General features: G+C 61.2%; 49 protein-coding genes (1 of these 49 running past the window's edge). 21 read left to right on the plus strand and 28 right to left on the minus strand.

Going from position 1 to position 57,671, the window contains the following annotated elements:
- Positions 1-108 precede the first annotated feature (108 nt).
- Positions 109-1,806: a glycoside hydrolase family 32 protein gene (locus tag GOB93_RS06020; RefSeq protein WP_173582603.1), complete on the minus strand. Its 1,698-nt coding sequence runs from the start codon at positions 1,804-1,806 to the stop codon at positions 109-111.
- Positions 1,807-1,914: 108 nt separating this feature from the next.
- Here GOB93_RS06020 and GOB93_RS06025 point away from each other — a divergent pair, with 108 nt between their 5' ends.
- Positions 1,915-2,304, plus strand: coding sequence for a VOC family protein (locus tag GOB93_RS06025; protein WP_173582604.1), 390 nt, complete (start codon positions 1,915-1,917; stop codon positions 2,302-2,304).
- A 119-nt stretch (positions 2,305-2,423) separates the two neighbouring features.
- Here the strand turns inward: GOB93_RS06025 and GOB93_RS06030 are convergent, their stop codons facing one another.
- The 3 genes from GOB93_RS06030 to GOB93_RS06040 form a co-directional block, all read right to left on the minus strand.
- A complete protein-coding gene (locus GOB93_RS06030) occupies positions 2,424-3,908 on the minus strand; it encodes a lipopolysaccharide biosynthesis protein (RefSeq protein WP_173582605.1) in 1,485 nt (494 codons plus the stop codon).
- Between the two features lie 506 nt (positions 3,909-4,414).
- Entirely contained in the window at positions 4,415-5,578 is a 1,164-nt protein-coding gene (locus GOB93_RS06035) for a glycosyltransferase family 2 protein (RefSeq protein ID WP_173582606.1), read from the minus strand.
- A gap of 390 nt (positions 5,579-5,968) precedes the next feature.
- Positions 5,969-7,123: a glycosyltransferase family 2 protein gene (locus GOB93_RS06040; RefSeq protein WP_173582607.1), complete on the minus strand. Its 1,155-nt coding sequence runs from the start codon at positions 7,121-7,123 to the stop codon at positions 5,969-5,971.
- Positions 7,124-7,331: 208 nt separating this feature from the next.
- Between GOB93_RS06040 and GOB93_RS06045 the strand changes: the two genes are divergently transcribed.
- Positions 7,332-8,096 (plus strand): JAB domain-containing protein, encoded by a 765-nt coding sequence (locus GOB93_RS06045; protein WP_242010571.1) that lies wholly within the window; start codon positions 7,332-7,334, stop codon positions 8,094-8,096.
- A gap of 40 nt (positions 8,097-8,136) precedes the next feature.
- Here GOB93_RS06045 and GOB93_RS06050 read toward each other — a convergent pair whose 3' ends face one another.
- On the minus strand, positions 8,137-8,745 hold the full coding sequence (locus GOB93_RS06050) for a YceI family protein (RefSeq protein WP_173582608.1): 609 nt from the start codon (positions 8,743-8,745) through the stop codon (positions 8,137-8,139).
- Positions 8,746-8,782: 37 nt separating this feature from the next.
- The gene (locus GOB93_RS06055; RefSeq protein WP_173582757.1) at positions 8,783-9,598 is read right to left on the minus strand and encodes a DODA-type extradiol aromatic ring-opening family dioxygenase; all 816 of its coding nucleotides are present in this window, start codon (positions 9,596-9,598) and stop codon (positions 8,783-8,785) included.
- Positions 9,599-9,800: 202 nt separating this feature from the next.
- Between GOB93_RS06055 and GOB93_RS06060 the strand changes: the two genes are divergently transcribed.
- Positions 9,801-10,733, plus strand: a complete 933-nt coding sequence (locus tag GOB93_RS06060) for a LysR family transcriptional regulator (RefSeq protein WP_173582758.1) — start codon at positions 9,801-9,803, stop codon at positions 10,731-10,733.
- A 397-nt stretch (positions 10,734-11,130) separates the two neighbouring features.
- Complete coding sequence (locus tag GOB93_RS06065; protein ID WP_173582609.1) at positions 11,131-11,637, plus strand: hypothetical protein; 507 nt, start codon at positions 11,131-11,133, stop codon at positions 11,635-11,637.
- Between the two features lie 50 nt (positions 11,638-11,687).
- On the opposite strand, the gene GOB93_RS06070 is transcribed toward GOB93_RS06065, so the two are convergent.
- Together GOB93_RS06070 and pdxH are read right to left on the minus strand one after the other, a co-directional pair.
- Positions 11,688-12,563, minus strand: coding sequence for a universal stress protein (locus GOB93_RS06070; protein WP_173582610.1), 876 nt, complete (start codon positions 12,561-12,563; stop codon positions 11,688-11,690).
- A gap of 254 nt (positions 12,564-12,817) precedes the next feature.
- The gene (pdxH, locus tag GOB93_RS06075; RefSeq protein ID WP_173582611.1) at positions 12,818-13,444 is read right to left on the minus strand and encodes a pyridoxamine 5'-phosphate oxidase; all 627 of its coding nucleotides are present in this window, start codon (positions 13,442-13,444) and stop codon (positions 12,818-12,820) included.
- A gap of 145 nt (positions 13,445-13,589) precedes the next feature.
- Between pdxH and fabI the strand changes: the two genes are divergently transcribed.
- The 3 genes from fabI to GOB93_RS06090 all read left to right on the plus strand — a co-directional run bounded on the left by fabI (position 13,590) and on the right by GOB93_RS06090 (position 17,119).
- Complete coding sequence (fabI, locus tag GOB93_RS06080; protein ID WP_173582612.1) at positions 13,590-14,444, plus strand: enoyl-ACP reductase FabI; 855 nt, start codon at positions 13,590-13,592, stop codon at positions 14,442-14,444.
- A gap of 149 nt (positions 14,445-14,593) precedes the next feature.
- Positions 14,594-15,664 (plus strand): chorismate synthase, encoded by a 1,071-nt coding sequence (gene aroC / locus GOB93_RS06085; protein WP_173582613.1) that lies wholly within the window; start codon positions 14,594-14,596, stop codon positions 15,662-15,664.
- A 72-nt stretch (positions 15,665-15,736) separates the two neighbouring features.
- A complete protein-coding gene (locus tag GOB93_RS06090) occupies positions 15,737-17,119 on the plus strand; it encodes an MFS transporter (RefSeq protein WP_242010572.1) in 1,383 nt (460 codons plus the stop codon).
- A gap of 15 nt (positions 17,120-17,134) precedes the next feature.
- Here the strand turns inward: GOB93_RS06090 and GOB93_RS06095 are convergent, their stop codons facing one another.
- On the minus strand, positions 17,135-19,114 hold the full coding sequence (locus GOB93_RS06095) for a superinfection immunity protein (protein ID WP_173582615.1): 1,980 nt from the start codon (positions 19,112-19,114) through the stop codon (positions 17,135-17,137).
- 226 nt (positions 19,115-19,340) lie between these two features.
- On the opposite strand from GOB93_RS06095, the gene dcm reads away from it, so the two are divergent.
- Both dcm and GOB93_RS06105 read left to right on the plus strand, forming a co-directional pair.
- Positions 19,341-20,618, plus strand: a complete 1,278-nt coding sequence (gene dcm / locus GOB93_RS06100) for a DNA (cytosine-5-)-methyltransferase (protein WP_173582616.1) — start codon at positions 19,341-19,343, stop codon at positions 20,616-20,618.
- Positions 20,619-20,620: 2 nt separating this feature from the next.
- Positions 20,621-21,073, plus strand: a complete 453-nt coding sequence (locus GOB93_RS06105; protein ID WP_173582617.1) for a very short patch repair endonuclease — start codon at positions 20,621-20,623, stop codon at positions 21,071-21,073.
- Between the two features lie 176 nt (positions 21,074-21,249).
- On the opposite strand, the gene GOB93_RS06110 is transcribed toward GOB93_RS06105, so the two are convergent.
- Positions 21,250-22,152, minus strand: a complete 903-nt coding sequence (locus tag GOB93_RS06110) for a dienelactone hydrolase family protein (protein ID WP_242010573.1) — start codon at positions 22,150-22,152, stop codon at positions 21,250-21,252.
- A gap of 252 nt (positions 22,153-22,404) precedes the next feature.
- Positions 22,405-23,274 (minus strand): oxygenase MpaB family protein, encoded by an 870-nt coding sequence (locus tag GOB93_RS06115; protein WP_173582618.1) that lies wholly within the window; start codon positions 23,272-23,274, stop codon positions 22,405-22,407.
- Between the two features lie 307 nt (positions 23,275-23,581).
- Here GOB93_RS06115 and GOB93_RS06120 point away from each other — a divergent pair, with 307 nt between their 5' ends.
- The 7 genes from GOB93_RS06120 (at position 23,582) to GOB93_RS06150 (ending at position 32,491) form a co-directional block, all read left to right on the plus strand.
- Positions 23,582-23,752: a hypothetical protein gene (locus tag GOB93_RS06120; RefSeq protein ID WP_173582619.1), complete on the plus strand. Its 171-nt coding sequence runs from the start codon at positions 23,582-23,584 to the stop codon at positions 23,750-23,752.
- 338 nt (positions 23,753-24,090) lie between these two features.
- Positions 24,091-24,960 carry a glyoxalase III HchA gene (gene hchA / locus GOB93_RS06125; protein ID WP_173582620.1) on the plus strand — a complete coding sequence of 290 codons (870 nt, stop codon included), beginning with the start codon at positions 24,091-24,093 and terminating at the stop codon, positions 24,958-24,960.
- A 510-nt stretch (positions 24,961-25,470) separates the two neighbouring features.
- Positions 25,471-26,139, plus strand: coding sequence for a TetR/AcrR family transcriptional regulator (locus tag GOB93_RS06130; RefSeq protein ID WP_242010574.1), 669 nt, complete (start codon positions 25,471-25,473; stop codon positions 26,137-26,139).
- Positions 26,136-27,239, plus strand: a complete 1,104-nt coding sequence (locus tag GOB93_RS06135) for an efflux RND transporter periplasmic adaptor subunit (protein WP_194299994.1) — start codon at positions 26,136-26,138, stop codon at positions 27,237-27,239. Before GOB93_RS06130 ends, GOB93_RS06135 begins: the two co-directional genes overlap by 4 nt.
- On the plus strand, positions 27,226-30,408 hold the full coding sequence (locus GOB93_RS06140) for an efflux RND transporter permease subunit (protein WP_173582622.1): 3,183 nt from the start codon (positions 27,226-27,228) through the stop codon (positions 30,406-30,408). The genes GOB93_RS06135 and GOB93_RS06140 overlap by 14 nt, the downstream gene beginning before the upstream one ends.
- On the plus strand, positions 30,405-31,817 hold the full coding sequence (locus GOB93_RS06145) for an efflux transporter outer membrane subunit (RefSeq protein WP_173582623.1): 1,413 nt from the start codon (positions 30,405-30,407) through the stop codon (positions 31,815-31,817). Before GOB93_RS06140 ends, GOB93_RS06145 begins: the two co-directional genes overlap by 4 nt.
- Before the next feature lie 50 nt (positions 31,818-31,867).
- The gene (locus GOB93_RS06150) at positions 31,868-32,491 is read left to right on the plus strand and encodes a Crp/Fnr family transcriptional regulator (RefSeq protein ID WP_173582624.1); all 624 of its coding nucleotides are present in this window, start codon (positions 31,868-31,870) and stop codon (positions 32,489-32,491) included.
- 196 nt (positions 32,492-32,687) lie between these two features.
- Here the strand turns inward: GOB93_RS06150 and GOB93_RS06155 are convergent, their stop codons facing one another.
- Positions 32,688-33,644 carry an acyltransferase family protein gene (locus GOB93_RS06155; protein WP_173582625.1) on the minus strand — a complete coding sequence of 319 codons (957 nt, stop codon included), beginning with the start codon at positions 33,642-33,644 and terminating at the stop codon, positions 32,688-32,690.
- Positions 33,645-34,042: 398 nt separating this feature from the next.
- Here GOB93_RS06155 and GOB93_RS06160 point away from each other — a divergent pair, with 398 nt between their 5' ends.
- A complete protein-coding gene (locus tag GOB93_RS06160) occupies positions 34,043-35,065 on the plus strand; it encodes a ligase-associated DNA damage response exonuclease (protein WP_173582626.1) in 1,023 nt (340 codons plus the stop codon).
- Positions 35,062-36,654: a cisplatin damage response ATP-dependent DNA ligase gene (locus tag GOB93_RS06165; protein ID WP_173582627.1), complete on the plus strand. Its 1,593-nt coding sequence runs from the start codon at positions 35,062-35,064 to the stop codon at positions 36,652-36,654. Before GOB93_RS06160 ends, GOB93_RS06165 begins: the two co-directional genes overlap by 4 nt.
- Before the next feature lie 36 nt (positions 36,655-36,690).
- Here the strand turns inward: GOB93_RS06165 and GOB93_RS06170 are convergent, their stop codons facing one another.
- The 8 genes from GOB93_RS06170 to GOB93_RS06205 all read right to left on the minus strand — a co-directional run bounded on the left by GOB93_RS06170 (position 36,691) and on the right by GOB93_RS06205 (position 46,606).
- Positions 36,691-38,040, minus strand: a complete 1,350-nt coding sequence (locus GOB93_RS06170; RefSeq protein ID WP_242010575.1) for an OprO/OprP family phosphate-selective porin — start codon at positions 38,038-38,040, stop codon at positions 36,691-36,693.
- A gap of 536 nt (positions 38,041-38,576) precedes the next feature.
- Positions 38,577-39,071 (minus strand): RNA pyrophosphohydrolase, encoded by a 495-nt coding sequence (locus tag GOB93_RS06175; RefSeq protein ID WP_173582628.1) that lies wholly within the window; start codon positions 39,069-39,071, stop codon positions 38,577-38,579.
- Positions 39,072-39,086: 15 nt separating this feature from the next.
- Positions 39,087-40,409 (minus strand): divergent polysaccharide deacetylase family protein, encoded by a 1,323-nt coding sequence (locus GOB93_RS06180; RefSeq protein ID WP_173582629.1) that lies wholly within the window; start codon positions 40,407-40,409, stop codon positions 39,087-39,089.
- A gap of 46 nt (positions 40,410-40,455) precedes the next feature.
- Positions 40,456-41,919 carry a S41 family peptidase gene (locus GOB93_RS06185; protein WP_173582630.1) on the minus strand — a complete coding sequence of 488 codons (1,464 nt, stop codon included), beginning with the start codon at positions 41,917-41,919 and terminating at the stop codon, positions 40,456-40,458.
- Between the two features lie 267 nt (positions 41,920-42,186).
- Positions 42,187-43,791: a murein hydrolase activator EnvC family protein gene (locus GOB93_RS21960; protein ID WP_173582631.1), complete on the minus strand. Its 1,605-nt coding sequence runs from the start codon at positions 43,789-43,791 to the stop codon at positions 42,187-42,189.
- A 160-nt stretch (positions 43,792-43,951) separates the two neighbouring features.
- A complete protein-coding gene (gpmI, locus tag GOB93_RS06195; protein ID WP_173582632.1) occupies positions 43,952-45,505 on the minus strand; it encodes a 2,3-bisphosphoglycerate-independent phosphoglycerate mutase in 1,554 nt (517 codons plus the stop codon).
- A gap of 770 nt (positions 45,506-46,275) precedes the next feature.
- Positions 46,276-46,470 (minus strand): hypothetical protein, encoded by a 195-nt coding sequence (locus GOB93_RS06200; RefSeq protein WP_173582602.1) that lies wholly within the window; start codon positions 46,468-46,470, stop codon positions 46,276-46,278.
- Complete coding sequence (locus GOB93_RS06205) at positions 46,463-46,606, minus strand: hypothetical protein (RefSeq protein WP_173582633.1); 144 nt, start codon at positions 46,604-46,606, stop codon at positions 46,463-46,465. The genes GOB93_RS06200 and GOB93_RS06205 overlap by 8 nt, the downstream gene beginning before the upstream one ends.
- A gap of 110 nt (positions 46,607-46,716) precedes the next feature.
- Between GOB93_RS06205 and msrB the strand changes: the two genes are divergently transcribed.
- On the plus strand, positions 46,717-47,175 hold the full coding sequence (msrB, locus tag GOB93_RS06210) for a peptide-methionine (R)-S-oxide reductase MsrB (protein WP_173582634.1): 459 nt from the start codon (positions 46,717-46,719) through the stop codon (positions 47,173-47,175).
- Between the two features lie 140 nt (positions 47,176-47,315).
- Entirely contained in the window at positions 47,316-47,981 is a 666-nt protein-coding gene (gene upp, locus GOB93_RS06215; RefSeq protein ID WP_173582635.1) for a uracil phosphoribosyltransferase, read from the plus strand.
- A 202-nt stretch (positions 47,982-48,183) separates the two neighbouring features.
- Here the strand turns inward: upp and GOB93_RS06220 are convergent, their stop codons facing one another.
- From GOB93_RS06220 to GOB93_RS06235, 4 genes are all read right to left on the minus strand, one after another.
- The gene (locus tag GOB93_RS06220) at positions 48,184-48,582 is read right to left on the minus strand and encodes a flagellar biosynthesis regulator FlaF (protein WP_173582636.1); all 399 of its coding nucleotides are present in this window, start codon (positions 48,580-48,582) and stop codon (positions 48,184-48,186) included.
- Entirely contained in the window at positions 48,579-50,300 is a 1,722-nt protein-coding gene (locus GOB93_RS06225) for a tetratricopeptide repeat protein (protein ID WP_173582637.1), read from the minus strand. The genes GOB93_RS06220 and GOB93_RS06225 overlap by 4 nt, the downstream gene beginning before the upstream one ends.
- A gap of 57 nt (positions 50,301-50,357) precedes the next feature.
- Entirely contained in the window at positions 50,358-51,281 is a 924-nt protein-coding gene (locus GOB93_RS06230; RefSeq protein WP_173582638.1) for a flagellin N-terminal helical domain-containing protein, read from the minus strand.
- Between the two features lie 71 nt (positions 51,282-51,352).
- Positions 51,353-51,787, minus strand: coding sequence for a flagellar biosynthesis repressor FlbT (locus GOB93_RS06235; RefSeq protein ID WP_173582639.1), 435 nt, complete (start codon positions 51,785-51,787; stop codon positions 51,353-51,355).
- A 193-nt stretch (positions 51,788-51,980) separates the two neighbouring features.
- On the opposite strand from GOB93_RS06235, the gene GOB93_RS06240 reads away from it, so the two are divergent.
- A complete protein-coding gene (locus GOB93_RS06240) occupies positions 51,981-52,190 on the plus strand; it encodes a dodecin (protein WP_173582640.1) in 210 nt (69 codons plus the stop codon).
- Here GOB93_RS06240 and GOB93_RS06245 read toward each other — a convergent pair.
- The 4 genes from GOB93_RS06245 to GOB93_RS06260 form a co-directional block, all read right to left on the minus strand.
- Positions 52,187-53,383: a threonine ammonia-lyase gene (locus GOB93_RS06245; RefSeq protein ID WP_173582641.1), complete on the minus strand. Its 1,197-nt coding sequence runs from the start codon at positions 53,381-53,383 to the stop codon at positions 52,187-52,189. The two genes, GOB93_RS06240 and GOB93_RS06245, sit on opposite strands and share 4 nt — an antisense overlap.
- Before the next feature lie 61 nt (positions 53,384-53,444).
- Positions 53,445-53,918, minus strand: a complete 474-nt coding sequence (gene greA / locus GOB93_RS06250; RefSeq protein ID WP_173582642.1) for a transcription elongation factor GreA — start codon at positions 53,916-53,918, stop codon at positions 53,445-53,447.
- A 120-nt stretch (positions 53,919-54,038) separates the two neighbouring features.
- Positions 54,039-57,293, minus strand: a complete 3,255-nt coding sequence (gene carB, locus GOB93_RS06255; RefSeq protein ID WP_173582643.1) for a carbamoyl-phosphate synthase large subunit — start codon at positions 57,291-57,293, stop codon at positions 54,039-54,041.
- 8 nt (positions 57,294-57,301) lie between these two features.
- On the minus strand, positions 57,302-57,671 hold the 3' end of the coding sequence (locus GOB93_RS06260) for an ATP-binding protein (RefSeq protein ID WP_173582644.1). Its footprint extends 836 nt past the window's final position; the window shows 370 of its 1,206 coding nt (coding positions 837-1,206); its start codon lies off the right edge, out of view; it ends in the stop codon at positions 57,302-57,304.

Raw genomic sequence — 57,671 nt, forward strand, 5'->3', positions numbered from 1 at the left:
CATGCGGGCTGCACGGTCACGAAACTCAGGTGGAAAACGCTTCGATTTGTTGCTCATGAATCCTTCTTACCTCTCGGGTCGTTCCGTCTCCACAAAACCCGGGGCAATTCACTTGCGCAACGGATACAGTTCCAGGCTCTCAACCGTAGCGCCGGCCCCGCTCGTTTCCAGACGAAGGAAATCAAGCGGCGCAGCCGGATAAATCAGCGCCGTTCCAACCGAAAGACCGCCATTGGCAAAAATCTCCAGTGTACTGGCGTCAAGAATGATCCGGACGGAGAAATGCCGGTCATCAGGATTGAGAACGGTAGAAAACTCACCCGTGAAAAACGGCTGTGCAAAACCATGCAGATTGTCCCGGTCAAGCCAGAGCTGACCCGAAAAGGCATCGAAGCCAATGGTCAGCGTTTCCCCGTCATCGTTGCCAAAGACGATAATGAACCGTCCGGTCCGTCCCTTGTCACCGAGAGGCAGGTTGGCAGGCCGTTCATCAACCGTCACGCTCATGGTCAGATCAAGCGCCACCCCCGCTGGCAGCACGACCTGAGCACTCGCCCCCGCCGCCAGGCGATGAACCGGGAAGGGAAGCGGCGCCCCCCGCACCGCCTCCAGCCCGCGAGGCTGCTGTGCGAGCCGAAGCCAGCCCGCAAAATCGCGCCGCAGAGTCATCGACCGCGGCACGGTCATGGCCCCCCGCCAGCTCCGCGTCGGCAGCTCCTGGCAATACTGCCAGTTTCCGAGCCACGCCACGGAAACGGCCTCGTCACGCGGCATATTGTTATAAACCTGCAGCGCGTAAGCATCTTTAGCGAAATCAGTCAGACCGATAACCGTGTCGTCGGGAATAAACCGCGTGCCGTCGAACTGACCGACGAAATACTGGGTAATGCTGCCGCCCGCCGGCCCTCCCGGATTGACGGAAACAAAAAGAACCCAGCGCGACCCGCCGCCCTCAACAGCAATTTCAATGAGATTCGGACATTCGTAATCCACGCCAAACAGGCCGGACGGACCAAAATCACTGAGATGAACCCAGTGAATCAGATCGATCGAGGCATAAAAGGCAATCTGATGCAGCCGGGCTCTGGCAACCACCATCACCCATTGATTCGTCGGCCTGTGAAACTGAACCTGCGGGTCGCGGAACGAATTGCTGCCAATATCCAGAACCGGATTGTGCTCATATTCGGTAAAGGTCAGCCCCCTGTCCCGGCTGATGGCCAGAAACTGCGCCTGCCTTACTGGACTGGCTCGCGTATAAAGCGCGACAATACCGCCTTCGCCAGGCGGAAAGAGTCCGGTCGCATTGTGTTCGTCGATAACGGCACAGCCGGTATAAGCCTCGCCGTCCTTCGTCTCCGGAATGGCGACGGGCTGATCCTGCCAGTGCAGCAGATCGGAGCTGGTGGCATGTCCCCAGTGAACCCGTCCGGCATAGGGCGCGAAAGGATCGTACTGATAATAAAGATGATACTGCACACCATCGAAAACGAGCCCGTTCGGATCGTTCATAAACCCCGTCACCGGCGTAAAATGGACCGTCGGACGATACAGCGTGTCACTCTGAGTTTTAACCACCGGGCGAAATACCACGCCAGGCTGATCGGCGGGAGAGGGATGGGAGGCATTCGGTTCGGCGGCGCGGTCATGATCCGGCGCCTTCGGTGCAACGGGCTGTGACGGCCCCGACGACGCACCCGGCCCGTCAGCCGCACGCGCTGGCCGCGTAAACGCGACAGCGCTGAATGTGGCAAGAGACGTCAGCGCGCGACGGCGGTCCGGATCAGGTTTCAGTTCATCTGTCATATGGTCAGTCTAAGAGCCGCGACGGCGGGATGCCAGATGGCGTGTTTTGGGACTAGCCGCACTCGCATCGGGGTGGCACCTTCCCGGCGGTCACCTAAGGAGGATCCGATGTTCAGTCATGTCGTGCTCGGTAGTAATGATATCGAACGGTCCAAAAAATTTTACGACGCCATTTTTGAAGCGATCAGCATTCCGCCATCGGAAATCAACGCGAAAGGCCGGCTGGTCTACGCGCATCACGAGCAGAAACTCATGATCGGCAAGCCCATCAATGGCCAGCCCGCAACGCCCGCCAACGGCGGCACAGTCGCGTTCGGTGTCGGCAGCGCCGAACTCGTCGAAGCCTGGCACCGCGCCGGCGTGGCAAATGGCGGTGTAACCGCCGAAGATCCGCCGGGCGTGCGGAAAGGATCTGCCGGAGACCTCTATCTCGCCTATCTGCGGGACCCGGACGGAAACAAGCTCTGCGCAATGTACCGGCTGCCCGTCGCCGGATAACGATATCCGGAAACGAATACCCCGGAGGCTCTCCCTCCGGGCACCGGTCTCAGGGATGCCGGGCGGAACCGGTTAACACCGTCACCGGATCAGCCCCGTCCGGATTAATGAAGCTCAGTTCAGCGCCTTCTCAGTCGCGAAGTCAGTCCTGAAAACCGGTCGAGAATCTGGTTCAGCATATCCCGCCGGAAGCCGGCCAGCAGCATGAGATAGACGCTGCACATGACAATACCGATTGCCAGACATTGCAGCAGATCGCTGTTCCGTATTCCGGGCAGCAGCGCACAACCCAGCCCGGCCGCCGCGGCGATACCGGAAAGAACGGCCGGCATCGCGTAGAACTCGAAAACAGTGGTCCATGCGACCCCGGCGCCGATCAGCACCAGATAAGAAAACGCCGGCGGATAGGTGAAATAGTAAAGAGCAACCGCCAGCGCGACCCCCATGGGACCGTCCAGCCAGCCGCCAAGCAGAACCATGCCATAGAAAACCGGCGTGGAAACCAGCGCATACCGGAACGCCCGTGTAAACTCCCGCCGCGCGCTGAGAAACGCTCCGGTAATCCAGCTCATGGCATCAAAGGGAAGCCCAAGGCTGAGAATGACGACATAAGGAACAGCGGCCATCCAGCGCTCGCCAAACAGAAAATGCAGTCCCGGCTGCGCGAGGGCGGCCTGAAGGAAACAGAACGGCATCACGAGATACCCCAGCAGGCGACTGGCCCGGACAACAGCTTCCCTCTGTCGTACAGGATCGCCGCGAAACTGGGTAAGAGCCGGGAAAATCACGTTGGTCACGTTTCCCGCCAGCATCCGCACTGGCTGGGCAGAGAAACGAAACGCGAAGAAATAGTACCCGATCGTCGTCTTCGACGCGATCAGACCCAGGACGATATAATCACCCTGATTAACCAGCTCTATCAGCGTCCGGCTGAGCAGAACAACCGTGCTGTTGCCGAAAAGATAGCGCAGCTGAGACACCCGGAACCGCCGGTTCGTACTGGGCGGAGAACGACGCCAGAACCAGACAGCCCGCGTCGCAGCGACAATCGGGAAGGGCAGGGCAAACGCATAGGCCCGCATGCCACAGGCTGCAAAAAGAATTGTCAGCAACTGAAGCGCAAAGATATCAAACGTGTTGTAGGTCGCGAGAAAACGAAAATCCATCTCCGCCCGGATACACACAGACGGAACCGTCGCCAGAGTGCGGAGCGGCGTCGCAATGGCAATCGCGATAATAAGCCCGACAAGATCCGGCGAGTGATACCAGCGCGCCGCATACGGCGCGAACGCGATCATGCCGATCATGCCGGCCACACCAATGCCGAGACTCAGCCAGAAAGCCGGCGTGGTCCACTGCCCGATGCTCTTCTGCCGCTGGAGCAGCACATCGTCGATGCCAAAACTGATCAGGGAGTTGGCAATCCCAGTCACCGTATAAGCCAGCCCGATGGCGCCGAAATCCTCCGGCATCAGCAACCGGGCAAGAATCAGTTGCGAAACAAAGCCGATCCCGCGCGCAGCGAAGCTCTGCACGACAAGCCACAAAAAGCCACTGGTGGTACTCTGCCCGACACCGGAGATTTTGCCGCGAGACGCCGTCATGCCGCGCCATCATCCGCAACGACAGCCGACCCGGCTGCCTCGTCACTTTTTACATTCACGAAAACATCCTGGCTCGCGATGACCGCGAAGTTGCAAACAACAAAAACACACCTGCGATCTGACTAGGATAAATTTCTTCCGTCCCGCAAGATCGTTTATCCCGTCATCCGAAAGCAAAATCCGTCATGAGGAAGATAATCCGGTCATCAGTATTCTGCTCCTGGTTTTATAAAACGGGCACTCCTGTCACATCTGCTCCAGCCAGGTCTGATGTAGCCTGTGGATAGTTTCCCACAGCATGATCTGTCCGGATCACGGACGAAACAAGACAGCCGCTCTGCATCCATAACCCGAACCGATCTGCGTCCTGCGACTTAACGGAAACGGGAACATCAGGGATCAGAGTGCTCCGTAGCCGGCCATCCGGCAACCGAACGGCTTTTCCAATGTCGTCAGAAAAATCCGGAATCAAAACTTAATCCGCTGGGAACGAACATTTTCATGATTCATTTATGGCCATAAATCAGCTTCCGCGGAAGACATGATTTGATCCATCCCCGGACACGATCCGACAATATCCCCCTGAATGCGGCACGTCCCGCCATCACAGGCCAGCGCCTTACCTCGGTGAGCATAAAGGCATCCACGGGATGTCCCGTGATCAGCAGGCGGATGGACGCGGAGAGAACCGCTTCACGGAAAACGACACATTCAGAAGAATGATAAACCGGAAGATTCCGCGAGATAGTCTCACGAATAAAACGGATATCCTGCCGGTCCGGTTCATAATCACGGTAGTAACAGGTCTCCAGAAGCTTCGCCGATATCGCCAGCGCAAGCCAGTTCTTCTCATCAGATGAACACTGTTCGGCCAGGATAAGGTACATATCCGCGAGCGATCCGGCGGCATTCATGCGGCCGGACAGTGCGTCGGTAAACTCTATGTCCGGCAGGCCTTTTCGACGGCGCTGCGCCGACAGCGCGGAAATCTGCGACCAGACAGCAAGCTGACGCCCGCGTATAATCGAGGAACTCGAAATGCTGCCAGCGTGCATACGATAGGCACCAAGCTCTTCCGGTAAAACATGTAGAGACCCAAATTTCCGTAAACGCCAGTAGAGATCAGCATCTTCCGCGACAGGAAGTTTCCTGTAACCACCAGCTTTTTCCAGAGCGTCCCGGCGCATCATCAGCATGGGCTGCATGATATAAGGTTCGTTCGCCGGATAACTGTCATCACGGACAAGAGACAGGTCTTTCGCCCGGATAGCCTTCGAGGCAGGCGCGCCTCGCTCATCAATCGTTCTGGGCAAAGATGAAACGGCAACACAGTCAGGATTCGCCTCCAGCCAGGCAAGTTCCTTTTCAAAGCGATCCGGATCAGAAATGTCGTCCGCATCATGGCGTGCGATATAAGGCGCCGTACAGAGGGCAAGACCGGCGTTTACCGCGGATACAATACCACTATTTTTCTGAGTAATAATTGTTATTCTGTTATCTGTGTGCGCAAAAGATTCAAGAATTTCGTGACTCTCATCAGAAGACCCATCATCCACAATAATAAGCCGGAAGTCCTGTAATGTCTGACTGAGAATACTCTGAATGGTTTCGGGAAGAAATTTCGCACAATTATAAGTGGACATTACGACGTCAATGCGATTGCCGGACATTGAATTCCTCTCTGAGCTGAGATCATTCCTGTTAATGATACAAGCCTCACTCCTGCCGACACGCAAATTCGATGAAGCAGCGCCGGTGATAAAGGCAGTTTTTAAGATGAAGGGCAATCTTTCCCGGACCCGCGATCAACAGTCGGGTTCAGTCCGACTGCGATAAAAGCGGTCAGGGACGGCAGCAAAGAGAAAAACTCCGCCGAACTGTCGATTAAAATTCCCGGCCGGGAAGCGCTATCCGGGCCATTAGCAGTCCGGTTCTGCCTCCACGCGATACCGGCAGTCGCTCCGACGCGCACAGAACCTCTGACTTCCTGCAGTGACACACAAACCGCCACTATCCTCGCAAGCCAGTCCAGCCGGAGAATAAAATCGCGTCAGTCAGGGTTACGCCGCTGACCGGCGCCCCCTGCCACGAATTTTCTTCAAAGGCGTCCTGATCGCCTGCGGTGCGGCAATGCGAAACAGAATACGCGCCAGAAGATTCGCTCTTCCGGGGGAGGGGACAATACGCAAAGCATCCCTGATCCGCCTCGATATGGCCATTCTTATGCCAGCCGAGATCAGCGCCTCCCGGAAAACATCGTAATCTGAATCCCTGTAAAGCTTCTTTTCAAAAAAGGCCGAAGTCTGAATGAATTTTATATCATTCCCGGTCGGCTCGAACGGCCGGTAATAACAAAGCTCCAGAAACTTCGCGCAGGCCGCCGACTGAAGCCACTCCTTTTCCGGCAGGGACAGTCCTCTGGAAGCCTCGAAGAAAATTTCCGTAAATTCCCGCGCCGCCCGGATGCGAGCTGACGCCTCTCCGGAGAAATCAATATCCGGTTCATTTTTCGCCCGCCGCTGATCCGACAAAGCCGCCAGCTGCGACCACACCGCCATCTGGCGCCCGTTTACGACCGACGCCGAAGACAATGATGTCGGGTGCAGCCGGTAATCTCCGAGAATTTCACGAATAATATGCAGTTTTCCAATCTCCCGGAGCCTCCAGTAAAGATCGGAATCCTCGGAGTTATAAACCTTCCGATAACCCTTAACGGCCAGCAGCGCGTCGCGGCGAACCATCAGCAGCGGGTGCAGCAGATAAGGCTCATAAGCCGGAATAGCAGAACTGTCCGCCCGTTCGATCATTCTGACAGTCGAAACCGATCCGGTGGGCCTGCCTTCCGCATCGATATGGCGCGCCTGCGCACTGACCGCGACACAGTCCGGATGAGCCGTCATCCACTCAAGCTGCCGCGTAAACCGCTCGGGATAAGAAAAATCGTCCGCATCATGCCGTGCAATATAAGGCGCAGTACACAGCGCCAGCCCGGCATTGAGAGCAGAAACGATCCCGGCATTTTCCTGATAATGGTATATTATTCTCGCATCTTCCTTTTGCTGATCGAGAATAATATCGCGCGTTCTGTCCGTCGATCCATCATCGACTATAACGATTCTTGTATCTGTTACTGTCTGCTCCCGAATACTCCTGATGGAGTCAAGAATATAGGACTCAGCATTATATGCGGGTATAAGAACGTCTATTTCCGACATGCCATCATGCTACATTTAAAGTGAATTCTGAATTGTATGTCGGGATAATCCTCCAGTATCAAGTTTATATATTTATTTTATGTCTAAAAATATAGAATAAAACAGATTATGTATTTCGTTGATCTTTATATAAACTTGATGTTCGTATGCTTATCTGGTGTGTTTATTTGAGTTTATCAATAAACATTGCTTGGCAGGATCAATAATCTTGAGCAGGACCGGAGACGGATTTTCGGACGCGCGCGTTGCACCGGTAACGCTGCCCCGAACCCGCATCGTTCCCGACCCGTTACCAGCATCAGGACTCCCGGAAGCAGACATATTAACAGCGCCCCCGCTTTTCCCCATCGACGAGCTCCCGCAGGCGGACGACCGCACCGCCCTGACCTGCCTCATCCGTCTCGCCATGCCCCGGCACGAAAGCCCGGAAACCCTGGCCGACACCCTGCTCACCCGCTTCGGATCTTTCGCCGCCACGCTCACCACCACAGATCAGGCGCTGCGATCCGTCGCCGGAATCGGCCCTCATCTCCTGTCAGCAATCCGCGTCATGCAGGAAGCCGCCCTCAGACTTCACCGCGCAGCCCTGCGCGACCGTGAAGTGCTGTCAGACCGCCCGCGCCTGTACGAATACCTCTCAGCCGTGCTGGCCCGTGAGGTCATCGAACAGTTCCGGATTCTGTTTCTCAGCCCGGACGATCACCTGATCGCCGACGAAGCCCAGGCCAGAGGAACCGTCAACCATACACCCGTCTATCCGCGCGAAGTGGTGCGCCGCGCCCTCGAACTGGGAGCGGCGTCGCTGATTCTGGTCCATAACCACCCAAGCGGCGATCCCACCCCATCCCCGGACGACATCGCGATGACCCGTCAGGTCGGCGCAGCGGCAGCCGTGCTGGGCCTGACAATTCGCGACCACATCATCGTCGGCAACGGCCAGTGGCTGAGCTTCGCCGAAAAAGGCCTTCTGTAAGACGCTTTACTGTAAGACAAAGTAATCCGGAATAACCGGATCACTTCTGCTTCTCGAACGCCGCCGCGATCCTTAGTGTCACCTCATCCCCCACCAGCGGAACATATTTGCTCACACCGAACTCACTCCGCCGGATCGTCGTCGTCCCTTCGAACCCGACCGTCCAGGCCTTGTCCATCGGATTGACACCGCCACCGATAAACGTGGCATTCAGCGTCACCGGACGCGAAACACCATGCAGAGTCAGAATGCCCTCGATCTCCGCAGAGCCGGTTGCTGTCGGCGTCACCTTCGAGGACACAAACGTCGCTTTCGGATATTTCGCCGCGTCCAGCCAGTCCGTTCCGTTGAGTTCTCCCGTCAGCCGCGCACTCGTCGTCTGCACGCTTCCGATCCCGATCGACACGTTCAGCTTCGCGTCGGCAATATGCGCCGGGTCCAGCGTCAGCGTTCCCGCCGCGTCCGAAAACAGCCCCGTATAATCGGTAAAACCCATATGCAGGACCGAAAACACAACCTGCGTGTGCGCCGGGTCAGCCGTATATACACTACTCGGAACCGTTGCCGGAATGGGAGCGGCCAGCACGGAACCAGATGTGACGACCGCACCAAGAGCCGCGAACATCGTATTTCTGAAAGCAGTTTTCATTGTCTTTATCTTTCTGTTGTTCTCAAAATCGATACACTCAGCCAAAGCGAAACCCGGACAGGGCCTTGCCCCGCACCGTATCGCCATAAACATGCCGGCCCCGGTCAGATCCCGCAGCGCCGGCAGCCACCATCAGCGGCAGCAGATGTTCCTCACGCGGATGACAGATCCGGGCCGCCGGCGCCTCTTCCCATCGCAGTAAAGACGCATTGCGTTCAGCCGGAGCCGCCGTCACCGCCGCGACCAGCCAGGCATCAAACGCACGGGAAGCCTCGTCAGCCGCAGGCACACCCGGTCTGAACAGACGCAGATTGTGAAAGCTCATGCCGGTAGCGACAATCAGAACATTCTCGTCCCGAAGAGCCTCAAGCGCCTCACCGGTCCGCAACTCCTGCTCAGCATCTAGATCAGAGCCAAGCGAAAGCTCGACAACCGGAATATCCGCATCCGGAAATGCCAGCATGAACGGAATAAAGACCCCGTGGTCGAAACCCCGCTCTGCATCTCCGGCGCTCGCAATACCAGCACCAGCAAGGAGCCCCTGCACGCGCGCAGCAAGAGCAGGCGAACCGGGAGCCGGATATTTCAGACGATAGGTATGCTCCGGAAAGCCATAATAATCATAGATAAGATCTGGTGTTTCCCCGGATGTCACTGTGGGTATTCCCGTCTCCCAGTGCCCGGAGACTGCCAGAATCGCATCAGGCCTGCGGGGCAGGGCAGAGGCAATACTGCGCAGATACGCGCCGAGATTTTCCCAGCCCGGATCATCCATGAAAAAGCACGGCCCGCCTCCGTGCGGAAGAAACAGCACAGGCTGACGAAACACATGTTCTCCGGAAACACCGGTCATTTCCACCTCCGCCGGAACAACTGACACATCGCCCGGCACAGGACCCGGCGCACAATCCCCGAACTGAGTAATGACGCCAGACCTGGCGCCCACATCAGACCGGTCAACAACAGACTGGGCAACCGCGTCCGGTATGTTAATCCTCATTCCATGAAACTCATCTCACACCATAAGTGTGAGATACCAGGCACTGCGAGGGATGATGCCGGACCGTGTAACAGGCATGCAGGTTTTCGTCCGCGTCGTCGCGCAGGGAAGCTTCGCCGCAGCGGCGCGGACCTTATCGCTCTCCCAGACAATGGTGACACGCCATATCTCCTCGCTGGAAGACAGGCTCGGAGTCACCCTGTTCCACCGCAGTACAAGGCGACTTTCCCTCACGGAAGCCGGACAGATCTATCTCGACGGCTGCCAGCGCCTGCTGGCCGATCTCGAAGGCATGGAACAGGAAGCCAGCGCCGGACGGATCGAGCCACGCGGACGCCTGCGCCTGAACGTGCCCGTCTCCTTCGCCATCCGCTACGTCGCCCCCGTCCTCGCCGAATTCAGCCGCCGGTATCCGCTGGTCCATGTCGAACTGGGACTGGATGACCGGGTCGTGGATCTCATCGCGGAAGGATGGGACCTTACCCTCAGAATCAGACAGATGGCCGCCAGCAGCCTGAAGACGCGGAAACTGGCCGCCATCCGCTTCGTGGTCTGCGCCGCCCCGTCCTATCTCGCAAAATGTGGAACACCCCGCGCCATCGCGGACCTCGAACAGCACGCATGTCTGAGCTACACCCTCAGCGGCGTCACCGGAATGAACCGCTGGAGTTTCGGCACCGACGGCAGCCGGACAGTCCCCGTCACCGGCCCGCTCAGCGCCAGCAACGGCGACGTCCTGCGCGAGGCAGCGATAGCAGGGCAGGGGATCGTCTATCAGCCACTTTTCATCGTCGCGGACGCCCTGCGCGCAGGCCAGCTGGTGCCACTCGTTCTGGACGCACCCCTGTTCGCAGGTCTTGAACTTCACGCGGTCTACGCACCCGCCGCGACAGTTCCGCCCAAAATACGAGCCATGATCGATTATCTGCTGGAATGCTACAGCCCGCATCCGCCATGGGAAACTGGTCTGCCAGAGGGAATAGTCTGACGCTGAATAAGAGACTGCTTCGTAAGCTCGCCTGTGAAACCTTCTGTCAGTTATAAAGCTGTTTCCGGTAAGGCTTTTTATCGGAAAGATTCGGGAAACGCCGCCTTTCTGAAAAAAGACGGCACCCAAAAACTTTTAATTTTTTAAGGACTTATCATAAGGCGTATCTTTGATACTGCCCGGAGTGAACAGATAACCGGGACGCAAAAAACATAACATCATCAGATCGTTACGAAATTTTTGTCCCTTCAGAACATTTGAAACAGTCCCTCACGAGCCACCCGGCACCAATCTGACGAAAGCGTGAAGATGCCACCGCAATGTCCTGTTTTGGCCGTATTCCGCCGCTTATCTCACGCGCTGATCCAACACCCGTTCATCGCCGGGAGTGCTGACGATGAAATACATAACACTGATCGGAATGCTGACGTCCGGCTTTTCGGGACCAGCCGTACACGCGCAGGACTATAAAACCCAGGTCGCAAACGCACGCTTCTTCAGCGACAGCGCCACGCGGCCGGTCACCGCAGCAGACGCCCGGACCCTGCATGCCGTCACATCCCTGAAACAGGATGACGAAATCTATAAAAACTCCTGCGGAGAAAAGGTTATTCCCCGAATCATGGACCTCCGCCTCGACGGCAGCCTCACTTCAGTCAGCGCCGTTTTCATCGGCAGCTCCAGGCAATGTTTTGGAAAAGCCGGCTACCGCGTGACACTTATCGACAACAGATCGGGCCGCACCATCGGCTCGGCCGTGGCGTCCGGAATCAGCGTCCTGCAGACACAGCATGGCGGCGTCTGCGATCTCAGCTTTTCCGGCCCCGGCACGTCCTCTTCAGTCTGGCAGTGGGACCCCGCCAGCAGCCGCTATCGTCACGTCACGGATGTCGGGAACCGGTAAACCTCCGGTCCGGCGAACAGGCGGGATCGGAGAATCCCGCCGCGCCCCTCTCAGCGACTCATCAGAACGGGAAGAGTCGCCTCCTCCAGAACATGTCGCGTCACGCCACCAAGAATCAGCTGCCGCAGACGCGAATGCGAATAGGCGCCCATCGCCAGCATGTCGGCGCCAAAATCGGAACACGCCCCCAGCAGTCCCCGCCCGACATCGCGATCAATAGGCGAGAACTCCACCCGGTCAGCGGCGATATCGTGCATCGAAAGATAATCGATCACCTCCCGCGCACTCGGCCCGCGACGCTGATAATCGCCGCAATGCAGAACGCGGACACGCTCCGCCGTGCTCGCCCAGGCCAGCACCCCACGCAGTGCCGACGCCGCCTCCGCCGTGCCATTCCACGCGATCGCAACCCGTTTGACCATGTGAGTCATCGGTTCCCGAGGCGCAATGACCGCCGGACGGCCACTGTCGAACAGCACCGCATGCAGCGCCTCCGAAGACGAAATCTCGTCACCGCTGTCCGGATGCGGAACCAGCGTGAAATCCGACAGCCGCGCATGCCACGGAACGATCTCGCTCTCCGACCCCTTGATGATGTTGAAGCTCATGCTGGGCTCGTCCTGCGGAAACGGAATCCGCGGCGCGACGACCGCAATCCCGCTCCGTTCGGCAAAGGTCTCGAACGCATGATGCACGGCACGCGTCCGCTTGCTGCCCTCGCGCTCAGCAGCGGACATCAGCTCCTCAACCATTCCGCCCGTAAGGCCTTCTCCCGCAAGAGGCGCAATATCCCGCCCGTCCGGGCTGACATGCAGAACGGCAAGATGGGCATTGAAACGACGCGCCATATTTCGCCCGAGAATAAAAGCCGCCTCAGCATTCTGCGCACTGCTCAGCGGCAGCAGGATCTTTCTGACAATCTTCATGGCTTTCTCCTGCCCGGCATTGACGACACATCCGGGGCGCGGTTCCGGCGACCCGTATTGCGGCGAATATACGACATTAACGCGTCAGACTGCATGTAGTTACCGTAATGACACAGGCTCCGGACGCCAGAGACCGGACATCGAAGACCGGATGACGACGCAGCAGAGCCATCCCCGGGAAGACACACCGGCTCCCGAAGCAGCCAGCCCGGACAACATGGTCAGGACCACAGCCAATCCGGACACAGGCCATCTTACGGATAAAGCCGCGTCACATCCCACGCGCCCGGACCCCGAAACACCCAGACAGCGCGGTCATGCAGCCGGTAAGGCCGGTCCTGCCAGAACTCGAACCGCTCCGGCCTCATTCGAAATCCCGACCAGTTCGCCGGACGAGGCACCGGCTTCCCGTCATATTTCGCCTCCACTTCCTCCAGCCGCCGCTCGAAAATGGCCCGGTCGGCCAGCGGCCGGGACTGGTCGGACGCAATCGCGCCAAGCTGGGACATCCGCCGCCGGCTGGCGAAATACACGTCGGCTTCCTCCGTCGTCACGGGAAAAACCGGCCCCTCGATCCGGATCTGCCGCCGCAGACTCTTCCAGTGGAACAGAAGCGCCGCCGCCGGCGTCGCCGCCAGTTCCCGACCCTTCCGGCTCTCCAGATTCGTAAAGAAGGTAAAGCCGTCCCGGTCCGCCCCCTTGAGCAGAACGATCCGCGCGTCAGGCCGCCCCTCCGGGCTGACAGTCGCCAGAGTCATCGCATTCGGATCGTTCGGCTCAGCCGCTTCCGCCTCCTTCATCCACACATGGAAAAGATCGAACGGATCGGCAGAGAGATCGATGAGCGGAGAGGTCGTGGTTTCAGATGCTTCTGCTGTCATGTTTTTTTCCCGCTGACCGTAACGGTCCGGCATATGGCGTGCATCCAGGGCCGCCCTGCCGTCCGTTTCCGGGGTTGTTCCTGCCGTCTGGTTGTGCAACGACCCGTGCCATCTTGTCATCTCTCCAGCCCGTTGAGGTTTCTGCATGTCTGAAGGCGCCGCCCCCCCTTCCGCCGGTGAACACCCCGTGACCGGAACACTGATGAAGGGTAAGAAGGGCCTCGTCATGGGCGTGGCCAATGACCGCTCAATCGCCTGGGCCATCGCGCAGGCCGTCGCGGCACAGGGCGGCGAAGTCGCCTTCACCTATCAGGGCGAAGCGCTCGGCAAACGCGTGAAACCCCTCGCCGAAAGCATCGGATCATCGCTGGTCCTCCCCTGTGACGTCTCCGATGACGCCGCCATCGACGAAACCTTTGCCATCCTCGAAAAGGAATGGGGAACGCTCGATTTCGTCGTTCACGCCATCGGCTGGGCCGACAAGAAATATCTCCGCGGGCGCTACGTCGATACTCCACGCGAAGCCTTCCTCACCGCCATGGATATCTCCTGCTACTCCTTCACCGCCGTCGCGAACCGCGCCTCGGCGCTGATGAAAAACGGCGGCTCCCTGCTGACCCTCTCCTATCTCGGCGCGGAACGCGTCATGCCGCATTACAACGTCATGGGCGTCGCCAAAGCAGCCCTGGAAGCCTCCGTGCGCTACATGGCCGCCGATCTCGGGCGTGACGGAATCCGCGTCAACGCCATCTCAGCCGGTCCGATCAAAACCCTCGCGGCCAGCGGCATCGGCGATTTCCGCTACATCCTCAGATGGAACCAGTACAACTCGCCGCTGGAACGCAACGTCGCGCTGGAAGAAGTCGGCGGCGCCGGCCTCTACATGCTGTCCGACCTGTCGAAAGGCGTCACCGGCGAGGTCCACCACGTCGACAGCGGCTATCATATCGTCGGCATGAAAAACCCGCTCGCGCCGGATATCTCTGTCGCCGGAGACTGACAGTAATCAACCGGCAACACAGGTTGATGGAACAGGGCCGACAGAACGGACCGGAAAATCCGGTCCGTAAACCCTGGCTGGTAAATCCTGGCAGATACGGCCAGACACACAACCGGCAGTCTTCGCCGGACAGGAAAGGCAGGTGAGGGATGTCCTATAACACTTTCGGCCATCTGTTCCGCGTGACCACGTGGGGCGAGAGCCATGGCCCCGCCATCGGCTGCGTGATCGACGGCTGCCCGCCGCGCATCCCGCTCACAGAGGCCGACATCCAGCCCTTCCTGGACAGCCGTCGCCCCGGTCAGTCCGCCTTCACAACCCAGCGGCGCGAACCCGACGAAGTCAGCATCGAATCCGGCGTGTTCGAAGGTCATACAACCGGAACGCCGATCTCCCTGGTCATCCGGAACACCGATCAGCGGTCGAAGGATTACGGCGAGATCGCCCAGACCTTCCGCCCCGGCCACGCCGATCTCACCTATTACCTGAAATACGGCATCCGCGATTATCGCGGCGGCGGCCGTTCCTCCGCCCGCGAAACCGCCATGCGTGTCGCCGCCGGCGCCGTCGCACGCCGCGTCCTCGGCGATGCCGTCCGGGTGCGCGGCGCCCTCGTCCAGGTCGGTCCGCACGGGATCGACCGCGACCGGTGGGACTGGAACGAAACCACCAGCAACCCCTTCTTCTGCCCCGATCGCGAAACCGTCCCCCTCTGGGAGCAGTATCTCGGAGATATCCGCAAATCCGGCTCATCCGTCGGCGCCGTCGTCGAAATCGTCGCGGACGGCGTGCCACCCGGCCTGGGTGCCCCGATCTACGGCAAGCTGGACGCCGATATCGCCGCCGCCCTGATGAGCATCAACGCGGTGAAAGGCGTCGAAATCGGCGACGGTTTCGCAACCGCCGCCTATACCGGCCCCGAAAACGCGGACGCCATGCACATGGACGGCCGCGCCATCGCCTTTGAATCCAACCACGCCGGCGGCATCCTCGGCGGTATCTCCACCGGCCAGCCGGTCGTCGCCCGCTTCGCCGTCAAACCGACCAGTTCCATGCTCACCCCCGTTCCCTCGGTCAATGTCGCGGGTGAAGACGTCCAAGTCGTGACAAAAGGACGACACGACCCCTGCGTGGGCATCCGCGCCGTCCCCGTCGGCGAAGCCATGCTCGCCTGCGTGCTCGCCGACCATATGCTCCGCCACAGAGGCCAGATCGGGTAAAATCTCCCCGTATCTTCCGGACAGTCACGCCACAAACCTCTCCGCAGAACAGACAGGATCGTCCTCCCTCTCTTGACGATCCCGTCCGCCGGTCCCCATCGTCGGAACAGTCACGACGTACCGGTCAGTCCCATGAACACCTATTTCACCCCGTCAGACCGGCAGCCGCAGCGTCCGCATGTGTTCGCGCTCGTCGTCGCGGTCACCTTCCTCTCCCTGCTCGTCTCGGCCGGCGTCCGCGCCACCCCCGGCGTACTGATGATGCCGCTGCAGGACGCGCTCGGATGGAGCAGGGCAGGGATCTCGGCCACCGCCGCCATCGGCATCTTCCTCTACGGATTCGTCGGCCCGTTTTCCGCCGCCCTGATGCAGGCCGCCGGCATCCGGCGCACCCTGACCGGAGCCCTGCTGCTGATCGGCATCTCCACCGGCCTGTCGCTCGGCATGACCCGCCCCTGGCAGTTCCTGCTCACCTGGGGCATTTTTTCCGGCCTCGGCACCGGCGCCGTCGCCATGGTGCTCGGCGCCACCGTCGTCAACCGCTGGTTCGTCGCCCGGCGCGGAACCGTTATGGGCCTCCTCGCCGCAAGCACCGCAACCGGCTCACTCCTCTTCCTCCCGGCTCTCGCCGCGCTCGCCCACCATTATGGCTGGCGCGCCCCGGTCATCGCCGTGTCCGCCGCCTGCCTCCTCATGGCGCCCCTCGTCGCCTGGCTCCTGCCCGAACACCCCGCCGATCGCGGCCTCCTCCCGCACGGCGCGCCGGATGATTACGAACCGCCAGCCCGCTCCGCCCGTAACCCGCTGCATGACGCCATCGCGGCCCTGACAACAGCATTACGGAAACGGGATTTCTGGTTCCTGTTCCTGACATTCTTCGTCTGCGGCTTCACCACCAACGGCCTGATCGGTACCCATTTCATCGCCATCTGCGCCGATCACGGAATCGGCGAGGTCCCCGCCGCCGGCTATCTCGCGATGATGGGCCTGTTCGACCTGTTCGGAACAACAGCCTCCGGATGGCTGACAGACCGGCTGGACGCACGCTGGCTCCTGTTCAGCTATTACGGCCTGCGCGGACTCTCGCTGATCGCACTGCCGTTTATCGACTTCTCGCCTGAAAGTCTGATGATCTTCGGCGTGTTTTACGGTCTCGACTGGATCGCGACCGTCCCCCCGACACTGCGCCTCGCCAATCACGCCTTCGGCGACCGGGCCGCGCCCATCGTGTTCGGCTGGATCGTCTTCGGCCATCAGATCGGCGCCGCATGCGCCGCCTCGCTCGCCGGACTGCTCCGGCAGGAACAGGGAAGCTACCAGGACATGCTGGTCCTCGCCGGCTGCGCAGGTCTCATCGCCGCGCTCATGGCCCTCAGCATCGGACGAGGCCCTCACCCCGGCGCCACTCCACGCAGCACCACCTCACAACACCCTGCTCAGACCGAACCAGCCTGACAACACCATCGCTTTTCAGAAACCCGCCTTCCGGCGCCTCTCATAAGAAGCCGCCATCACCAGAGCCGCAATCCACCCGATCACCGTCCAGCCCAGCAGAAGATTAACCGCAAACACAGCAGGCTTCCGCATCGTGTCACGCACACAGGCAACACCGAACGGAACGAAATAGACAACCAGCCCTACAACGGAAATCAGCACCGTGAAAACAGGCGGCAGCCCCAGAATCGTCAGACCTTTATACCGCCCCTGAACAGCCGGAGCAGCAGGAGACACCGGTCCGGCAGAGCCCGGCGCAACTCCGGACTGCCCCGCCGCCGATCCCGCTCCCTGCACCGCGCCGGCAGTCCCGCCCACAGTCCCGCCGGCCACCCCCACCGCAGGCGTCCGCAGCAGAGCCGCCGCATCGTCATCCGAAAGAAACGTCGACGCATCAGGCCGTTTCGCAACACGCTGCCATGCCGCAATCGCATCCCGCGTCGCCTCGCCATACACACCGTCAGCAACCGACCCCGCCGGCAGCCAGCCCCCGTCAATCAGCTTCTGCTGCAGCGCGATATGCTCATCGAGCGGCCGCCGCGATTCTTCCAGAGCTGCTCCCGAAAGACGCCCGCGATATTTCTCCGCCAGCCCGTCCATCCCGGCAATGTAACAGGAAGCCCCGTCCGCCGGCACCGTCTGATCCGCCACACCCGGAACAGGCAACCCACACTGCACATTCATGGCGTTCTGATCGGCAATAACCTCCCGCTTCAGCGCATCCCATCCGTCCGGTCCAACACGCTGCCGCAATGCATAATAAACCTGATCGAATTCCAGCTCATGCTTCGCCGCCTCGCTGTCCCGGCACAGCATTGCCGCCACCCCGTTCCGCTCCGGCGGCGGCGAACAGGAAAAATCCGGACGATACTGCCCCGATGCAGCTGTCTCCGATGCAGCCAGAGCAGAAGAGTCCGGAGTAGAAGACGATGGCGCCATGACCGAAGCCACCTGCGCCTCTGAAACATAACCCGCACTGAGCAGAAACGACGCCAGAACCTCCGGGAAAGGCGCAGGCCGCTTCTCCGCGTCAGAACAGGTCTTCGGATTTCCCTTTTTCAGATCGCAGAGAGTCGGAAGAAACGCTTTGTCCGGATGACGGTCATAGCGGGACAGCATCCAGGACCAGCCCTGCGAAAACTCACCCATCCGCGCCTTCATCGCCACATAATCGGCCATAAAACCGTTCGGCTCGGATTTTCCCTGCTGAATCCAGAAATGCTCGCTCCGCTTCAGACTTCCTTCAAGCCAGGGCCGCACCGCCGGATCGGTCGTGATGTCCGAAAGCCTGCCCACATGATACCGCCAGATCACGTCAGGCGTGTACGATCCGGCATGGGACGCAAACAGATAGAGAAAACGCCCGTCCTGCGTGATGATCTCCGGCACACCGTCCCCGTCGGCATCCGCGAAACCCGGCCGGTCCTCACCGCCGAGTTCATCCGGAGATGTCGCCGTCCACCGTCCCCGAGCATCCCGCCCGATGATCGAAGTGATCGCGCAGCAATGCGCTCCCCCCGTATAAACCGACGCGACAACCTGCGGCACGCGCGATGCCGCATCCAGCCGCCGCAGATCGATCTGCAGATCCGACAAACCGCTGGCCTCGTCCCCGTAAGGACTCAGCGGAGCCGTAAACCTCGCCGCCGCGCCACGCGCGCCGCTGTCCTCAATACTCAGAATCGCCATTTTGCACGGCGCGGGCGGCGCGGCAGCCTGATCGCCCAGAAGCGTCGGAACCGCGCATCGCCGCGTCGGGGCAACCGTCACCCGTACCCTCAGCCCTCCGGCCGAAACCTCCAGCCCGCTCCGGTCCCCGAGCTCGGCATGAGCAAGCGGCGGCGCCGGTGCAGCCACCGCCACACCGGCACCGATCCAGGCGCTGCCTCCACAGAGAGCCGATACCGCAAAGCCCGCAATCAGCCGGACGGCGTAACCTCGTATTCTGCCACGCATAATCCAGCCTTCCTCCTGCGGTTACGGGACGTTACAGCGTAAAAGGATGACCGGCTACAGAGTTCACCGCTCAGCGTCCGCTTCCATAAAAGCAGGGCAGGGGACAACGCTCTCTCCGGTCCCGCAACAGGATCGTCCTCATCCACGGGAGCCTCTCAGGTGATGCGTCTCTCTTGCCTTCCGGGAACCCGCACGACACCATGTCAGGAAATGACCCAGGTAAGACATGCCGGATAATCACCTCTCAGAGTCACACATACAGGCCGCACCAATAGCGGCCAAAGCAACACTCCCCCCCGGTCCCGACACCGGCTCAGGCCCTGACTCCCATTCCGGCAAAAAACAGACCCGTCACGGGAAGCGCGACAGCAGTGCCCCGGACGATTCAGCCCTCGCCATGCTGCGCGGCCTCGCCGGAAGCCAGCCCGTCCCGCATCCACCCTCACGCTTCACCTTCATCGACCTCTTCGCCGGCATCGGCGGACTGCGCCGCGGATTTGACGCCATCGGCGGCCAGTGCGTCTTCACCTCCGAATGGAACAAATTCGCGCAGCAGACCTATGCCGCGAACTTCCCCGATAACCGTCCGATCGCCGGCGACATCACCCAGGTCAGCACAGCGGATATCCCCGATCACGACGTCCTCGTCGCCGGTTTCCCCTGTCAGCCCTTCTCCATCGCCGGCGTGTCAAAGAAAAACTCCCTCGGGCGCAGCCACGGTTTCGCCTGTGAAACCCAGGGCACCCTGTTCTTCGACGTCGCGCGCATCCTCAGAGACAAACGGCCCGCCGCGTTCCTTCTGGAAAACGTCAAAAACCTGCAAAGCCATGATGGCGGCAGGACTTTCGACGTCATTCTCCGCACGCTGAGAGACGAACTCGGTTATCATGTCTGGCACCGCGTGATCGACGCAAAACACTTCCTGCCGCAGCACCGCGAGCGCATCGCCATCGTCGGCTTTCGCGAAAATGTCCCGTTCAGCTGGAACGCACTGCATCTGCCGGAAAAAGGCGCATCCCGCCTGCGCACCATCCTTCACCCGGAAGACGGTTCCGAACCCGCCGAATCCCCCTTCACGGAAGCCCCGGACGGGAAAGTCAGCCCGAAATACGTGCTGACGGACAAGCTCTGGGCCTATCTGCGGAATTACGCCGCAAAACATCAGGCCGCCGGAAACGGCTTCGGCTTCGGCCTCACAGGTCCCGACGATGTCGCACGCACACTCTCCGCACGATATTACAAAGACGGATCGGAAATTCTCGTCAGCCGGGGCGAAAACAGAAACCCGCGCCGCCTGACCCCCCGCGAATGCGCCCGCCTCATGGGCTATCCGGACACGTTCCGCATCCCCGTCTCGGATACCCAGGCCTATAAACAGTTCGGAAATTCCGTGGCCGTCCCCGTTTTCACGGAGGTCGCCCGCATCATGGCCCCGCATATCGCCACGCTCCTGGAAAACCCCGGCTCAGAACAGATCGCCGACCTCGTCACAGAAACGTTCTGACCATGGCGGACGTCCACGATCAGGCCACCCGCAGCCGGAACATGGCCGCAATCCGCGGCAGCCACACAAAACCCGAACTCATGATCCGCAAAGCCCTGCACGCCGCCGGCTTCCGCTTCCGCCTGCACGTCCGCGACCTGCCGGGAAAACCCGATCTCGTCCTGCCGAAATATCACGCCGTCATCTTCGTCAATGGCTGCTTCTGGCACCATCACGACTGTCATCTCTTCCGATGGCCCGCCACCCGCGAACCCTTCTGGCGCGAGAAAATCGGCCGTAACGTCGCCAACGATGCAAAAGCCAACGCGGCTCTGCATGAAGAAGGCTGGCGGATCGCAACCGTCTGGGAATGCGCCCTGAAAGGAAAAACCCGCCTCACGCCAGCCACCGTCATCGAAAAACTGACCGTTTGGCTGCGCTCGGAAAACGACAGCCTGACCATCCGGGGCACGTAAAACCCGACTGCACCTCTCTGACATCACCTCCGTAATGTCTCGTCGGCAAGTCACCTCCCGGGCATTCACTTGCGGTCACCATCACCCGGATCAGCATCCCGGCCAGTGAGAACCAGACAAACAAAAGTCAGATCGGAAAATCCTGATCAGATCAGCACAGATCAGAACGCAACAGATCAGCGTGCTATGTCACTCCGTCCACCGAAACTGTCCCCCAGCCAGTTCTCCATCAGCCGGAAAGACTGCTTTGCCGCCCCGGCGTCGTAGCGGCAAAGCCCCGTCGTCGCCGTCGCCTCCGTCTCGGTAAAACAATGGACGGCATGACCGATAATCACAAACTGCCACGGAGCCGGACTCAGCCGCATCTCCCGCGTGAAGCCCGCGAAATCCGGAGACGTCGTGTCATCATCGGCGCCGTTCATAACCAGAACCCGCGCCCTGATCTGTTTCGCAAGCTCCGGATCGTCCGTGGTCAGATTACCATGAAAAGACACGACAGCCGCCACATCCGCACCATTGCGGGCCAGATCCAGAACCGCCGCGCCCCCGAAACAGAACCCGATCGCCGCCAGACGCCCCGTGTCCAGCGGCGCGCTGCCCGCCTGCGCCTTCAGTCGCGTCAGCGCGTAATCCACCCGCCGTCGCATCAGCGCCCGGTCGGCCAGCAGCGGCTGCACCGCCGCCCGTGCCTCGGCAGCGTTCTTCGGCCGCACCGTCGCGCCATACATGTCCGTCAGCAGAATGACATAACGCTGCCCGGCAATCTGCTCCGCCTTGCGAACCGCATTGTCATTGATGCCAAACCACGCCGGCACCATCAGCAATCCGGGCCGCTTCGCCGAAACGGCATCGTCATAAACCAGAACACTCTCAAAGCGACTGTTCTCAAAATGCCAGGAAACCGGTTTCGCAACCATCCTGGCCAGCGCCGGCCTGCCCGCAGCGAGCCCCGCCCCCGTCAGCACCAGCATGACAGGCATCAGCACGCCCGGCACCGATACGGAAAAACACCGCCATGCGTAACGGCGGAACAGCAGCTTCAGCATAGGCACCCCGATAAACACACTGGCTCCAGACATACCGGTAACTGCACATGGCAACTTCACACGGGCAACTGCACGCAGACAATCGCACACCGATTATCAGCCGCCAGCCATCAGCGTCCGGACATCGCCTCTCTGGCCACAACCCGGCATATCCCCTGGCCCAGACCCGGCAAAGTCATGTTCCGGCCTGAAACAGCCCGCGACAAGTCTTTTCAGCATCCGCCAGCCCGGTAACAGCCAGATCATTCCCCCATCAGCCAGATCAGAAACCCGTCATCCGCACCCTCAGGACCGGAACGCCCAGCGCACCGCCTCCGCCGCCCCGAACGTCGCCGCTCCCACAAGCGGCGCACCAGGCCCGGACGAGGACAGACCATGCATCTCACGCGCCCAGTCCGGCAGCATGTCGATCGCCGCCTGCGTCAGCAACCGCTGTATCACCGCCCCGCCTGGAAAAGTCGTCGTGCTCTCCAGCAGAAAACGACAGACCTCCCGGCTGCGCGCATCGCTGCGAAGCTCCGGCCGCCTGGCATCGATCTGCCGCAGCGCCTCCCGCTCCGAATACGGCACAGGATCAGCCCCCAGCCGTCGCCCGAACTGCGCCATCTCCAGAAAATACCGGTCCCGGTCCTCCCGGCTCATCCCGGGCTCCCCAAACCGCCGCCAGCCCGCCAGAAAACTCCGCGTCTCGGTCAGATGCACCCAGGCCAGCAGCGCCGGATCGTTCGCCCGATATGGCGTCCCGTCCGGCAGAACCCCCGTCACCCGTTCATGGATCGCCCGCACACGCGCAATGGCCGCCAGCGCGTCCTCACGATGGCCATAGGTCGTCACCGCGATAAACCGCGCCGTGCGCCGCAGCCGCCCCGCCATGTCCTCACGGAAATTCGAATGATCCCACACACCCGCAAGAACCGCCGGATGCAGCATCTGCATCAGCAGAGCCGTCATGCCACCCACCGTCATCGATACGACATCGGCATGAACACGCCGCACGACACTGCCAGGCGGAAACAGCACGTCCGTCGTCTGCCGAACAACTGGCTTTTCACCCCGGCTCCGGTCATTGAAAACATCGGAAATCCGACGCGCAAGCCGCTGCTTCAGAAACCGGCTCCCGGGAATCTCAGGCAGGCGGGGCAGGGGCGATGACATACGAAAACGTCCTGACTGTTTTTCTCTGCTAACACGTCACCCCACACAGGGACGCAGCACATCACGATAACACAGCCGCGCGCCAGTCCCCGTATCGCAACTCGCATATCCCGCATGGAAGACCCGCCATCGACCCATACACCGCCACCCCGGTCTGACCCTCAGCCCCGCCTCTGAACGAAGGCGGGATCACAGCGTTTCCCATCAGCAGGGACAACACCGCCGGGCAACCGGCGGCCCTGCTCCCATCAGCACCCAGAACGATCCGGAACACAAACCCGGAACACAAACACAGACAGGTGATGTCATGATCCCGGTGTTTCTCGACGACACAACCGACCCCCGTGCGCCCCGCGAAAGCGGCTGGTACATCATGGACGGTCAGCGCATCCTCGAAGAAGGTCCCTTCACAAGCCGCGAACAGGCCGCACTCTGGCTGGACTCAACAGAACCCGAACCCCCGTCCGACATCCCCTGAACACGGAAGAAAGCCGCACTCAGAGGAACTCTGTCCCCTGACGAGCCTCAGGGCAAAACCGGTAACAGTGCGAACCATCTGTACGACAGCACCTTCACCGGACCAGCAGTTCCGGGCGGCGAAGCGGAAGGTCCACTGTCGGATGGTATGCCGGTCAGCCGGACAGTCCCGTGAACACTTTTCGCGACGGTCCGGAGCCGAGAGATTTCCCTCATTCATCTCTTCCCCGAAGCAATTTATGATTTCCTGCACGCCTCGTCGCACTTTCTGAACGGGGACGCCGCGCGACCTGCCCCTGAGCCGGCCGCTGGCGACAGACCAGCAACAGGAGAATATCCATGAGCGATGAACAACTGAGCCGCGCGCCGGTGCCCGATCAGGCAGAGGACAACGCCTTCTTCCCGTCGAAATATTCCCTGACCCGATACACATCCCCAAAGACCGATTTCGACGGCACGACCTATCCTGAACCCTACACGGGCGGAAAGTGGAAGATCCTGATGATCGGCACGCAGGAGCGGTATCTGATGATGAAGGGCGGCGAGTTCTTTTCGACCGGCAATCATCCGGTTGAAACACTTCTGCCCATGTATCATCTGGACGCGGCAGGTTTCGAAATCGACGTCGCGACCATCTCCGGCGATCCGGTGAAGTTCGAGTGGTGGGCGTTCCCGCACGAGGACGAGGCTGTTAAGGCGACCTGTAAAAAATACGAACATCAGTTCAGGCAACCGAAGAAACTTGCAGATGTGATCGGCAAAGGCCTCACTGCCGAAACCCCCTATCTCGGCGTGTTCATCCCTGGTGGTCATGGCGTGCTCAACGGCGTTCCGTTCAGCACGCAGGTGGGGGACATCCTGCGCTGGGCGCAGGCTGAAGAACGCTTCACAATCTCGCTCTGCCACGGACCAGCCAGCCTCCTGGCTACGGCGGCCGATGGTGGTCAGTTCGCTTATGACGGTTACGAGATGTGCGTCTTCCCTGACAGCCTGGACACCGGCGCCAACATCGAGATCGGCTACATCCCCGGGCCGATGGCATGGCTGGTCGGCGAAAGCCTGCGCAAGCACAACGTCAGAATCCTCAACACAGGCATCACCGGTCAGGTTCACCGCGACCGTCATCTGCTGACAGGCGACAGTCCGCTGGCGTCAAACAGGCTCGGTAAGCTCGCGGCTTCGACACTGCTCGAAGCTGTCAGTCAATAAACCCGGATCTGAAGCGGCTGCGCGGCGTCATGTCACCGCGCAGCCACACTGCCGATTCTGCGCACGAAAACGCAGGATGCAGCCGGACACCCGGTCCGCCCGTCCGGAAGGAAGCCGGCGATGATCGCTTCATGCTGTTTGCGGTATCCTCTGCGCGGGAAGAGATCGCTGATCGCACTGACCGGGTCGCGGGCAACTGGTCCGGTGATGGCTGCTTTCGGAAAGTCAGCGGAGATTCAGAGTGTTTCACCTGAAGCGCAGGCAGTCACTCCGGCAACCACGAACCGCCCCGGACCCGCGCCACAGTCTCCCTCCGGCACGTCCATGACAGAGACCGCACTGCGCCACCCGCATACCTGCCTCTCCGGACCACGCCGCAAAACCCGGACAACAACCAGACCATACCCGCATCTCACTTCTCCCCCACCTTGCGAGACGAGACCGTCTCGTCTACCACTGACTCCGCCATAACCCGTTCAGGCGCACGCCCGGAAGGAGTCCCGCATGGGGATGAAACGACACAGCGGGCGTCCCGACACCAGAATGTCGGAAGAACTCGACGCCCTGATCCTCCGCACAGCCGCACGCCTGTTCGGCGAGCAGGGCTACGCCGCCACCTCCATCGAACAGATCGCCGCCGTCGCCGGCGTCGGCAAACAGACGATCTACCGCCGCCACCCGTCCAAGGAAGCCCTGTTCAGGAAAGTCATCACCGAACTCGGCAGCAGCTTTCTCACCGCCGCCGAACCGCCGGCAGACGCCGTCTCCACAGATCCCGTGCTCGCCCTGCGCAAGGCCATGCGCAGGCTGCTCGACCTCGTGCTCGCCCCGGAAACCATCGCCCTGAGCCGCACCTTCATCGGCGAAGGCTGGCGCTTCCCCGACCTCGTGGAACACGCCGGAGCCCACTTCTTCGACCCGCTCGAACAGATGATCTCAGGACTGCTGAAAGCCGTGGACAGGGCCGGCCGCCTGAAAAGCGGCTACGACCTTCAGGAAACAGCCGAAATTCTCTCGGGCCTGCTGCTGGGACGCCCTCACCAGCAGGCCCTGTTCGGCCGTCTGGCCCTCGTCACACCACAGGAACGGGACCGCTACATGGACCAGGGGTGGAAAGCCGTCATGACCAGCCTTCTGAAACAGCCGGACACCACACGCCCCGCCGGAGCCGAAGCATGACCCGCCCGCCCGCCGTAACCGGCCTCACACTCGGCCTCATCGCCCTCCTGCTCAGCAGCTGCCACAAAAAACCCGCGAAACCGGACATCCGCCCGGTCCGCTCCATCGTGATACAATCCCCGGGCAGCACAGCGGATAACGATACAGGCAACACCCTGACCGGCCAGATCACCCCCCACCGCTCCGTCACCGTCGCCTTCCGCGTCCCCGGCAAGATCGTCGAGCGCGCCGTCGAGGCCGGCAGCATCGTCCACGCCGGACAGCTCCTCGCCCGCCTGGACGACACCGTCGCCCGCCAGGCCGTCCGCGCCGCCCAGGCCGACGCCGACGCCGCGCGGGCCGCCCTCGCCCAGACCACCCCGCTGCAGAAACGCGCAACCGCGCTCATGCCGGTCAACGCCATCTCCCGCAACGAATACGACGACGTCATCCGCCGCTACAAAACCACCCAGGACGAGGTCCAGGCCACCCAGGCGCGGCTGCGCATCGCCCGCGAGGAGCTGGACCACACCCGCCTCACAGCCGACACAGACGGCGTCATCACCGACCGCCTGGCGGAAACCGGAGAAGTCGTCGCCGCCGGCCAGCCCGTCCTGCGTATGGCCACCGACACAGGACGGGACGCCCAGTTCGACATGCCGGCGGATTTCCTCCGTGACGGTCTGGCCCCCGGCCAGATCATGACCGTCTGCCTGGACGCGGACCGCACCGTCTGCACCGACGCACAGATCTACGAGCTTTCCCCGGACGCCGACCCGCTCACCAGAACCTACCGCGCCCGGGCGCTCCTGCGGCAGCCACCCCCGGCCATGACCCTCGGATCGGTCGTCACAGGCCACCTCGCCGGCGGCGCATCCTCCGGCATCCGCCTGCCTCCCTCCGCCCTGACCACGCAGGACGGCAAACCCGCCGTCTGGATCGTCAGACCCGACGGCCCGACCGTCACACCGCGACAGATCACCATCGCCGGCTACACCGCCGGCAGCGTGACCATCGCCTCCGGCCTGAAACCCGGCGACCGCGTCGTCACCGCCGGCGTGCAGGCGCTCGTGCCCGATCAGAAAGTCTCCCTGCTGGATGAAGCCGATGTCCGGCCCTGAAACCACCACCCCGGACACCACCAGCCCAGGCACCGCCACGCCTGAAAAAACAGTCCCCGGAAACGCCCCCGGCGCACCCGTCTCCGAACCGCCCCCGCCCGGCGGCGTCAACCTGTCCGGCTGGTCGCTCCGGCATAAAGCGCTCGTCCTGTTCTTCATGATTCTGATCGGTGTCGCCGGCATCCGGTCGTATTTCAGCCTCGGCCGGAACGAAGACCCGCCCTTCACCGTCAAGACCATGGTCGTCCAGGCCTTCCTGCCCGGCGCCTCCGTGGAGGAAACAGCCCATCAGCTGACAGACCGGCTGGAGAAGAAACTCCAGGAAACCCCGTATTTCGATTACGAAAAAAGCTATACCCAGGCCGCAAAAACCACGATCCTCCTCAACCTTCAGTCCGGCACGCCAAAGGCGCAGGTGCCCGACATCTGGTATCAGGTCCGAAAAAAGATCGGCGACGACAAGGTTTTTCTCCCTTCCGATACCGTCGGCCCCTTCTTCGATGACGAATTCGGCGACACCTACGGCATCATCTACGGTTTTACCGCCGACGGCTTTTCCTCCCGTGAGCTGAGAGATTACGTCGAGACAGTCCGCGACGAACTGCTGCACGTCCCCGATGTCGCGAAAATCGACACGCTCGGCGCGCAGGATGAAAAAATCTACGTCGATTTCTCCGCCCGCCACCTGGCCCGGCTGGGCATCAACGGCGCCATGATCGCCGCCGCGCTCAAAGCCCAGAACACCCTCATGCCGTCCGGCACCATCGATACCGGCAAGGAACAGATCCTCGTCCAGCCAACCGGAAAATTCGGGTCCGCCGAAGACATCGCCAACGTCACCGTCTACGCCGGCAACCGGAAGATCCGCCTCGGCGACATCGCAACCGTCACCCGCACCTACTCCGACCCGCCGCAGACCATGTTTCGCGTCAACGGCCAGGACGCCATCGGCCTGGCCCTGTCCATGCGCAGCGGCGGCGATGTGCTGGCCCTGAAAAAAAATATCGCCACGAAAATGGCCGAACTCCACGCCCGCATGCCCATAGGCATCGAGGCGCACCTGGTCGCCAATCAGCCCTCCGTCGTGCAGGCCGCCGTCGGCGATTTCACCACCGCCCTGTTCGAGGCCATCGCCATCGTCCTCGGCGTCAGCTTCCTCAGCCTCGGCGGCCGCGCCGGCACCGTAGTCGCCTTCTGCATCCCCTTCGTGCTGGCCGTCGTATTCGTCTGCATGAAATCCTCCGGCATCGACCTGCAGCGCGTCTCCCTCGGCGCCCTGATCATCGCCCTCGGCCTGCTCGTCGACGACGCCATGATCACCGTCGAAAGCATGGTGAGCAAGCTGGAGGAAGGCTGGGCCCTCACTCGCGCCGCAACCTTCGCCTACGTCTCCACCGCCTTCCCCATGCTGACCGGAACCCTGGTGACCGTCGCCGGCTTCATCCCCGTCGGCTTCGCCCGCAGCATCGCCGGAGAATACACCTTCTCCCTCTTCGCCGTGGTCGGCATCGCCCTCATCGTGTCCTGGTTCGTCGCCGTGCTCGTCGCCCCCCTGATCGGCGTCGCCATCCTGAAACCGGAAACCGCCAGAGAAGCAAAGAAACCCCGAAACGGCCGCATCCGCGCCACCTTCGAACGTATCCTTCTCCGCTCCATGCGCCACCCGCGAATCACTGTGCTGGTAAGCCTCGCCGCCCTCGTCGTGTCCATCCTGCTCGCGCCGCTGGTGCCGAAACAGTTCTTCCCCGCCTCCGACCGCCCGGAACTGCTCGTCAACCTCTCCCTCCGCCAGGGCGCCTCCATTAAAGCAACCGCCGACATCTCCCGCCGCCTGGACGCCATCCTGCGCAACGACCCCGATATCGATCACTGGAGCTCCTATATCGGCCGCGGCGCCATCCGCTTCTACCTCTCGCTGGACGAGCAGCTCCCCAACGATTTCTTCACCCAGACCGTCATCGTCGCGAAAAGCGCCAAAGCCCGCGAACATCTCAGACTGCGCCTGGACGAACGCCTGAGCCGCGAATTCCCGGATATCGTGCACGGCCTGTTCCCGCTGGAACTCGGACCGCCCGTGGGCTGGCCGGTCCAGTACCGCCTCAGCGGCAGAGATCCCGATAAAGTCAGGCACTACGCCCAGCAGGTCGCCCAGCTTATGGCGAAAAGCGGTCAGCTCCGCCTGATCAATTTCGACTGGGGCGACCCGGCCCGCAAACTGCGGATCGACGTCCGGCAGGAAGACGCCCGCCGCCTCGGCCTCTCCTCCGCCGCCATCGCCCTGATCATCAATTCCACCGTCACCGGCATCACCGCGACACAGCTCCGCGACAGCATCTACCTCGTGGACGTCGTCCTGCGCGCCAGCCGCGAGGAGCGCCTCTCCATCGAGGACCTGCGCAACCTCGACATCCGCCTCCCCGACAATCAGACCGTCCCGCTCTCCGCCGTCGCCGATGTCTCATATGTCCAGGACTACCCGCTGATCTGGCGCCGCAACCGCCTGCCGACCATGACCGTTCAGGCCCAGCTCCAGGACGGCGTGCAGGCCGACGCCGCCGTCGCTGCACTCGCCTCCGACATCACCGCCTTCAACAGAAACCTGCCTTACGGCTACCACGTGGATGTCGGCGGAACCGTCGAGGAAAGCGCGAAGTCACAGGCTTCGGTCGTCGCCGTCATGCCCGTCATGGCCCTGGTCATGATGGCCGTGCTGATGATCCAGCTCCAGAGCTTCAGGCGCCTCGCCCTCGTGCTCAGCGTGGCCCCTTTCGGCCTCATCGGCGTGGTCGCCGCACTCCTCCTCACCGGCCACCCCATGGGCTTCATCGCCCTGCTCGGCCTCGTCGCCCTGGTCGGCATGATCATCCGCAACTCCGTGATCCTGGTGCATCAGATCCAGATCGAACAGGAAAGCGGCAAACCGGAATGGGACGCCGTGCGCGACGCCGCCATGATCCGCTTCCGACCCATCATGCTCACCGCCGTCGCCGCCATCCTGGGCATGCTGCCCATCGCCTCCAGCGTGTTCTGGGGTCCCATGGCCGACGTCATCATGGGCGGCCTCGCCGTCGCCACCGTCCTCACCCTGATCTTCCTGCCCTCGCTCTACGTCATCTGGTTCCGTGTGTGCGAACCCGCACCGAAGGACGCGAAAGGGGCAACCCCATGATCCGCCCCCGCTTCCGCCTCGCCCCCCTGCTGCTCGCGCCGCTGCTGCTCGCCCGCTGCGCCTGGCTCGCCCCGGACTACAAACGACCCTCCCTGCCGCTGCCGGACAGATGGAACGGCGCAGCAGCCGTCGCCCGTGACGATTCAGAATGGTGGCACAGCTACAACGACCCCGTCCTCGACCAGCTGATCGCCGACGCACTGAAAGACAGCGACGACATCGCCCTGGCGAAGAACCGCCTGAGCCAGGCCAGAGCCCAGTACGGGTACGCCTTCGCCAACCAGCTCCCCGCCATCTCGGTCGTCGGCGCGGACGCCTACGGCCAGGTCCATCTCAATGAATCCCTGCCCATTCCCCAGAAAATGAGCAATCTCGGCTTCGTCGGCGGCATGCTGACCTACGAGGTCGATCTCTGGGGCAAAAACGCCAGTCTGAGCAACGCCGCGAAAGCCGGCGTCCGCGCCGCCGCCTGCGCGGAGGACGCCGCCCGCCTCTCCGTCTCCGCCGGAACCGCGAAACTGTATTTCAGTCTCCGCGCCCTGGACGCCGAAGTCGCTATCCTCGAAGACGCCGTCCGCACCCAGGACGAACTTCTGGCTCTGGTGCAGCGGCAATACGATGTCGGCGCCGTGGACGCGCTCCTGTTCCAGGCCGCCACCGAACGCCGCGACACCGCCCACGCCGCCCTCCCGGACGCCCGCGACCAGCGCGACCGGGCGGAAAGCGCCCTCGCCGTGCTCGCCGGCCACTCCCCGAAAGACATCGCTCAGAACGACATCAGCCGCGGCCGCGATCTTTACGATCTGACAATCCCCGAGCCAGCCCCCTCCGTCATGCCCTCACAGCTGATCGAGCGCCGCCCGGACATCGCCATGCACGAACAGATGCTGATCGCCAGCAACTTCAACATCGGCCACGCCCGCGCCGCCTATTTCCCGTCCCTCTCGCTCGCAACTCTTGCCGGCGTGAACAACATCGATCTCAACAACCTCTACCGCGCCACCACACGCTCATGGGCTCTCCCGGCAGCCATGGCCGCCCCGGTTCTGGATTTCGGCCGCACGGAAAGCGGCGTGAAACTGGCCCGCGCCGCAAAGAACGAACAGGTCGTCCTCTACCAGCAGTCCATCCGTACCGCCTTCAAAGAAGTCCGCGACGCCCTGCTTGCCGAAAACACAGCCGCCGACCGCGACAACAGCGATACCGAACGGGAAAAAGCCGCGGAAACACGGCTGCATCTCACAACCCTGCGCCAGGCCGAAGGCTGGTCCAGTCGGATCGACGTCCTCGCCGCCCGCTCCACACTGGAGCAGGAACAACTCACCCGCGTCGCCGCCCGCCTGCAGCGCCTCGACGCCTCGGTCGATCTTTACAAAGCCACCGGCGGCGGCTTTCGTATGTCCCGCTGAAGGCCTGAGGACTGCTCTGCAGGATGGAACAGTGCGATCGGAATCCCGTCATGTCCGAAATTTTCGCCATGCTTGAGGACATTTCGGACGAGGTCAGAAGACCGGCAAAAAATGTCTTGTTCAGGCAGGGCGATCGCGCGGAATTTATTTATTTCGTCCACACAGGCGCTCTGAGAACAGACCACCAGTCCGAGGACGGCCGCAATCTGGTTCTCGATTTTTTATGGGAAGGCGATTTCCTCGGCCTCGCCGAAAATGAATCATATTCCCGCTCAGCCATAACGCTTGTGGATTCCATCCTGAAACGCATGCGCCGCGACAGCGTCCGAAAACTGTCGCACAGATATCCGGCTATCAAGGATCTGTTTCTGGCCCAGAAAAAAGCCTCCCTGGCCGCCGCCAGAACCCATATCATCCTGCTGTCCTGCCCGACAGCCGTGGAAAAGATCGTCGGATTTCTCGCCGCCTGCAGTGGACGATCCGAATATTTCGACAGACACACCAATGTCCTCACGCTCGTGATGAACCGAAAAGACATCGCGGATTATCTGGGAATATCCTTTGAGACCATCAGCAGAATATTCAGTTATCTCGAAAATGAAAATTACATCAGAAGAATTGATTCACGCACAATAAAACTGACCGAAAAAATCATGAACAATCTGATCTGCTGATATCCCGGAAAAGACATCCGGCGAGCCCCGCAGGCGATATATGGCGGCCCTGCATCACGACATATCCTCAGAGCCCGGACAGATCACCCGGAACACGCTCTCCGGACGCTTCAGACGGTCAGAATCCGCCGCACCGGCAACACTCCCCGAAAACCAGCAAGGCCGGGCAGGGGAGGGGAGCACGCTCCCGCCCCGGTCAGAGCGTGGCAGGCCGGAAAGAAGGCACACGAAGCGGATGGCGCTTCAGCCACGCCGTCACAGGCCGGTCGAAATACCGCCAGGCAAACCACCCCGCGAGGAGACATCCTGAGACAGACAGAAGAAAAATCGCCACCGGTGAAAGAACACCCTTCCTCGCCAGCGCATAAATGAAGAGCCCGAAAAATCCCTGCGCCACATAAAGCGGATAGGACATTTCCCCGAGAAACCCATCGAAACGCACAACCGGACGATCCGCCGCCGCCGACCCGAACAACACAGCCGCCGGCAGAACAAACAGCACGGCCGGCACAGTCCAGGCATTTCCGGCCACAGGCGCGAACAGCACGAAGGACAGAAGTACGAAGGACAGCGCCGGCCAGAGCGGATTCCATCTCAGAACATTGCGGAGCCGATAAACAAGCACCCCGGCAAGAAAGCCATACGCAGCCCGGAGATAGCCATACCATACATCATGGATGGAAGGACCGAGATACAGCGAGTGACGATGGAGAAACGCCAGAACAATACCCGCCCCTGAAAGTATAACCAGTACCGCCAGAAACGATGTCCGCATCCCCGAAAGAAAACGCGCCCAGACGAGATTGATCGCCATTTCACAGGACAGAGACCACAATGATCCGTTACCGGGAAAAACAAAGTCACCCGGCTCCTGCGTGACCCACAATTTCGGAATAAGAAACAGGTTGACCAGCGAATACCCGACGATCACCGGAACCGGATCGGTCCGGACATGCGCATATGTCCTCATGATCAGGAACCCACAGCCGAGAATGACCGCCAGACAGGATAAAGGCATCAGCCGCAGAACCCTGCGGCGCACAAACTCTCCGTAACTGAGCTGGCCCGCCGCAAGCTGCCCCTCATTCGCGCTGGCAATGACAAAACCGCTGAGAATAAAGAAAAAATCGACGGCCAGATAAGCATGAGGCATGTAACTCCGCACCTCAGCCGCCTGCAGACTATGCAATAGACAATCGAAAGCGCACTCATGCCGCGCAGCGCATCAAGAAATCGGTAATGGATCTTCCTGTCCATTCGGATATTCCTTAAATACGATTATAAATATATTAAATGAAATCGAATACAGTAAAGGCGAACAATAAAATTCCGGTTCCGCAGTATTCCGCGTCACCATCGTCACGCGCGCATTCATGCGCCGCAGTACCGCCTGTGCGCCACAACAATTCCAAAGTACAACTAAATGTGACTTTTCGTCACGCAGAGACAATCCCCACCTCACACCAGAAATGCAGTCCCGTGATCGCTGCGCCCCGCACGGGCACACAATTTCCGCTATAACCACAGCCGTAAGATCAGGGAGGCCCCGCAGTGGACTGGCTCACGCCCCGACCCGAAGGACTGTTCTGCGTCCCCGGCGATTTCTACATCGACCCACTGCGCCCCGTCGCCCGCGCCGTCATCAGCCACGGCCATTCGGATCACGCCCGCCCAGAACACGACCACGTCATCGCGACCCCGGAGACACTGGCCATCATGCGGCTGCGCATGGGAGAAGACCGCGCCGGCGCGATCCAGCAGGAAATCCCGTACGAAGAGCGCCTCTCCCTCGGCGACGTCACAATATGGCTCGCCCCCGCCGGACACGTCCTCGGAAGCGCCCAGATCGTCATCGAATACCAGGGGCAGCGTGCCGTCGTCAGCGGTGATTACAAACGCACTCCCGACCCGACCTGCCGCCCCTTCCAGGTCGTCCCCTGCGACCTCTTCGTCACCGAGGCCACCTTCGCGCTGCCCGTCTTCCGCTCACCGGACCCGGCCCACGAAATCGCGAAACTCCTTCACGATGTCCACCTCTTTCCGGACCGCACCCACGTCGTCGGCTGCTACGCCCTCGGAAAATGCCAGCGTCTGATCGCACTCCTCCGTCAGGCCGGCTATGACGCCCCGCTCTGGCTGCACGGCGCCCTGCTTCCCATGTGCGCACTCTATGAAAACCACGGCATCGAACTGGGTGAATTAAAACCGGCAACCGTCGCGCAGAAGGCGGAACTGCGCGGCGGCATCGTCCTCGCTCCCCCTTCGGCCATCGCCGACCGGTGGGCGCGCAGACTGCCCGACCCGGTCGTTTGCCTCGCCTCCGGCTGGATGCAGGTCCGGCAGCGCGCAAAAGCCCGCGGCGTGGAACTTCCGCTGATCATCAGCGACCACGCCGACTGGGACGCGCTGCTCACCACCTGCGAACAGACCGGCGCCCCCGAAATCTGGGTCACCCATGGCCGCGAGGAAGCCCTCATCCACGCGCTCGGACTGCGCGGCATCAGAGGCCGCGCCCTGCGCCTCGTCGGCTATGAAGCGGAAGACGAGGAAGACATCAGCGAGGCCACGGAATGATCGCCTTCGCCGCCCTGCTGGAACGTCTGGCGTTCACACCGTCGCGCAACGCTAAGATCGCGCTGCTGAAAGACTATTTCACCATGGCGCCCGACCCGGACCGGGGCTTCGCTCTCGCCGCCATGGCCGGCGCCCTGTCGTTCTCCGCCGCGAAACCCGCCATGCTCCGCGCCCTCGCCATGGAACGGACCGACCCGGAACTGTTCGCCTGGTCTTACGATTATGTCGGTGATCTCGCGGAAACCGTCGCCCTCATCTGGCGCAGTGAAACCAGCCACCCGGACCGACCGCCCCCGGCCCTCGCCGAAGTTGTGACCGCGCTCCACACAACACCTAAAGCCGAACTTCCGGAACTCGTCGCCGGCTGGCTCGATGTCTCGGACAGCTCCTCGCGTTACGCCATCCTCAAACTCATCACCGGCTCCCTGCGCGTCGGCGCCTCGGCCCGCCTCGCGAAAACCGCACTGGCGGAAATCGCCGGCCTCGCCCCGGACGAAATCGAGGAAGTCTGGCACGGCCTGGAAGCCCCGTACCGCCCGCTCTTCGCCTGGATCGAAGGTCATGCTCCCCGCCCGGACCCGCAGGACGCCCCCGTATTCCGTCCCCCCATGCTCGCCCAGCCCCTGGACGACGTGGATCTCGCCACCTTCGATCCCCACGCCTGGCGCGCCGAATGGAAATGGGACGGCATCCGCGTCCAGCTCGTCAGCTCTCCCGGCGGCGAACGCGTCTACACGCGCACGGCGGAAGACATCGGCCACGCCTTTCCCGAACTGGTCGCGATCATGAGCGATCTCGGCAGCCACGTCGTTCTCGACGGCGAACTGCTGGTCATGCGCGACGACGAGCCCGCTCCCTTCGCCGACCTGCAACAGCGCCTGAACCGGAAATCACCCACCGCCGCCATGCTGCGCGATCTCCCCGCCGGCGTCCGGCTTTACGACATCCTGTTCGAGGACAGCGAAGACCTCCGCCCCCTCCCGTTCGACGCGCGCCGCAAACGGCTGGAAGCATGGTACGCCCGCCTCAGTCCGCCTCGCATGACCCTGTCCCCGCTGATTCCGTTCGAAAACTTCAGCGAACTCGCCGTCCTCCGTTCTTCCGCCCGCGAGGAAGGGATCGAGGGCCTGATGCTCAAACAGGCCGACAGCCCCTACGTCCCCGGTCGCCCGCGCGGCCCCTGGTGGAAATGGAAACGCGAGCCGCTGACCGTCGACGCCGTCCTCATGTACGCGCAGCGCGGCCACGGCAAAAGAAGCGGCTTCTATTCGGACTACACCTTCGGCCTGTGGCGGGACGGCGAAACCGGGCGCGAACTCGTCCCGATCGGCAAAGCCTATTCCGGCTTCACCGACGAAGAACTGAAATTTCTCGATCGCTGGGTCCGTGAACACACCACCGCCCGTTTCGGCCCCGTCCGCGAGGTCGAGCCCGGACTGGTGCTGGAAATCGCCTTCGACGCCGCACAAAACTCAAAACGCCACAAAAGCGGCGTCGCCCTGCGCTTCCCCCGCGTGTCCCGACTCAGAACCGACAAACCCGCCGCCGAAGCGGACGATCTCGCAACCTTCATCCGGGCCTTCCTGTGAAACTCTGAGGTCCTGAATCTCTGAATCCCGGCACAGTCAGAATTTGATCTGAAACATCGACATCACGGACTGAAACCGCTCCGGCGAACGTCCGCCCGTCACACGCCCGTACTGATACTGCAGCGTCAGACGGATAATATCGAACGGATACCAGTTCAGCCCCGCCGTCCAGATTTTCTGGTCCCCGCCCGACCACACCGGCGCCCGCAGATCGGTCCGGGAATACCGTGCCGCCGCCTCCAGAACCCCGGTGCCGTCACACATCACCGTCTGACGCCGGTCACAGACAGGATCGGAGAACGCTCCGCTTCGCGCCTTCCATTTCCGGGGCGACCCGACAAGCGTATACGCCGCCATGCCATACCAGCCATTATAATGGATCGTGTTCACCACCGCCGGCGACCGCGTGTTGACAACAATCGTATAAGCCTCCCCCTGAACGAGAAGCCGCCGCCACTGAACCGCCGCCTCCAGCCCGAACGCCCCCGCGCTCCGGGCGGGAATGCTTCCCGTGCTGAGAAAATGACTGACCGCGCCGTTATTTCCCTCAGGCGTGTCCGAAAAGGACACGCTGCGACCATCCGGACCATCATTCGCAGGCCGAAAAACCCACTCCCCGGAAAACCCGAGATGAACCAGCGCGTCACGACGTTTCAGCGCCAGTCCCGCAACACGAAACGCCATGCCCCGCTGATTGCCGTCATGCTCCGGACCGGAAGTGCCCGCCGTCGCCGAGACCGCGACATGATACCGGTCGCCAAAGGTCTCCGCCTGAACTGCCTCACGCTCGATACCTGCGGCAAGATCACGGGTCACCGTCGAGATCGCCGACCGCTCGATGAAAACCGTGTCGCCCTGCGCCTCATCCGATTCCAGCCCGAAACTCGGCTTGAAAACCCCGACCGTGAACCGGAAATGTTTCAGCCCCGTATAGGAAATCGCCCCCTCGAACAGCCGCATCGGGCCCCCAGGCGCCGGACCGAAATCCCAGATCCCGCCAATCTCCACCTGATCCCGGATCGTGACCCGCGCCCCGTTCCTCAGACGCGCCCCTACGGCGCCGGTCCCGGGATGAGCCGGTTCAGCCGACGGAAAGCCACCGATATCAAGCTGATCGGTCGCATACGGTCTGATCGTGATCCCCCCGAACGTAAAATCCGGAATCGTCCCCCCAAACGCCGGCCCGACGGACAGAAACTCCATCATCGCAAGGGCAGTCACTGCCACAACGCCCTTCAGTCCTGCAGAACCACAGGCTCCGCCCCGACGCATGGCCAGATCAGATTCACAGATTTGCCCGGCAGATCCCGCCAGGGCAGCCAGTCCCTTCACCGCCATCCCGTCCGACACTCTCGCCACTGCCGGGGAATATGCGTCGGAGAACATCACACCTGGTTTCCGCAAAGCTCCGGCTCCCGATCCCCGACAGCCAGCGCCGGCACCTGTGAAAATGCACGTAACGTCCGCTGATAAATCATTACAAACAGCTTCTGACACGCCGTCCGGTCTCGTGGAAACCCGGCCTCATCACCCTGACCCGATGCGGCCGGTCAAAAGGCGTTCATGTATTTTACAAACCGGAGACAAAACAGACCTCCGCCGATCATCCTTCCGGATTTAACAGACCGGGATCAAAGGGACTGCGTCCCTTTGTGGGGCTGGGGCAAAGCCCCGAAAAACCACTGTGTCTGTATTGGTAAAGTATACAAACACACGAAGAAAACCGCCCTGGCAAACGGAGAACGACCGCAGCCATAGAGGGCCATCCTCTCTGCTTCGGAAAAACACCGAAATTTTAAAGGAAAATCCTGACGGTCAGACTGACAGTGACGATCATCCATCTCCAGAACGTCACACCCGCTTCCCGTAACGACCAGCCCCGAGCGACCACCGCATTCATCCGCTCGCGCCGTCAGCAGATGCTACAAAAACCGCGTAAAGCCCGTCGCCAGCTTCTCATAAACCGGCTTCTTGAACCCGACATTCAGAAGCGGCAGATCCGCGAGCGGCACCCATTTCCATGCATCGAACTCACGATGCGCCTGGAGGTCGAGCCGGATCTCGCTCTCATCCCCGCTAAACCGCAACGCAAACCATTTTTGTGTCTGGCCGCGAAACTTCCCGCCCAGAGCCTTGCCGATCAGATGGTCCGGCAGATCGTAGCTGAGCCAGTCCGGATATTCCCCGAGCAAGACAAGCGATGTCATGCCCGTCTCCTCCAGGACTTCCCTCAGCACCGCGTCCTCAGGCTGCTCGCCGTCATCAATGCCGCCCTGCGGGCACTGCCACACACCCTCATCCGGACCGCCGCCGGCGCCAGGCATGTCCGTACGCCGTGCGACAAACACCAGACCCTTACTGTTGAAAATCACAGCCCCGACATTGCGCCGCCAGGGAAGACCAGCCGGATCAGTCATCGCCGCCTCACAGTTTCATCGCCCCGGCTTCGGTGCAGCCGGACCGGATGGAGCAACAGGGGCGGGCAGGGGCGTCGCCGTAACGGCCGACGGCCCGATCGCAGGTTCCCCCACCGTTACCGGAGCGGGCGGCGAAGAGGTGAGGGGAGACCTGACCGAACCCGCCTCGTGCGCGGCTGCCTCCGGGCGATCCTGATGCACGGAGCCAGACGGGATATGCGCCGGCGCCGGATTGTCACAAAGCGCGCTGACCGGAACAAGAGTCACACCCTTGTCGCCCAGCCCCCGGCTCCACTCCGCCAGCCGCTGCAACAGAACCGGACGCATCGGCCCCGCCACCGCAATCGCCTGACCGGAGCCTTTCGCCATCTCAACCAGATGCGCCAGCTGCCCGTCCACACCGGAACTGTCCGCGTCCGTATCAAGCGTGATCGCCGCGTTCCCGCCAACCACTGGCCCGACCCAGGACGTTCCCGGCGTCGCGTTCAGATAACGCAGCCCCCGCGCATCCAGTTCTTTGGAAACCATCCGGAAATCGGGCGACTGCGCATAGGCGTCGCCATCCAGCCCGGAAAACGCATTCGTCGCCCCGACATAACCGCTGAACCGCGACAGCGCCCAGTCCAGATTCTGTTTGTCGGCAGTCGGTGTATGATCGTAGCCCAGCGCCCTCGGCCCCTCATCGTCCAGCGGCGCCGTCGAAGGCTCCATCGGCAGGGACAGGAAAATCTCGTGCCCGCTCTGACGCGCCCCGTCCATCAGTGTCTGGCGCGCCGGCGCATAAGCCGGAATCGCGAAGGAAATGGTCCAGGGCAGAGACTGCAGCGCAACCCGGCTCAGATCTTCCGACAGCCCGAACCCGTCGAGCAGAATTGCCACCCGCGCATTTCCCGGCGGCACGGCCGGCACCGTCGCCGCATAAACCCGACGCGGCAAAGCCCCGTCGGCCCCGATCTTCGGCAGGCTGTGACCCGGCTCTCCCGGCGCATCTTCCAGCAGATCAGGCAACGGCGCCGGAATGGCGTGAACACCCGGCGGCAACGGCATACCCGGCGCTGCCGCGGAAGACGTATCCGCAGCCTCCTGCCGCACAGACGCAGGCGCTTCCGGGGCAGCAGGCACGCTTTCCGGGGACGCGTTTCCGGGACCAGACGCTTTTTCCGCCGTCACGCCATGCGGCCTGGCAGCCGGCATCGCGGAACGGTGAAGCGCCGAAAGCTCCTGCAGCGAAATGGCGGCAAGCAGGGCGACAACGGAAACGCCCCCCCAGAATTTGAAGAACAGCCGGCCCGATGGAGGCAGCCGCCGCCAGAAAGAAGCGGCAGGCAAACGGCTCACCCCGGAAACAGGCATCCCGTCCACGCCCGGCTGTTCAGACTCGTCGTTAGTGATGGGGGGCCTCGCTCTTGGACGCGGTTGTGGCAGGAGCCGCAGGCGGCAGCCCCGCGACAGGGTCCGGAGCCGGAGCGCCGGCCATGTTGCGGACCACGCGGAGCCCTTCCTGCAACTGGAAATCCGTCGAGGGTTTCGTCATGTCATAGGCCGGCCAGTTTGCCGGCGGCTCATCCGGAATGTGGGACGCAATCGCCGGCAGATCGTCCCGCGCCGGCGGCTTCGTCTGGTTGCCACCCTGATTCTTGATGATATGCGCCAGATCCGCCTCGCGAATGCTGAACACCGGATCTTCCCGGCTCTCTTTCACAATAATATCCGGCGCGATCCCCAGCCCCTGAATGGATCGCCCGGACGGCGTGTAATACCGCGCCGTCGTCAGCCGCACCGCGCCATTGCCCGGAATCGGCATGATCGTCTGCACCGACCCCTTGCCGAATGTCTTCGTACCAACCAGCACCGCCCGATGATGATCCTGTAACGCCCCGGACACAATCTCACTGGCCGAAGCCGAGCCGCCATTAATCAGCACAACGACCGGCAGTCCGTCCGTCATGTCGGTCCCCTTCGCATCCCAGCGCTGACTGTCCTTCGGATGCCGCGCCCGTGTCGATACGATCTCGCCATTGCGGATGAAAGACGAGGACACATCGATCGCCTGATTGAGCAGTCCTCCCGGATCGTTCCGCAGATCGAGCACAAGCCCGCCGCTCAGCTTGCCGCCGGCCTGCTTCACCAGCTTCTCATATTCCCGGTGAAGCTCCGCCGACGTGTCCTCGGTAAACTGCGGCAGCCGGATATAACCGGTCTTGTCATACAGAACCGACTTCACACCCTCGATATGAATGATCTCGCGCGTCATCGTCAGAACAAGCGGTTTCGTCGCCTTCGGACGAATGATCGTCAGAGTGATCTTCGTATTCGGCTTGCCGCGCATCTTCTCCACGGCATCGTTCAGCGGGCTGCCATCGATGTTATGCCCGTCAATGGCGACGATATAATCGCCCGGCTTGATCCCCGCCTTCCAGGCCGGCGTGCCGTCGATCGGCGACACCACGCGGACATGACCGTCCTCACCCTGCACCTCCAGCCCCAGACCACCGAACTTGCCCGTGGTCTGGACCTGCATGTCCGCATACTGCTTCTCGGTCATATAGGAACTGTGCGGATCAAGCCCGCTGAGCATGCCGTTCAGCGCATTGGTGATCAGATCCCGGTCGGAAACCGGATCAACATAATTCGCCCGCACCAGATCGAAGATACTGCCGAACAGAGTCAGCAGGCGATAGGTCTCGGCATGGCTGGTCTCCGGCGACGCCGCCGGATCTGCCTCCGCGGCCTGAGCGACCGGCGCAAACGATCCCCCTCCCACGCCGGCGACATGAACAAGGCCAGGCCCCGCCACGATTCCGGTCAGGAAAGCGGCGCCGAACAGCAGGCCAGTGCGAAATGTCATACGGTCTCGTCTCCCGATGCCGGACCGTTGCGCACGGCCGGCAAGTCCCTCATCTCTCAGCACGAATCGCCCCGCCCGAAACGGATGATCGGAGGCAAGTCTTACCATCCGGCTAAGTCACGACCTTAGCCGCTATCGGCTGCGCCGAAAACCGCCCCTCCGACGCAATCATGCCGGCGGAAGATTTTCCGATACGCATAATTCACAGAAAAATCGCGCCCACAACAAGCCCCCGGCCCGCCACGGCCCCCATTCCGGCCCGCACCGTCAGAGAAACGGCGCCGGATTGACCGATTTCTGACCATGCCGCACCTGCACCAGCAGCGTCGCGCCCCCGCCGCCCGGCATCGCCCCGATTGCCGCCCCCTTCACCAGAGACTGCCCCGTCGCGACATTCAGCATCCCGAGCCCGGCCAGCACGAACCGGTAATCCCGGCCGCAGTTCAGAATCAGCATCTGGCCATAACTGCGAAACGGCGCCGCGAATTCCACCGTCCCCGAACAGGGCGACCGTACACTCGCCCCGCCCGTCACGGCATAGCTGTTTCCCGTCGCCGGTCCCGCCTCGGTCTCCTCTCCCCAGGCGCTGATCAGCCGGCCCGCCACGATACTCCCGCCACCCGGCCTTCCGCCCCGAACCGAAGCATTCACGCCCCCGCTATCCACAGCAGGCGTCTCCACAGCGGACCCCGCATTCGTCCCCGAACCAGTCCGTCCACCCCCCGCGCCACCCTGTCGTCGCGCCGCCACCCGCCGCCGCGCCGCTTCCGCGAGCTGCGCCTTCCTCGCCCGTTCCGCCGCTTCGACCTCCCGCTGCAACTGCGCCATCGCCGCCGCCTCCGCCGCCACAATCCTGTCAATCGCCGCCTGAAGCGCCGTGGCCCGGGCCGCCTCCTGAGACACATGCGCCGCCGCCCCCCGCGCCGCAGCGTTCGAGCGAAGCTGCGCATCCCGCGCCGCGCCCGCCTGAGCCGCCAGCGCCTGCTGCTGCGCGCTCTGCTGCCGTCGCACAGCGCCAATCTCATCCAGCCGCGCCGCAAGAGTCCGGTCCAGCGCCTCCAGCTCCGCGCGATGCCCCTGCAATACCTCCGCCCGCGCCTCCAGAGTCTTCGCCAGCCCCCGCACGACCAGAAGCCCCGTTACCTCCTGCTGCGCCGATAACGGACCAGTCAGAAGCGTGTCAGCCGGATAAAGCGACAGACGCTGCGCAACAGGCACAACCGGAGCCAGCGCCCGCGCCTCCTCGTCAAGCTCCGCCCGCAGCCGGTCCTGATCGTCATGCAGATCGTCAATCTGATCCTCAAGCGCCTGCAGCTTTGTCTCTGTCTGCTGCAACTGCCCCGCCGCCGAGACCGTCGCAGCCGAAAGCGCCGCCGCCCGCGTCCTGTCCTCCGCCGCCTGCGCCGCCGCCTGCGCGTTTACATTTCGCGCCGCCACCAGCCTGGCCTTCTCCGCATCCCGCTGCTGCCGCAACTGCGCTTCCTGAGCCCGCGCCGCCTCCAGCGCCGCCTGAGACGCCGAGGAACGTCCCGGCCCGGCGCCATGCGCCATCATGTGTGCGCCAGACGCATGAGCCCCGGCCACGCCCGGACCGCCAGCATGTGAACCTGCAGTATGTGAGCCGGCCCCGCGCGAGCTGGCAGTATGCGAACCGGACGCAGAAACGCCCGCCGCCCGATGTCCGCCAGCCGCGGCATGAGACTGTGTCCGCGCCATAACATCCGGCGACCGGCCCACCACAAGCAGGCCAGCCGTCACAACAGCCAGAAAGATCCGCACCCGACCACGCCCGGATGCACCACCACTCCGCAACCGGGATGACAGCTCAGCCTCCCCGTCCCGTAACGGCACAATGCGACCCCGTCTCTTCATCCGTCCGCATTATCATGTCGAAGAATGAACGTCGTCTTCAGACGGCCACGCTCCGGACCAGCCAGCGCGAAACAAACATGTCTCACACTGGCCCATTCCGATGGTCCGGCTTTCTTCAGACCAACCCGCTTCAGGCCGGATCTTTTCAGACCGGCCCCGGTCAGACCGGCCCGCGCACAATCAGCGACTTCCCGGTCATCGCCTCAGGCTGCCGCAGCTTCATCAGCTCCAGCAGGGTCGGCGCCAGATCCGCCAGCCGGCCATGCCGCAGCGTCACATCTCCGGCCCCGGCCAGCACACACGGCACTTCATTCAGCGTATGCGCCGTATGTGGCTCGCCCGTCTCCTCGTCCCGCATCGTCTCGCAGTTTCCATGATCCGCCGTCACCAGCAGCGCTCCGCCCTGACGCCCGATCGCCTCCGTAATCCGCCCCAGCCCGGTATCCACCGTCTCCACAGCCTTAATCGCCGCCGACAGCACGCCCGTATGCCCCACCATGTCCGGATTGGCGAAGTTCAGCACAATCAGATCATATGCCCCGCTGTCGATCGCCTCCACCGCCTTATCCGTCAGCTCCGGCGCCGACATCTCCGGCTGAAGATCATACGTCGCGACCTTAGGGGAGGGGACCAGAATACGATCCTCGCCCGCCAGCGGCGTCTCCCGCCCGCCATTCAGAAAATACGTAACGTGCGGATACTTCTCCGTCTCCGCCATCCGCAGCTGCCTCTTCCCGGCCGCCGCGACCACGTCACCCAGCAATTCCACCAGGTTCTGCGGCGGAAACAGCACCGTCGTCAGCTTCGCCAGATCGTCGCTGTAGCGCGTCATCCCCACAGCCGCCGCGAAATGACGCACCACCTTCCGCTCAAATCCCGAAAATGCAGGATCGAGCAACGCCATCAGCAATTCGCGAATACGATCCGCCCGGAAGTTGAACGACAGAATTCCGTCGCCATCCTTCGCCCCGGCAAAATCGCCAATCACCATCGGCTCGATAAATTCATCCGTCGTCTTCGCCGCATAAGCCCGCTCAATCACTTCAGCCGCCGAAGCCGCCCGCGCTCCCGTCCCACTCGTGATCGCGTCATAAACCCGCGACACCCGCTCCCAGCGATTGTCCCGGTCCATCGCATAATACCGCCCCGAAACCGTCGCGACCGTCACCCCGTCCGGCAACGCCTCCGCCAGCTGCCCCAGATACTCACGCGCCGACTGAGGAGGCGTATCGCGCCCGTCCGTAAAGACGTGAAACGCAACCGGCACACCCGCATCCGTCACGATCTTCGCCAGCGCCACCGCATGATCCTGATGCGCATGCACCCCGCCAGGCGACACCAGCCCCATCAGATGACACGTCCCGCCCGATGCCTTCAGCGTTTCGACAAACGCCGTCAGAACCGGACTTGCCGCCAGACTTCCATTCCGGATCGCCCGCCCGATCCGCGGCAGCTCCTGCATCACAACCCGACCCGCGCCGATATTCAGATGACCGACCTCCGAATTGCCCATCTGGGCTTCCGGCAATCCGACATCCTCGCCGCTCGTGTCCAGAAACGTGTGCGGACATTCCGCCCAGAGCCGGTCGAATGTCGGTTTCCGCGCAAGACGAACCGCATTATCGGCATCATTCTCGCGCCACCCAAACCCGTCCAGAATAACCAGCATGACAGGGCGGGGAGCAGACGAACGCGACTTTCCGGCATCAGACATGAAAGGGGCCTTCTTTTCGAATTGTTGTTGCCCGCATCATGGCACCGACAGCGTGAAATTGCACTCCCGCCATGCCGTTCCGGACACACATCCACGAGACTGCATCGCCACCCGACAGCGCACAGATCCAGAACCCTGTGCGGACCACAAATCTTCGATACGTCTGTCCAGTAAAATCAGCCACGGATCACATAAACGATCCCACTCAGCACATGCGTGAAACGCCGTATGCCGGAGGAAAATACGGGCAATCCACCGCATCTGGCTTTCGGACAGCAAAACAGTTCATTCACAGGTTCTTTCGTCCCGATTGCCTGTGAATCACCGATCAACGCTCAGAACAACAAACTCACAGGTTCTGAACTCTGGACAGCCCGGAGGCAAACCAGCCACGAACACTTAGTCAGACTTAGAGACTGTTTCAAAAGCTTCAAAGGAACAAATCTTTCATAACAGATTGATGATGTTATGTTTTTTTGCGTCCCGCTCGTCTGTTCGCTTCAGCCGGACGCAAAAGCATCCCACGACAAGCCTTTGATAAAACACAATAAAAGTTTCTAAGTTGCGCCATTTTTCAAAAAAAGCGGTATCTCCTGAGGCTTTTTGAAAAAAGCTTCACCAGAAACTTCTTTATAATTTGAAGCAGTTTTTGCAGGCATGCTTTTGAAACAGTCTCTTATGCCGGCCTCCCGGTTCATCCGGTCCATGCTCATCCAATCAGACCGAATCACAACCGTTATGGCAGCACGTCACAGCAGACGGACGACCTTTCAGGAACCAGACGAGTCCTGCTTATCGTCCTTCGTGTCCACATCCTCCGGCCCGGTCGATTTCCCCGATGACGGCGGATCGCTGGCCGGAAACGTCCCGTCTCCCGCCTCATCCAGCCGCTCCTGACATTCCGGACCGCAGCTTTCGCCAGCAACTTCCGTCTTCCCGGGAATGATTTTCGTTTTGTCACTCATAATGTCCTCCTGTGCGTTTTTCGCCGGACGCAGGAAAAACGCCTGCAAGCGCAACGGGTTTGAAGAAATCCGGAATGTGAATAAAAATTATACGATTGTTAATCGCGGCCTGTTCCGGACGACCTTCTCCTGTCATGGCCGTTATCCATTTGACGCATCCCGGACCTCCCGGATTATAAGAGATCAATCCGGCACGTCTCTGTCGACGGGGCAGGGCAGCAGTCAGTACGGCAAAGGGGCCACGCCATGTCCGACGAACCAAAACCCGTCTCATCACAGCCGGTCTCACTCTGCGGCACCCTGACCGAAGAGCAACTCCGCATTCTCAGACAGCACGGCACCGAACGACCCGGCTCCAGCGATCTGAACTACGAAAAACGTGCCGGCATCTATCGCTGCGCCGCCTGCGGCACGCCGCTCTTTTCATCCGAAACCAAATATGAAAGCGGCAGCGGCTGGCCCTCCTTCTTCGACCCGATCCCCGGAGCCGTCGAAACGCAAACCGACACCAGCCTTGGCATGACCCGCATCGAAGTGCACTGCGCGAAATGCAAAGGCCATCTCGGACACGTCTTCCCCGACGGACCGCCCCCGACCGGCCGGCGCTACTGCATGAACGGCATCGTCCTGGATTTCCGCCCGACTGACGAGAATACGACCGATCAGAACCTTGCCGGCCAGCATCCGGGTAACAAGCCCGGCTGACCGGACCTCACAGTCAAATAACCCCGAAAGCAGGGCCGCGAAAAAGACACTCCAAAAAACCGGAAAACATCCCGGCTTCAGCAACACGGTCGCACAGACACACCCGGAAACAGACACATTTTACACAGGCAAAGGCTTCTATGACCGAAACAGCAGTATCCGAAAAAGCAGCGTCCTCCGGCAACGTCGTCGTCGTCACCCATCCACTCGTCCGCCACAAACTGACGAGACTGCGTGACGCCAGCACCTCCACCGCCGGCTTCCGCCGTCTGGCACGGGAACTGAGCCTGCTTCTGTGCTACGAAGCCACACGAGACCTGAAGCTCGAACCCATCGAGATCAACACCCCCATCGAGCCGATGACCGGCGAGACACTCTCAGGCAAAAAACTCTGTTTCGTCTCAATCCTCCGCGCCGGTAACGGCATCCTGGACGGCATGCTCGATCTCGTGCCCTCCGCCCGCGTCGGCCATATCGGCCTCTTCCGCGACCCGGAAACCCTGCGCCCCGTCGAATATTACATGAAACTGCCCGACGATATCGGAAACCGCGACTGCATCGTCGTCGATCCGATGCTCGCAACAGGCTACAGCGCCTCCGCCGCCATCGACAGACTGAAAAACGCCGGCGCCGGAAACATCATCTTCGTCTGTCTCCTCGCCGCCCCGGAAGGTATCGCCAGCCTGACAAAAGCCCACCCGGACGTAAAAATCATCACCTGCGCCGTCGATCGCGAACTCGACGACCACGGCTACATCCGCCCCGGCCTGGGTGATGCCGGTGACCGTCTGTTCGGAACAAAATAAAACCCAATTCAGCGAACGATTCAGGAAAATACAGAGCAGGACAGGGGAAAGACACTATTCTTGATAGTTCCACTCCGCTCCGGCATCTGAATTTCCGGCCTGAACCGAGCAGTAACAACAATACAGCACCGGAACATTAAGAACAGGCAGCCAGCGGCTCTTCTGTTACGTAAACAACAAACGAATACTGGCCACAGTGTCCTTAGGCTGTTGCAAGCCTGAATGCCTGAGCAGGATTTTCGGACGATGAACTCTCCACAGCCCTCTCACGAAGTCCTTCAAGCATATCACGGTTAATATCGATCAGTGGCTTCAGGCTGATATTGTGCAGCATTGCACGGACACAGTAACGCGTTGCCCACATAGACAATTTGAAAAGGTCACCACGCAGAATTTCCGGCATGCCGTTATTCTCAACTCCGACTTCCCGCAGAACCGCCGACCATAGCTTCTGATTCATCGAAAGAGCATGCAGCCTTTCATTCTGTGTTTTAGCGGATTCCAGCATTGTAATGGACTGACTGAACGCCATAGCCTCAACCTGACGTGGCGTCATGCTGGTGACCAGGCTCCTGTTGTAGCGCTGAAGACCATAATTCATACAAGCACCTCATCTTTGCTATATGTGTGATCTGATGGTTGCAAACGCGCAGTCCCCAGAAAATGCGGCAGTTCGCGAGCGGCCAGAGAAATCGCGTGTTGCAGACTCCCCGGCTCCGAACGAAAAATCCGCATCGTCGGATACCAGGGTGTGTCGTCGCGATCTTCCAGCCACCGCCAGCAGCAGTCGCTCCGTGTCAGCATCCACACCGGCTTTCCCAAAGCGCCAGCCAGATGCGCTACGGACGTATCAACGGAAATAATCAGATCGAGCGACTGAATGATCGCCGCAGTGTCCGCCATATCGCGAACATCATCCATAGGATCGATAAGTGTCGCCAGGCCTGCTTCCCGGATTTCGTCGCGCGGCTCTCCGAGCTGCAGATTTACAAACTCCGCCTCCTTTTGCTCAAGGATCGGGAGAAAATCCTTCAGACTGGATGACCGCGCGCGATAAAAAAGACCATACTGAGCACGTTTGGCGCCACTCCAGACAACACCGATCCTTTTTTTGTTGCCCGGATCAGGCAACGAGGAAAAACGAGTCAAATCTTCCGGATACGGATGAAGGTAGGGAACCTCAGCGGGAATGGTCGTGCCGATAAAGCGCATCAGAGCAAACGGCAGACTTAGCAGCGGACAACTCAGATCATGCTCCGGTCGCTCGTCGATATCGCATACTTCAACCCAGACAGCCATATTGGCGAACAGCCGTTGCAATGGCGCTTCAACCGCAACAATAAGACGCGTGCCGGTGTCTTTGAAAAACCGGATATAGCGAATGAACTGTATGCAATCGCCAAGCCCCTGATCGCCAATCAGAAGAAGGGTTTTCCCGTGCACATCCTCTTCTCCACGCCAGGGACGACTCTCCCGACGCCGCAGCAATGCCGGACGCAACTCGTGCTGACGCCAACCTTTTTCAAATGCGCCACTTTTCAGCAGAGCAGCTGCCAGACCAAAACGGAGATCTTCATTCTCCGGTTCAATGGCGAGCCCGGCCTCACAATAGGGGATAGCCTCCTCCGAACGGTTCAGAGCCACCAGCGCACAGGCAATATTGTTGAGAAAAGCTGATGATTTCGGCAGGTCGGATTCCTGGTAAGCTTCAGAAATTCTGAGCGCAAAATCAAACTCACCGATGTTACCAAGCGCTGCAACAATAATAGGCGTATAACCAATCGTATCCGGATGGCGGGTCATGAGATCAATGAAAAGGGCGCTCCCTTCGGACGCACGCCCGGAACTGATCAGTTCCGCAGCCAGCGTGGAACACAGGACACTGTCATCCGGTCGTTTTTTCAGACACCAGGTCAGACACGCCACTGCGACATCGTGTTGCGACACCTCAGAAAGCAGCGATACGCCTTCAATGATAAGAGAACTGTTATCAGTATGATTTGCAACAAAGTTCAGAATTTTAGGAACGGTCTGCTCAAACTCTCCGAGTTTCATTTTGCAGCGCAGAAACTGAATCTGCCACTCGGGGTTATCAGGCTGCAATCGTATAGCATCCTGAAAAGCATCGGCAGCTTCATTATGCTGCCCTGTCTGCCAAAGAAGCCTGCCTAATAACGCATATCCTTCAACCCACGAAGGCTTGCTCCGGATGCCCGAGCGAACTTGCGGAATCGCGCTTAAATAATCATTCTTTTCAAGAAGAGATGTAAGATCGTTTATATATTTTTGTTCAGTAGTCTGCGACAGAAATGCATTCATATCTAAATAAATTCCGTAAAAGTCCTGAGGGGAGCAAAGCCCCCCTCAGGTTTCGTATTAGCGGAACAGCGTGAGGATGTTCTGCGAAGACGATTTGGCAACGGAGAGAGAAGAAATCGCGAGAGACTGCTTTGTCTGAAGCGATGTCAGCTTCGCGCTTTCTGCCGCCATGTCCGCGTCCGTCAGAGCACCGACGCCCGATGTAAGAGAATCCGACAGATTAGCCGAGTAGGTCGACATGCCGGAGATGGTATTGGTCGCCGCACCAAACTTGGACGCATAGTTCGTCATTGTGGTGATGGCGCTCTGCACCGTCTGAATCATCGCCTGCAGATCCGACGAGGAAGGCGTTGTTGCTCCAGTTTTGAAAACAGTGCTCAGTGACGAATACATCGACGTTGCCGCCGTGACGCTGCCACCGGATGTCAGGCCGCTGGTCAGATTCAGCGCGTCCGTAATGGCGCCCGTAGTCGTAACGGAAGATACCGTCTGGGTTGAACCCTGAAGTCCCGTGACGTACTGAAGGGTGTTGGTGACGCTCTTGCCTGTGGCAGTCGAAACATCGCCGCTGCCGTCAAGAAGATTAACACCATTCATTGTCGCGTTGCGCGCAAATGTGTTGATCTGATCGAGATAACCTTCGACTTCCTGTCCGACCGTAGCGGTATCGATACCCGTCTGACCCACGGAAGTAACAGCCGCCTGAATCAGCTGCAATGTGCTGATGATGCTGGATGTTGCCGAAGTCGTCGTGCTGACCACCTGAGCAGCGAAAGACAGACCATCAGAAACAGCGGAAAGACCGGAAATATTACCGTTCATCGACTGTGCGATGGCATAAGAAGCGGGGTTGTCAGCAGCAGTAGAAACTTTCTGACCGGTCGAAACGGTGTTTTCTGTCGAGTCCAGTTCGTTCGTCGTTGCGTTCAGGCTCTCGAGCGCAACCATGGCCGAATTGTTCGTGTTAATCGAAAGTGACATCAGATTTTCTCCATGCGTTCACTGCATTTTTCGCAGTGATCTCATAAAGCGCCACAGGCACTAATATTGAGTTAAGATCCCCGAACCTCTTCCGGTAATTCCGACGATGGCGCGATACCCTGCAAAACCGCATCCTCATGCCGGATGATCCGGCGCGCCATTTTCAGCGCCCGATAAAAATTCCCTTCGGTCGCGACCTGCAGCGCATCGGACAGCAAAGTCCGCGCCGAATCAGACGTCGTTTCCTGCATAAAAGTCGTGATATAATAAGCCGCCTCCGCTAGAGCCGCCGCCCTTTCCTCCGGCGTCCCGACATAAGCCGTCTGCAGCGCATAATAGATCCGCCGCGCCGGCGTATCCGCTTCCTCAGGCCGCATGATCTGCCGCCCGAAAAGAAAATCCGCCCGGTTCGTCAGACGAATCTGCGCCGATGTCAGAAAATGCACCCCGGCGCCGTTCAGAATCATCCTGTCGCCGGCGTCGAGCCGGATACCAAGCCCCGCCATTTTGCGTCTCCTCCATGCGTGTTTCGCAATGGAGACCTTATCCGCTCCGGAGATTGACAAATGGTTACTGACGATGCCCGAAATACAGAACGAAACCGGTTCTTCATCAGGAGAGTCTGAAACCACTCTTCTCCTCAGACGTCAGACACAGCATCGGAAGACGTCACAGAACCCGGAATCCAGGAGGTCCATAATGTCCGATCACGTCTACAAACTTATCGAAATCGTCGGCTCATCCCCCGAAAGCGTCGAGAAAGCCATCGCCAACGCCATCACCCGCGTGGGAAAAGACGAAAAACACGTCCGCTGGTTCGAAGTCATCAGCACGCGCGGCCATGTCGAGCACGGCAAAATCAGCCACTACCAGGTCACGCTCAAAATCGGCCTGACCCTGGAAGACTAAACCCGCCGCACCACATAGCGCGCCCGGAGCGCCTCAGTGATCTGCTCCGCATGGAGCGGATCACGCGCCTCGATCATCACCTCAAGCTCCGCCGCCTGCACCGATGGCGCCGCGAACAGCCGCTGATGCGACACCTCAAGAATGTTGCCGCCAGCCTCACCGATAATCCCGGAAATATCCGCCAGCACCCCTGGCCGGTCCGGAATCTCCATACACAGCCGCAGCAGCCGCCCGTCCCGCAGCATCGCCCGCAGCAGCGTATTCGCCAGAATCCGCGTGTCGATATTCCCGCCCGTCACCGGCAGCCCCACACGCTTCCCGGCAAACAGCTTCGGATTCGCCATCACAGCCGCCAGACCGGCCGCACCCGCGCCCTCGACAACCTGCTTGGCCCCCTCGGACATCACCGTAATCGCGTTCTCGACCGCCGCTTCCGAAACCACCAGAACCTTCGACGCCAGCTCCCGGATCACCTCATACGGCCGCCGCCCGATCTGCATCACGGCAATCCCTTCCGCGATCGTCGAACCACCGGGAGGCATGATCTCCTCGCCCGGAAACGCCGACAGCGAAGAAAAACTCTCCACCTGCACACCAATCAGCTCGATATCCGGCCGCAATGCCCGCGCCGCCACCGCACAGCCCGCCAGCAGCCCGCCACCGCCAATCGGCACCACCAGCGCATCCAGCGGCCCCGCATCCTCCAGCATTTCCAGCGCACAGGTGCCCTGACCGGCCATCACCGCGTCATCATCATACGGATGCACGAACACCCGGCCCTCGCGCTGCTGCAGATCCCGTGCAAACAGCGACGCCTCGGCAAAATTGTTGCCCTCAAGCACCACCCGCGCGCCCCAGGCCGCCGTCCGCGTCACCTTCGCCGAAGGCGTGAAACGCGGCATCACAATCACCGCGTCAATCCCCAGCAGACTGGCATGACGCGCCACACCCTGCGCATGATTTCCGGCCGAAACCGTAATCACCCCGCGCGCCCGCTCCTCAGGCGTCAGCAGCGACAGCTTGTTCGCCGCCCCGCGCTCCTTGAACGAGCCCACCGCCTGAAGATTCTCAAGCTTGAGCGTAATCTCCGCGCCCGTCGCTTTCGACAAACTCTGGGAGGGCAGGGTGGGCGTCCGCAGAACCCGCCCTTCGATCCGCTGCGCCGCAGCCCTGACATCGTCGAAAGTAATCACGCGCGCAGTGTCCTCAGGCCCGGAAAGTCAGGCACAAACTAAAGTCCGGCATAAACAGAAATCAGGCATAGATGACGGAGACGATCTCATACGTCCGGTCACCGCCCGGCGCCGGAACCGACACGGTATCGCCAACCGACTTACCAATCAGAGACTTCGCCAGCGGTGAGGAAATCGACAGCAGACCCGCCTTGATGTCCGCCTCATGCACACCAACGATCTGATAGGAGGCCTCCTTTTCGGTCTCCTCATCGATCAGCTGAACCCGCGCACCGAACTTCACCTGGTCGCCCGACAGCTTCGAAGGATCGATCACTTCCGCCGTGGAAACAATCTCCTCCAGCTCCATCACACGCCCCTCCACAAAGGACTGACGCTCGCGCGCGGCATGATACTCCGCGTTCTCCGACAGATCGCCGTGCTCGCGCGCCTCGGCAATGGCCCGGATAATCGCCGGGCGCTCCTCGCTTTTGAGTCTGCGCAACTCTTCCTCAAGTCGCTGCAGGCCGGATGCCGTCATCGGAGTTTTCTGCAAGGTGCTTATCCTCGGGAAGTCATAAAGAATTGACCGGGAAGCGGAACCGCCAGCCCGGATAATGAAACACGCAGACAGGCCCCGCGGCGGGATTAAGCCCCGCCGAAAGGCTCTTTGCGCTCAGTACGATCCGTGAAAATAGGACTGAAGCGGCGCAACTTCAAGCGGTCCTTCACGCATGGCGCTGATCGCATGCGTCGCCGCCCGCGCTCCCGCCATCGTCGTGTAGTGCGGAATGCCCATCGTCAGCGCCGAACGCCGGATGTCATAGCTGTCCTGAACAGCCTGAGCCCCCTGCGCCGTATTGATCACCATCTGAACCTCGCCGGACCGGATCGCATCCACACAATGCGGACGACCCTCCAGCACCTTGTTCACGACCTGCACCTTAACCCCGGCCTCACGCAGCCGCTCCGCCGTGCCCCGCGTCGCCATGATGGTAAAGCCCATCTCCGCCAGCTGACGCCCGATCCGCGGCAGCTGCGCCTTGTCCCCGTCGCGCACCGACAGAAACACCGTCCCCGAAAGCGGCAGCTTCACACCCGCCGCCAGCTGAGATTTCGCAAACGCCCGCTCGAATGACGTGTCCAGTCCCATCACCTCGCCCGTCGAACGCATCTCCGGCCCAAGGATGACATCCACATCCTGGAAACGATTGAACGGGAACACCGCCTCCTTCACCGCCACATGCGGCACAACAGCCCGGTCATCCAGCGTGAATTCGCCCAGCTTCGCCCCGGCCATCACCCGCGCCCCGATCTTCGCCACCGGGACCCCCGTCGCCTTGGCGACAAACGGCACCGTGCGCGACGCCCGCGGATTGACCTCCAGAACGTAAATATCGTCGCCCTTCATCGCATACTGAACATTCATCAGCCCGACGATGCCCAGCTCCAGCGCCATCGCCTCCGTCTGCGCCTTCAGCTCCGCCACAATCGCCGGAGACAGCGTGTAAGGCGGCAGCGCACAGGCGGAGTCACCGGAATGAATACCGGCCTCCTCAATATGCTCCAGCACCCCCGCCACATACACGGACTCACCGTCCGCGATGCAGTCCACATCCGCCTCGATCGCATCGTTCAGATAATGATCGATCAGCACCGGCCCGGACGACACTTCCGGCCCCGCCGCAGCCAGAACCACCTTCAGATAACGCTGCAGACTGGCCCGGTCATAAACGATCTCCATCGCCCGGCCGCCCAGCACGTAGGACGGACGCACCACCACCGGATACCCGACCTGCTCCGCCACGTCCTCGGCCTCAGCCGCCGACCGCGCAATCCCGTTCCTCGGCTGCCGCAGCCCCAGCTTGTGCAGCAGCGCCTGAAACCGCTCGCGATCCTCCGCCCGGTCAATCGCATCCGCCGGCGTGCCCAGCAGCGGAATCCCCGCTTCCTCCAGCGCCCGCGACAGCTTCAGCGGCGTCTGGCCGCCATACTGAACGATGCAGCCCAGAATCTCGCCCCGCGACTGCTCCAGCCGGATCAGCGCTCCCACATCCTCCGCCGTCAGCGGCTCGAAATACAGCCGGTCCGACGTGTCATAATCCGTGGAAACCGTCTCCGGATTGCAGTTGACCATGATCGTCTCGATCCCGGCCTCACGCAGCGCATAGGCCGCATGAACACAGCAGTAATCGAACTCGATCCCCTGGCCGATCCGGTTCGGCCCGCCCCCCAGAATGACGACTTTCTTCGCTCCCGTCGGACCGGACTCACACACCGGCGCCCCGAACCCGCCCTCATAGGTCGAATACATATACGGCGTCGCCGAAGCGAACTCGCCCGCACAGGTGTCGATCCGCTTGTAAACCGGCAACACCCCCGCCGCCTCGCGCAGCGCCCGCACCTCGGACGCCTGCGTCCCCGAAAGCCGCGCCAGCTGCACATCGGAGAACCCCATCGCCTTCAGACGACGCAGCTCCCGCGCGTCCTCCGGCAGTCCGTGATCCAGCAGATGCTTCTCCGCCTGAACAATCTTCTCCAGCTCCCGCAGGAACCACGGCTCGAACCGGCACGCCCCGGCAATCTCCTCAACCGAAAGCCCCGCCCGCAATGCCTGCGCCGCCATCAGAATCCGCTCCGGACGCGGCTGCGACAGCGCCGCCCGATACGCATCCGGCCCGCCATCGCCCGGTGCCTCAACCGGATCGAGCCCCGCCAGCCCGGTCTCCATCGACCGCAGCCCCTTCTGCAGCGCCTCCGGAAAAGACCGCCCGATCGCCATCGCCTCGCCAACCGACTTCATCGAGGTCGAAAGCAGGGCAGGGGTTCCAGGAAACTTCTCGAACGTGAAACGCGGAATCTTCACGACCACATAATCGATCGTCGGCTCGAACGAAGCCGGCGTCGAGCCGGTAATGTCGTTCGCCAGTTCGTCCAGCGTGTACCCCACCGCCAGCTTCGCCGCGATCTTCGCAATCGGAAACCCCGTCGCCTTTGACGCCAGCGCCGACGACCGCGACACTCGCGGATTCATCTCGATCACCACCATGCGCCCGTCCTTCGGATTCACGCCGAACTGCACGTTCGATCCGCCCGTCTCAACCCCGATCGCCCGCAGACATGCGATCGAAGCATCGCGCATCCGCTGATACTCCTTGTCCGTCAGGGTGAGGGCAGGGGCCACGGTAATGGAATCCCCCGTATGCACCCCCATCGGATCGATGTTCTCAATCGAACAGACAATGATGCAGTTATCCGCCCTGTCGCGGACAACCTCCATCTCAAACTCTTTCCACCCGAGAACGGATTCCTCGATCAGAACCTCCGTCGTCGGCGACGCATCCAGACCGGACATGACGATCTGATCGAACTCTTCCTTATTATAGGCAATCCCGCCCCCGGACCCGCCCATCGTGAAGGACGGCCGGATCACCGTCGGCAGCCCGATCTCCTTCAGCGCCGTCCGCGCCTCTTCCAGCGTATGCGCGATCAGACTTTTCGGACTTTCGATCCCGATCGCATCCATCGCCTCACGGAATTTCTGCCGGTCCTCAGCCCGGTCGATCACATCCGCCTTCGCACCGATCAGCTCAACGCCGTGCTTCTGCAAAAACCCCGACGCATCCAGCGCCATCGCCGCATTCAGCGCCGTCTGCCCGCCCATCGTCGGCAGCACCGCATCCGGCTTCTCCTTCAGAATGATCCGCTCGACAAACTCCGGCGTGATCGGCTCGACATAGGTCGCATCCGCCAGCCCCGGATCGGTCATGATCGTCGCCGGATTGGAGTTCAGCAGAATAACCCGGTAGCCCTCCTCCTTCAGCGCCTTGCACGCCTGAGCCCCCGAATAGTCAAACTCGCAGGCCTGGCCGATCACGATCGGGCCGGCGCCAATAATCAGAATGGAGCGAATGTCAGTCCGTTTAGGCATGGATCGTCTCAGTCCTCTGCGTCGGCCGGGTCGGAACCCATGGCTTTGATGCGATGAAGGTAGTTCTCAAAAAGCGGGACGGTAAAAGCAATGTCACCATGCGCCGGGCTGTAGATCATGCCCTTGCGGATCAGCGCATTGCGAAGCGGCGCCACCGCCTGCGTCCGCGAGCCCATCTGCGCGGCAATCGCCCCCGAACGATGCGCCCCCGGCCCAAGCTCGGACATCGCCTGACAGTACAGACGCTCACGCGGCGTCAGCCGCTCATAACGCATACGGAAAAATCCGGCATCCAGCGACGTCAGAGACACCTCTGTCGCCACCTGAATGTCCCCCGCCAGAATGGTCTCCCCATGCGCCACATTCCACGCATGATAA

It is taken from the genome of Acetobacter musti (assembly GCF_011516835.1).
Lineage (GTDB): Bacteria > Pseudomonadota > Alphaproteobacteria > Acetobacterales > Acetobacteraceae > Acetobacter > Acetobacter musti.

Bases quoted from the DNA above. Each gene is read 5' to 3' on its own strand.
- GOB93_RS06115 (WP_173582618.1), bottom strand. From the start codon at position 23,274: ATGTCATCGCCCCTGCCCCGCCTGCCTGAGATTCCCGGGAGCCGGTTT.
- GOB93_RS06060 (WP_173582758.1), top strand. From the start codon at position 9,801: ATGCCGGACCGTGTAACAGGCATGCAGGTTTTCGTCCGCGTCGTCGCG.
- GOB93_RS06150 (WP_173582624.1), top strand. From the start codon at position 31,868: ATGTCCGAAATTTTCGCCATGCTTGAGGACATTTCGGACGAGGTCAGA.
- GOB93_RS06220 (WP_173582636.1), bottom strand. From the start codon at position 48,582: ATGAATTATGGTCTTCAGCGCTACAACAGGAGCCTGGTCACCAGCATG.
- GOB93_RS06055 (WP_173582757.1), bottom strand. From the start codon at position 9,598: ATGACCGGTGTTTCCGGAGAACATGTGTTTCGTCAGCCTGTGCTGTTT.
- GOB93_RS06145 (WP_173582623.1), top strand. From the start codon at position 30,405: ATGATCCGCCCCCGCTTCCGCCTCGCCCCCCTGCTGCTCGCGCCGCTG.
- GOB93_RS06040 (WP_173582607.1), bottom strand. From the start codon at position 7,123: ATGTCGGAAATAGACGTTCTTATACCCGCATATAATGCTGAGTCCTAT.
- GOB93_RS06070 (WP_173582610.1), bottom strand. From the start codon at position 12,563: ATGAAGATTGTCAGAAAGATCCTGCTGCCGCTGAGCAGTGCGCAGAAT.
- GOB93_RS06020 (WP_173582603.1), bottom strand. From the start codon at position 1,806: ATGACAGATGAACTGAAACCTGATCCGGACCGCCGTCGCGCGCTGACG.
- GOB93_RS06140 (WP_173582622.1), top strand. From the start codon at position 27,226: ATGTCCGGCCCTGAAACCACCACCCCGGACACCACCAGCCCAGGCACC.
- pdxH (WP_173582611.1), bottom strand. From the start codon at position 13,444: ATGACAGCAGAAGCATCTGAAACCACGACCTCTCCGCTCATCGATCTC.
- GOB93_RS06050 (WP_173582608.1), bottom strand. From the start codon at position 8,745: ATGAAAACTGCTTTCAGAAATACGATGTTCGCGGCTCTTGGTGCGGTC.
- GOB93_RS06205 (WP_173582633.1), bottom strand. From the start codon at position 46,606: ATGACAGGAGAAGGTCGTCCGGAACAGGCCGCGATTAACAATCGTATA.
- GOB93_RS06240 (WP_173582640.1), top strand. From the start codon at position 51,981: ATGTCCGATCACGTCTACAAACTTATCGAAATCGTCGGCTCATCCCCC.
- GOB93_RS06175 (WP_173582628.1), bottom strand. From the start codon at position 39,071: ATGACTGATCCGGCTGGTCTTCCCTGGCGGCGCAATGTCGGGGCTGTG.
- GOB93_RS06170 (WP_242010575.1), bottom strand. From the start codon at position 38,040: ATGTTCTCCGACGCATATTCCCCGGCAGTGGCGAGAGTGTCGGACGGG.
- GOB93_RS06200 (WP_173582602.1), bottom strand. From the start codon at position 46,470: ATGAGTGACAAAACGAAAATCATTCCCGGGAAGACGGAAGTTGCTGGC.
- GOB93_RS06185 (WP_173582630.1), bottom strand. From the start codon at position 41,919: ATGACATTTCGCACTGGCCTGCTGTTCGGCGCCGCTTTCCTGACCGGA.
- gpmI (WP_173582632.1), bottom strand. From the start codon at position 45,505: ATGTCTGATGCCGGAAAGTCGCGTTCGTCTGCTCCCCGCCCTGTCATG.
- GOB93_RS06030 (WP_173582605.1), bottom strand. From the start codon at position 3,908: ATGACGGCGTCTCGCGGCAAAATCTCCGGTGTCGGGCAGAGTACCACC.
- upp (WP_173582635.1), top strand. From the start codon at position 47,316: ATGACCGAAACAGCAGTATCCGAAAAAGCAGCGTCCTCCGGCAACGTC.
- hchA (WP_173582620.1), top strand. From the start codon at position 24,091: ATGAGCGATGAACAACTGAGCCGCGCGCCGGTGCCCGATCAGGCAGAG.
- GOB93_RS06110 (WP_242010573.1), bottom strand. From the start codon at position 22,152: ATGTCTGGAGCCAGTGTGTTTATCGGGGTGCCTATGCTGAAGCTGCTG.
- GOB93_RS06165 (WP_173582627.1), top strand. From the start codon at position 35,062: ATGATCGCCTTCGCCGCCCTGCTGGAACGTCTGGCGTTCACACCGTCG.
- GOB93_RS06225 (WP_173582637.1), bottom strand. From the start codon at position 50,300: ATGAATGCATTTCTGTCGCAGACTACTGAACAAAAATATATAAACGAT.
- GOB93_RS06095 (WP_173582615.1), bottom strand. From the start codon at position 19,114: ATGCGTGGCAGAATACGAGGTTACGCCGTCCGGCTGATTGCGGGCTTT.
- aroC (WP_173582613.1), top strand. From the start codon at position 14,594: ATGTCCTATAACACTTTCGGCCATCTGTTCCGCGTGACCACGTGGGGC.
- dcm (WP_173582616.1), top strand. From the start codon at position 19,341: ATGCCGGATAATCACCTCTCAGAGTCACACATACAGGCCGCACCAATA.
- GOB93_RS06135 (WP_194299994.1), top strand. From the start codon at position 26,136: ATGACCCGCCCGCCCGCCGTAACCGGCCTCACACTCGGCCTCATCGCC.
- msrB (WP_173582634.1), top strand. From the start codon at position 46,717: ATGTCCGACGAACCAAAACCCGTCTCATCACAGCCGGTCTCACTCTGC.
- GOB93_RS06035 (WP_173582606.1), bottom strand. From the start codon at position 5,578: ATGTCCGGCAATCGCATTGACGTCGTAATGTCCACTTATAATTGTGCG.
- fabI (WP_173582612.1), top strand. From the start codon at position 13,590: ATGTCTGAAGGCGCCGCCCCCCCTTCCGCCGGTGAACACCCCGTGACC.
- GOB93_RS06120 (WP_173582619.1), top strand. From the start codon at position 23,582: ATGATCCCGGTGTTTCTCGACGACACAACCGACCCCCGTGCGCCCCGC.
- GOB93_RS06155 (WP_173582625.1), bottom strand. From the start codon at position 33,644: ATGCCTCATGCTTATCTGGCCGTCGATTTTTTCTTTATTCTCAGCGGT.
- GOB93_RS06105 (WP_173582617.1), top strand. From the start codon at position 20,621: ATGGCGGACGTCCACGATCAGGCCACCCGCAGCCGGAACATGGCCGCA.
- GOB93_RS21960 (WP_173582631.1), bottom strand. From the start codon at position 43,791: ATGAAGAGACGGGGTCGCATTGTGCCGTTACGGGACGGGGAGGCTGAG.
- GOB93_RS06025 (WP_173582604.1), top strand. From the start codon at position 1,915: ATGTTCAGTCATGTCGTGCTCGGTAGTAATGATATCGAACGGTCCAAA.
- GOB93_RS06130 (WP_242010574.1), top strand. From the start codon at position 25,471: ATGAAACGACACAGCGGGCGTCCCGACACCAGAATGTCGGAAGAACTC.
- GOB93_RS06230 (WP_173582638.1), bottom strand. From the start codon at position 51,281: ATGTCACTTTCGATTAACACGAACAATTCGGCCATGGTTGCGCTCGAG.
- GOB93_RS06235 (WP_173582639.1), bottom strand. From the start codon at position 51,787: ATGGCGGGGCTTGGTATCCGGCTCGACGCCGGCGACAGGATGATTCTG.
- GOB93_RS06065 (WP_173582609.1), top strand. From the start codon at position 11,131: ATGAAATACATAACACTGATCGGAATGCTGACGTCCGGCTTTTCGGGA.
- carB (WP_173582643.1), bottom strand. From the start codon at position 57,293: ATGCCTAAACGGACTGACATTCGCTCCATTCTGATTATTGGCGCCGGC.